The organism is Streptomyces sp. NPDC008092 (assembly GCF_042957285.1).
In the GTDB taxonomy this organism is placed as follows: domain Bacteria; phylum Actinomycetota; class Actinomycetes; order Streptomycetales; family Streptomycetaceae; genus Streptomyces.
This window is the reverse complement of record NZ_JBIBHY010000009.1, coordinates 337,459-395,129: the sequence shown is the minus strand read 5'-3', so window position 1 is coordinate 395,129 and position 57,671 is coordinate 337,459. Positions and strand designations below refer to the sequence as shown.

Sequence of the window (57,671 nt, the reverse complement as noted above, 5' to 3'; positions counted from 1 at the left end):
TATCTGGGCTCCCTTGTTCGGGGAGGGTGCAGGTGAGCGGTATCCGTCCGGTTTTGTCTGATGAGTTACGCATGATTCGGAGGTGATCCCGTCATCTGTCGGACACTTCGTGGCTCAGTGGGATCAATAGCCTTTTTTCTGTACACGTTTTATGTGTACGACGGAGAGCAGTTTTTCATCACCCGGCAGAGTGAGCCGCCCGGTGGCCAGGTCACCCGCGACGCGTACCGCCCCGTACAGCGGATCGCCCTCCGCCGGCACCTGCCGCGCCTGCGGGAGCAGCCGCGGCAGTTCCTCGGCCAGCGGTACGAGAAGCGGGTCGCCCAGCCTGACCAGGCCGCCGGTGAGGGCGACCAGGGGCTCGCCTTCCGCGGGGCAGACGGCGGCGGCCGACTCGGCCAGGTGCCGGGCGGCGGCGCGCAGGATCGCGGCGGCGACCGGGTCGCCCGCCCCGGCGCAGTCCGCGACGCACGGGGCGAAGGAGGCCAGCACGGCGGGCCGGTCGGCGCGTGGATAGAGCTGTCCCGGCAGCTCGGGCAGCGGGCCGAAGCGGTCCTCGGCACCGGCCCGCAGCGCGGCCGAGCCGCCGTCCCGCCCGTCGAAGGCGCGCAGCGCCGCCTCCAGCCCGGCCCGGCCGATCCAGGCGCCGCTGCCGCAGTCGCCCAGCAGGTGCCCCCAGCCGTCCGCCCGCCGCCACCGGCCGAGATCGGTGCCGATCGCGATCAGCCCGGTCCCGGCGGCGACCACCGCGCCGGGGCGCGGGCCCAGGGCGCCGACGTACGCGGTCACGGCGTCGGCGGCCAGTACGACCGTCCGCACCCCGAGTTCGCGGGCGAGCGCGCCCGGCAGCTCGGCCCGCAGCGCGTCGCCGAGACTGGCCAGCCCGGCGGCGCCGACGACGGCTGACGTCACCTGCCCCAGTCCGTACGAGTCCGCCAATGCCCTTGTCATGGGCAGGAGTTGGGCCATCAGGTGGCCGGGGTCGATGCCCTGCGCCCCGGTCCGCACCGGTTCCCGGGACTCCAGGGGCGCCGACGGCTCGCGGCCCGGCATGCCCACGACGGCCCGCACCCCGCTGCCGCCGGAGTCGACGGCGACGAATCCCGCGGCCCCGGGTCCGCCGTCCCCCTCGCTCACGGCAGACCCGAACCGGGGTCCGGCCCCCGGTCGACGCTGATGCCGAACAGGTCGCCCGGCAGGGTGCGAGGACGACGGCGGAGCGGCTTGACCAGCGGACGCAGTGGGGTCCCCTCCTTCGCGGTGACCGGCCGCGCGCGGCACCGGACCGGTTCGACGACCTTGATCAGGAGGAAGGGTAGCGCCGGAGGCGTCGTGCATGCGCGGGGTCCGGTGCGCCTGTGTGGAACCCGGTGTGTGCCAGTAGGGTGACGCGCTGTGGCACCACGACCCTTGTATGAACTTGTCGAAGCAGGCTGGGCGAAGGCTCTTGAACCTGCGGCCGAACGTATCGCGGCGATGGGGAACTTCCTCCGGGCCGAAGTCGCGGCCGGCCGGACCTACCTGCCGTCCGGGGCGAACGTCCTGCGCGCCTTCCAGCAGCCCTTCGACGACGTGCGCGTCCTGATCGTCGGTCAGGACCCCTATCCCACGCCGGGCATGGCCATCGGGCTGAGCTTCGCGGTGGCGCCCGAGGTGCGTTCGCTGCCGGGGAGTCTGGAGAACATCTTCCGGGAGCTGAACTCCGACCTGGGACTGCCCAGGCCCTCCAACGGCGACCTGACGCCGTGGACGGAGCAGGGGGTGCTGCTGCTCAACAGGGCGCTGACGACGGCGCCGCGCAGTCCCGGCGCGCACCGGGGCAAGGGCTGGGAGGAGGTCACCGAGCAGGCGATCCGGGCGCTCGCGGCGCGTGGCAAGCCGCTGGTGTCCATCCTGTGGGGGCGTGACGCGCGGAATCTGCGCCCGCTGCTCGGCGAGCTCCCGGCGATCGAGTCCGCCCATCCGTCCCCGATGTCGGCGGACCGCGGTTTCTTCGGCTCGCGGCCGTTCAGCCGGGCCAACGACCTGCTGGTCCAGCAGGGGGCACCGGCGGTGGACTGGCGCCTGCCGTAGGCCCCGGTGCGCATGACGGCCCGGAGGGCGGCGGCCCCTGCCCGGGACGGAGGCTCTCCTGGGGCAGGGGGACCGGTGGCGCCATGGCCCGTGCCCTGGACTGGTACCGCTGTTCCTACCCTCGCGACTGGCGGCAGGCCGATCGCCCGGCGGATGATCGAGCAGGCGAACCGGGGCCGGGGCCCGCGGAGTTCGTCACCGGGCACGGCACCTGTCGAGTCCTCCGGCCGCTCAGAACGGACACCGGCATGACCATGGCCTACCTCGCCCAGCCCGACCAGCAGCAGCGCCTCGAATGGCTCGACGGCGGCGAATTCGCCGTGCTCCTGGACAGCGCGGCCACCGCCGGACAGCTGACCGTCGGACGGTTCTCCGTCAGCAGGGGCGAGGCGCCGCCGTACCACACGCACACCCGTGAGGACGAGGTCTTCATGCTGATCAAGGGCAGTGCGCTGCTGTGGTGCGACGACCAGGAGATGGAACTGTCGGAGGGCGGCATAGTCTTCCTGCCCCGGAACGTCCCGCACGGCTACCGCATCACGTCCGACACGGCCGACCTGCTGATGATCTGCACCCCCGGCGGCATCGAGGGCATGTTCCGGCACGCCGGACGCGACCTGGCCACCCCGCGCCCCGAGGGCTTCGAGATCGCACGGGAGCTGATGGCCGAAGCCGCGGACATGTACGGCCAGATCATCGTCGGGCCGCCGCGCTGACCGCCCGCGACTCCGCGCCGTCTTCGACGGCATGAAAACCTCCCTGCCGCTGCCCGCCGGGAAGTGAAGAGTCCGTTGTGCGGCAGCCGAACCACCCTGCGGGTCACGGCAGTTGGCCGACGATGATCTGCATGGAACCGACGAACCACTTCGGCATCGCGCTGCGGGGCCGGCGTGAGCGGGTGTCACCGCAGGACGTCGGGCTGGAGACGGGCGAGATCCGGCGCATCCCCGGGCTGCGCCGTGAGCAACTCGCCCGGCTGGCCGGTCAGTCGGCCGACTACGTGGTCCGGCTGGAACAGGGCCGTGCCCGGCATCCCTCGGCCCAGGTGGTCGCCGCCCTGGCCAGGGCGCTGCGCCTGGACCCGTCCGAGCGTGACCATCTGTTCCGCTGCGCCCGACTCGCACCGCCCGCCACGGGGAACGTGTCCCGGCAGGTGCCCGCGCGGGTGCAGCGGCTGGTGGGCCGGCTGGGAGACATCCCCACCGCGGTCTTCGCCGCCGACTGGACCATCGTCGGCTGGAACGGGATGTGGTCCGCCACGGTCGGCGATCCCCAGGTGACATCGTCCTCGACCTCGACATCCTGACCGCCGCCGGCACCGACCTCAGGATCGTCACCTGCACCGCCGGGGCCGACTCCGCCGACGCGCGGAAACTGGACACCCTGCGCGCCTGTGCCGCCCCGCAGCGCTGCTGACGGGCGGCTTGCCTCCGGGCGCGGGACCGGGTCGACGAGCGAGCCGGACATCCGGCCGGGTCGGGAGCGGTTCAGGAGCAGCGGTCCTACCGGGAAACCCCCTTGGCGAGGTCGGGCGCGTCGAGCGACATGGTGGCCGGGCCGGGGCGTGGCGCGGGGACCAGGTGCAGGCGCTGGACCTCGACGGCCGCGTCGGCGTCGGCCGGTGACTCCTGTCCGTCGAGACATCCGCAGGGCTGGTCGCCGAAGCCGGCGAACCGGTAGGCGATCTCCATCATGCGGTTGCGGGCGGTGCCCCGGAAGTCGGCGTTCAGATGGACTCCGGCCGCGGCGGCCTGGTCGATGAGCCAGTTGAGGACGACCGAGCCGGCACCGAAGGACACCACGCGGCACGACGTCGCCAGCAGCCTGAGGTGCCATGCCCCGGACAGCCGGCGCAGCAGGACCAGGCCCACCGCGCCGTGCGGCCCGAACCGGTCGCCCATGGTGACGACCAGCACCTCGTGCTCGGGGTCGGCCATCAGCCGGCGCAGCGCGGCGTCGTCGTAGTGCACGCCGGTCGCGTTCATCTGACTCGTGCGCAGGGTCAGTTCCTCGACGCGGCTCAGTTCGTCGTCGGTCGCCCTGCTGATCGACATCCACAGACCGAGCGAGCGCAGGAAGTCCTCGTCCGCTCCCTTGTACTCCTCGCGCTCGGCGTCCCGGCGGAAACCGGCCTGGTACATCTCACGGCGCCGCCCGGAGTCCACCGTGACGGTGGCCGGACTGAACTCCGGCAGGCTCAGCAGGTCCGTCACCTGCCCGGCGTCGTAGCAGCGCACCTCCGGCAGGTGGTACGACACCTCGGCGCGCTCGGTCGGTGTGTCGTCGATGAACGCCACCGTGCCGTGCGCGAAGTTGAGCCGTTCGGCGATGGACCGGACCGAGTCCGACTTCGGTCCCCAGCCGATGTGCGGGAGGACGAAGTAGTCGGCCACGCCCAGTTGCTCCAGCCGCTGCCACGCGAGGTCGTGGTCGTTCTTGCTGGACACCGCCTGCAGGATGCCCCGCCGGTCCAGCTCGGCGACGACGTGCCTGACCGCGTCCGTGATCCGGACGTCGTCCCCGTCCGGCAGGATGCCCTGCCACAGTGTGTTGTCGAGATCCCAGACGAGGCACTTCACCGTCGTCGGCCGCTCGGCCATGGGCCGTCTCCTTCGTGAGTCCGACGTCTCTACGAGTGCGACAGCACGTGCTCGGCCAGCATGACCTGGCACAGCTCGCTGCTGCCCTCGATGATCTCCATCAGCTTGGCGTCCCGGTAGGCCCGGGCGACCAGGCCGCTGTTGTCCGCGCCTGCGGATGCCAGGACCTGCACCGCCGCGGCGGCCCCGCGTGCCGCCTGGGTGGCACCGACATGCTTGGCCAGGACGACGGCGGTGACCGCGTCGGTGGCGTTCGCGTCCCAGAGGGCGCTCGCGTGCTCGCACGCCCGAGTGGCGGTCTGTTCCGAGACCAGCAGCTCGGCGAGGTGCCGGCCGACCAGCTGGTGTTCGCCGAGGGGCTTGCCGAACTGCCGGCGGGAGCGGGCATGCGCGCCTGCCGCGGCCAGGCAGGCCCGGAGGATGCCGACGCAGCCCCAGCCCACGGACATCCGCCCGTACGCCAGGACCAGCGTGACCAGCATCGGGAGCGGCATTCCCGCCCCGCCCAGCAGCCGGTGTGCCGGTACCCGGACGTCCGCGAGGCGGATCGTGGAGTGTCCGGCGGCCCGGCAGCCGAGCGGATCGGGAACCCGCTCGACGGTGACGCCGGGAGTGTCCGCGGGGATCACGACGGCCGCGCCGCCGTCGCCGTACCGTCCGAAGACCACCAGTTCGTCGGCGTAGTGGGCGGCGGTGATCCACACCTTGGTGCCGTTCACCACCACGTCGTCCCCGTCGGGGCGGACGGTGGTGGTCATGGCGGAGACGTCGCTGCCCGCCCCGGCCTCGCTGAAGCCGACGGCCGCCAGCCGGCCTCCGACCAGGCCGCTCAGGAGTTCGGTCTGCTGCCGGGCGTCACCGAGGCGCTGGACGGCCCAGGCGGCCATGCCCTGGGAGGTCATCACGCTCCGCAGCGAGCTGCACAGGCTCCCGACGTGCGCGGTGAACTCGCCGCCGCGGGCGCTGTTCAGGCCGAGACCGCCGTACTCCTGCGGGACCTGGGCGCAGAGCATGCCGCGTGCGGACATCTTCCGCAGCAACTCGTGCGGGATCAGCCCGGTCCGGTCCCAGTGGCCGGCCCGGTCACCCACCAGCTCGGTGACCTCGGCGGCCAGCTGGTCAGGCACGGGTGTTCCCGCCCAGCCGGGTGACGAGCAGGACCATCGAGTCGACCGTGCGGAAGTTCTCCAGGCGCATGTCGGCGCCGCCGATGGAGATGCCGAACGTCTTCTCCAGGTGGACCACCAGCTCCATGGCGAACAGTGAGGAGAGCCCACCGGTCGCGAAGATGTCGGCGCCGGGGTCCCAGCTCGTCTTGGTCCTGGCCTCGACGAAGGCCAGGACGGCCGCCTGGACGTCCGCGGGCCGGTCTGTCGGGACGGTCATGTCGTGCTCTCCTCGTACTCGTAGAAACCGCGTCCGGTCTTCCGGCCGTGGTGGCCGTCGGCGACCTTCTGCAGGAGCAGGTCGCAGGGGCGGCAGCCCTCGTCGCCGGTGCGCTTGAGCAGCACCCACAGGGAGTCGACGAGGTTGTCGATGCCGATGAGGTCCGCCGTGCGCAGCGGTCCGGTGGGGTGGCCCAGGCAGCCCTGCATCAGCGCGTCGACGTCCTCGGCGGACGCCGTGCCCTGCTGGACCACCCGTGCCGCGTCGTTGATCATCGGGTGCAGCAGACGGCTGGTGACGAAGCCGGGTGCGTCGCGGACCACCACGGGCCTGCGGCCGACCTCGTGGAGCAGGCCGCGTACCGCCTCCAGGGCCGTCTCACCGGTGCGCACGCCGCGGATGACCTCGGTGGTGCCGATCAGGGCCGGCGGGTTCATGAAGTGCGTGCCGATCAGGTCGGCGGGGCGGAGTACGGCGTCGGCCAGCTCGTCGATGGGGATCGAGGACGTGTTGGAGACGATCGGGGTCCCCGGAGGCACGAGCGCGGAGACCTCGGACAGCACCGCGTTCTTCAGGCCGGCGTCCTCGGTGATCGCCTCGATCACCAGCCGCGCGCCGCGGACCGCGGACACCTCGCCGTGCGGGCTCACCTCGCCCTGGGCACGGTCCGGGGGCAGGGCGCCCATCAGCTGGGCCATGCGCAGTTCCTGACGGATCCTGCCGGGCGCGCGCGTCAGTTTCCCGGGGTCGTTGTCCACCAGCCGTACCGGCAGGCCGTGGCCCGCCAGGAGCGTGGTGATACCCACGCCCATCACACCGGCACCGAGTACCGCGATCGGCTCGGTCGTCATCGTCGCTCCTGCTTTCTGGGCATGACTCGTACTCGGCGGCCGAGTACCGGCCGAGTACACGGACAGGCGGCCGCCGGGGTCCGGCGGGAGCCGGGACGCCCCGCACGGCCGTCCCGCCGCCGCGGATCGGGCCGCGGCGGCGGGGCGTCGTCAGGCGGATCGCTTGCGGGCGAGGGTGATGCCGTCGGCCATCGGGAGCAGGGACACGTCGACCCGCTCGTCCTCGCGCAGGAAGGCGTTGAACGCGCGGATCGCGACGGTGTCGGCGTCCTGGGCCTCCGGATCCACCACCCGCCCGAAGAACAGGGTGTTGTCCACCACCACGAGACCGCCCGGGCGCAGCAGCTCCAGCGACTTCTCGTAGTAGTGCAGGTAACCGGTCTTGTCCGCGTCGATGAAGACCAGGTCGAAGTGGCCGGCGCCGTGCTCCTGGCGCAGCGCGTCGAGGGTGTCGCCGGCGTCGCCGATCCGCAGCTCGATGCGGTCCTCGACGTCCGCCTTCCGCCAGTGGTCGACCGCGATGCCGGGCCAGCGGTCGGTGATGTCGCAGGTCGTCAGGCGGCCCCCGGACGGAAGGGCACGCGCCATGCACAGCGTGCTGTAACCGGTGAAGGTGCCGATCTCGAGGACGTTGACCGCGCCGGTCAGGCCGACCAGGAGGGCGAGGAGCTGTCCCTCCTCCGGCGACACCTGCATCGCGGCACCCCCGGGCAGCTGCGCGGTGAACTCGCGGAGGGCGGTCAGTACCGGATCCTCCCTGAGCGAGACCTCGCGGAGATACGCATGCAATGTATCGGAGAAAGCGAGTTGTTCGGCCATCGTGTAATCCCGTCGGCAAACGTCCGTTTTGCGCGGAGTGAAGTGGGGTTTGACCGCGGCGGCCTTCGGTGTCGTGGTGGTGAATGGCCCCGGGTGATTACCGCGTTGAATATACGAAGGGTTATTTTGAATTTAGTTGCTGATGGCTCCGGTCTGACGGGGGAGGGGCGCCCGGATTGCGGCCGAGTTAAAAGCGGAGTGCCTCGGGGCCTCCTGTCGCGGCTTTGTCGTCGAGTGGTTCCGGTGAAACCTCCGGGTCGCCTGCCGTGAATGGCCATACCCTGCTTGTCTACCCTGCGTGCGATCGGCTTGTCCAGCCCGGCAGAGATCTCAAGTGCCTTGCTGCGGAGGTGATCTGAAGCACTGTGGGCGGTTTCCGGACTGGCGCGAACCTGCTGCTCGGGGCCCTCTCATCCCGATACGCGGGGTCTGTCCAGTTGGCGGTGGATATAAAGCGGAGAAGGGCTCGCATTCCAGGTGTGGCTCAAAAATTCTGGCGTGAATCGTGTCCATGCTGTGCGCTAGCATCAAATGGTCGTTGCCTGCTGCATGCGTAACTCTGACCGCTGGGCTTTGGTCTCTGCTCTTATGGAGGCCGTGAGGTCGGGCGGCATTGGGTTGGATTGACCGGCGGTGCCTCGTGCGATCGCGTTGGATACCTGTACCTGTGAACCTGCTGAACAGCACGGAAACAATGCGGAAAAGGTCCGGCACGTTGAGGAGTACGCGTTGACTACGACGGACCTGCAGCAGGCTGCAATCGCGGTCGTCGGCTATTCGTGCCGGCTGCCCGGCGCGCCCGACCCGGAGGCCTTCTGGCGGCTGCTGCTCGACGCACGGCACGCCATCACCGAGGCGCCGGCCGACCGCTGGACCCGCGCCCGGATCGACGCCGCGGGAACGCCGAACGCCGCCGGCGCGCGCTGGGGCGGGTTCATCGAGCATCCCGACGCGTTCGACGCGGCCTTCTTCGGCGTCTCGCCCCGCGAGGCCGCCGCGATGGACCCGCAGCAGCGGCTCGTCCTGGAACTGGGCTGGGAGGCCGTCGAACGCGCGGACCTGCTGCCCGCCGCGCTCGCGGGCACCCGCACCGGCGTGTTCGTCGGCGCGGGATGGGACGACTACGCCACGCTGCGGCGGCAGGCCGCCGACGAGATCACCCACCACACACTGGCCGGCACCCAGCGCGCCCTGATCGCCAACCGGCTCTCGCACGCCCTCGGTCTCCGCGGCCCGAGCCAGCTCGTCGACACCGGACAGTCCTCGTCCCTGGTCGCGGTGCACCTGGCCTGCCAGAGCCTGCGCAGCGGCGAGTCCGTCACCGCGCTGGCCGGCGGCGTCAACCTGAACCTGGCCCTCGACACCGCACTGGTCGCCGCCGGCGTCGGCGCCCTCTCCCCGACCGGGCGCTGCCACACCTTCGACGCCCGGGCCGACGGCTATGTGCGCGGAGAGGGCGGCGCCCTGGTCCTGCTGAAGCTGCTCGACCGGGCCGTCGCCGACGGCGACACCGTCCACGGCGTGCTCCTCGGCAGCGCCGTCAACCACGACGGCGACGGCAGCGCGCTGACCGTGCCCGACGCCGACGCGCAGCGCGAGGTGGTGGAACTGGCCCAGCGGGCCGCCGGGGTGTCGCCCGCCGACGTCGACTACGTCGAGCTGCACGGCACGGGCACCAGGGTCGGCGACCCCGTCGAGGCGGCCGCGCTGGGCGCCTCGATCGGCTCCGCGCGGCCGGCCGGCTCACCTCTGGTCGTCGGCTCGGCCAAGACCAACGTCGGCCACCTGGAGAGCGCCGCCGGTGTCGTCGGCCTGCTCAAGACCGTCCTGGCGGTCCGCCACGGCGAGATCCCGGCCAGCCTCAACTTCGACACACCGCCGCCCGGCATCCCCCTCGACGAACTGAACCTCAAGGTGGCCACCGAACGCGGCCCCTGGCGCGGGAACCGCCGGATCGCAGGCGTCAGCTCCTTCGGCCTGGGCGGTGCCAACTGCCATGTGGTGGTGGCCGGTCACGAACCGGACGGGTCCGCGGCGCCGGCCGCTCCCGATCGGCCCGCAGCACCCGGCGCCACCCCCCTGGTGGTGTCCGGGCGTACGCCGGCCGCACTGCGCGCACAGGCGGCGCGGCTGGCCGACTGGATCGACGGCCACCCCGATACGGACCCCGTCGACCTGGGCGGTTCCCTGCTGTCGTCCCGTACCCTCTTCGACCACCGTGCGGTGTGCGTGGGCGGTACCGGGCTGCGCACGCTGGCGGCGGGCGGAGCCGCGGAGGACGTGGTCACCGGACACGCCGCGGCACCCGTGGGCAAGACGGTGTTCGTCTTCCCCGGGCAGGGCTCGCAGTGGGTCGGGATGGCACGTGAACTCCTCGACGATTCACCGGTGTTCGCCGCCCGCATGGCCGAGTGCGAACAGGCCCTGGCACCGTTCACGGACTGGCGCCTGGCCGACGTGCTCGGCGACGCGGACGCGCTGTCGCGCACGGAGGTCGTCCAGCCCGTCCTGTGGGCCGTCATGGTGTCCCTCGCCGCGACGTGGCGGTCCTGGGGCGTCGTGCCCGACGCGGTGCTCGGCCACTCCCAGGGCGAGGTCGCGGCCGCCGTGGTGGCGGGCGCCCTGTCGCTTGAGGACGGCGCGCGGGTGGTGGCCCTGCGCGGCAGGGCCCTGCGCGCCCTGGCCGGACGCGGTGGCATGACATCGTTGGCGCTGTCCGCCGCGGAGGCCCGCGCGCTCATCGGGCCGGAACTCTCGATCGCCACGGTCAACGGCCCCGCGTCGGTGGTCGCGGCCGGCGACCCCGAGGCACTCGCGGAACTGGAGGCCCGCGCCGAGGCGCGAGGCATCCGTGCCCGCCGGCTCCCCGTGGCGTACGCCTCCCACTCCGCGCAGGTGGCGGAGATCGAGGAGCAACTGCTGGACGCCCTGCGGGACGTCACCCCCCGCGCGGGCAGCGTCCCCTTCTTCTCCACCGTGGACGTGGACTGGGCGGACGGCACGGAACTCGACGCCGGGTACTGGTACCGCAACCTGCGCCGCACCGTCGAGTTCGAGGCGGCCGTACGGGCCCTGGCGGACACGGGACACGGCGTGTTCGTCGAGGTCAGCGCCCATCCGGTGCTGACCGCGGCGGTGGCGGAGACCGCCGGTGACGTGATCACGGGCGGGACGCTGCGCAGGGACGACGGGGGAGGGGAGCGGCTGAAGCGCTCGGCGGCCGAACTCTTCGTCCAGGGCGTCGACGTCGACTGGTCCCCGGTGCTCGGCGGGGCCACCCGGGTCACCCTGCCCACCTACCCGTTCCAGCGGCAGTCCTACTGGTTCGACCGGGCCGCCGGGTCCGCTCCCGCCGTGACGGAGGTCGCCGACACCGGACTGCCCGCACTGACCGACCTGGTCAGATCGCACGCCGCCGCCGTCCTGGGACACGCGAGCGCCGACGAGGTCGATACCGGGCTGGCCTTCAAGGCTCTCGGTGTCGACTCCCACTCCTCGCTCGAACTGCGCGGCCGGCTGGCCGCCGCCACCGGCCTGCGGCTGCCCGCCGCCCTGGTCTACAACCACCCCACCGTCGAAGAGGTCGCGTCCTTCCTGCACCGCGCTCTGCACGGCACGGACCGCGCCGCGGCGGTCGGCGCGCCGGCGGACGGGGCGATGACGGACGGGGCCGTGGACGGGGCGATGGCGGACGGCACCGTGGACGGCCCGGTGGCGGACGGTCCGGTGGACGAGCCCGTCGCGATCGTCGCCATGAGCTGCCGGCTGCCCGGCGGGGTGGGCTCCCCCGAGGACCTGTGGCGGCTCGTGGAGTCCGGCACCGACGCCATCGGGCCCCTGCCCGAGGACCGGGGCTGGGACCTGGACGCCCTGCTCGGCGGCGAGGGCGAGAGCGACGGCGGGGGCGGCGGCGGGGGCACCTCCCACACCGGCTTCGGCGGATTCCTCGACGGGGCGGGCGAGTTCGACGCGGGCTTCTTCGGCATCTCGCCGCGCGAGGCGCTGGCGATGGACCCGCAGCAGCGGCTGCTCCTGGAGACCAGCTGGGAGGCGTTCGAGCGGGCCGGCATCGTCCCGGCCACGCTGCGGGGCAGCGCCACCGGGGTCTTCGTCGGCGCCATGAACCAGGACTACCTGCCCCGGCTGCACGAGATACCCGCCGAGGCCGAGGGGTACGGCCTGGTCGGCGGCGCGGGCAGCGTCGCCTCGGGCCGTATCTCCTACACCTTCGGCCTGCACGGCCCGGCCGTGACCGTCGACACCGCCTGCTCGTCGTCGCTGGTGGCCATGCACATGGCGGCACGCGCGCTGCGCTCCGGCGAGTGCGCCCTGGCCCTGGCCGCCGGAGCCACGGTGATGTCGGGCCCCGGCATGCTGATGGAGTTCAGCCGGCAGAACGGCCTTGCCCGTGACGGCCGCTGCCGGTCCTTCAGCGATGACGCCGCCGGCACCGGCTGGGCCGAGGGCGTCGCCGTACTGCTGCTGGAGCGGCTCTCGGACGCCCGGCGCAACGGCCACCCGGTGCTCGCGCTGGTCCGCGGCAGCGCCGTCAACCAGGACGGCGCCTCGAACGGGCTGACCGCGCCGCACGGACCCTCGCAGGAGGGCGTCATCCGCGACGCCCTGGCCGACGCGCGGCTGACCGCGGCCGAGGTGGACGCCGTCGAGGCGCACGGCACCGGAACCGTCCTGGGCGACCCGATCGAGGCCGAGGCGCTGCTGGCCGCGTACGGCCAGGACCGCGAACAGCCCCTGTGGCTGGGCTCGCTGAAGTCGAACATCGGACACACCCAGGCCGCCGCGGGCATCGCCGGAGTCATCAAGACGGTGCAGGCGATGCGGCACGCGACGCTGCCCGCGACGTTGCACGTCAGTACACCGTCGTCCCGCGTGGACTGGTCCGCGGGCGCGGTGCGGCTCCTCACGGAGCAGTCGGCGTGGCCGGACGCGGGCCGTCCGCGCCGGGCCGGCGTCTCGTCCTTCGGCGTCAGCGGCACCAACGCCCACGTCATCCTCGAAGAGGCCCCGCCTGCCGTACCCGCGACGGCGGGACACGCGCCGGACGCCGTGTGCGAGCGTGCGGAACACGCCGCGGAGGGTGCCCCCGCGGCGGCGGAGCACATGGCGGACGCCGTGTCCGAGTGTGCGGAACACGCCGCGGGGGGTGTCCCTGCGACGGCGGAGCACATGCCGGGCGCCGTGTCCGAGCCTGCGGCGGAACACGCTGCGGACGCCGTCCCCGAGTCGGTGAGGCACGCCGCGGATGCCGTCCCCGAGTCGGCGAGGCACGCCGCGGATGCCGTCTCCCGGCCTGCGGAACACGTACCCGACGCCGTCCCCGCGACGGCCGGGCACGCCCCGGGAACCGGACCGGCCTCCCCGCCCTGGATCCTGACCGGCCGGGACGCCCACGCCCTGCACCGGCAGGCCGAGCGGCTCGCCGCGTACCTGGCCGTCGCGCCGCGACCGCGCCCCCTGGACGTCGGCTACACGCTGGCGGCCGAGCGGACCGCGTTCGACGAGCGGGCGGTGCTGCTCGGCGGGCCGGCCGGGCTGCGTCCGCTCGCCGAGGCGGCGCCCGGCGACGGACTGCCGCTGCCCGGAGTGGTCCGCGGCACCGCGCTGCCCGGCGCCAGGACGGTCTTCGTCTTCCCCGGACAGGGCTCGCAGTGGGCGGGCATGGCCCTGGAACTCGCCCGGTCCGCACCCGCCTTCGCCGACCGGCTGCGATCCTGCGAGGACGCCCTCGCGCCGCACGTCGACTGGTCGCTGTCCCAGGTCCTGGCCGAGCCCGGAGCCCCCGGACTGCAGCGCGTGGACGTCGTACAGCCCGCCCTGTTCGCCGTCATGGTCTCCCTGGCCGCCCTCTGGCGCTCCCACGGCGTGCGGCCCGACCTGGTCGTCGGCCACTCGCAGGGCGAGATCGCCGCGGCCGTGGTGGCCGGCGCGCTGACCCTGGAGGACGGCGCGCGCGTCGTCGCGCTGCGCAGCAAGGCGCTGCGCGCCCTTGCCGGACGCGGCGGCATGGTCTCCGTCGCCGAGCCGGAGGAGGCGGCCGTGCGCCGCCTCGCCCGCTGGGGCGACCGGCTGTCCGTCGCCGCCGTCAACGGACCCGGAGCGGTCGTCGTCTCCGGCGACCCCGAGGCACTGGACGAACTCCTCGCCGCGTGCGAGGAGGAGGGCTGCCGCGCCCGCCGCGTCCCGGTCGACTACGCCTCCCACTCGGCGCACGTCGAGGAGATCCGCGAGGCGGTCGTCGGGGCGCTGGACGGCATCGAACCCCGCCGCGCCACGGTGCCGTTCCTCTCCACGGTCACCGGCGAGATGCTCGACGGCACGGAACTCGACGCCGGCTACTGGTACCGCAACCTGCGCGGCACGGTCCGCTTCGGCCCGGCCGTCGCGGACGTGCTCGCCCAGGGCTCCGCGCTCTTCATCGAGGTCAGCCCGCACCCGGTGCTCACGCAGGGCGTCTCCGCGGCCCTCGACCAGGCCCCCGACCGCCCGGCGGCGGCGCTCGGCACACTGCGCCGGGACGACGGCGGCCCCGGACGGTTCCTCACCTCCCTGGCCGAGGCGTACGTGCACGGGGCACCGGTGGACTGGGCGGCGCTGTACGCGGGCAGCGGTGCCCGGCGCACGGAGCTGCCGACCTATCCCTTCGAGCGCCGGCGGTACTGGCTGGACACCTCGCGGGCCGCCGCGCCCGCCCGCTCCGGACCGGACACCTGGCGCTACCGCGTCACCTGGACCCCACGACCCGACGCCGACCGGGCACCGGCTCCGGACGCCCTGTCCGGGCGCTGGCTGGCGGTGCTGCCCGAACACCTCGCCGAGGACCCGTACACCGCCGCGGTGGCGGCCGTCCCCGCCGGGTATGGCGCTGACGTCCACACCGTGGCCGTGCCGGCCGACGGCGACCGGGCGGCCCTCGCCGGGCGGCTGCGCACCGCGGCCGCGGCGGGCCCCGTCGCGGGCGTGCTCTCGCTGCTCGCCCTGGACGAACGGCCGTGCCCCGGGCACCCGGCGGCACCCGGCGGCCTGGTGTCCACCGCGGCGCTCGTCCAGGCACTCGGCGACACCGGACTGACCGCACCGCTGTGGCTGGCCACCCGGGGCGCCGTCGCCGTGGACGCCGCCGACCGGCTCACCGCCGCCGCCCAGTCCCCGGTCTGGGGGCTCGGCCGGGTTGTCGGCCTGGAGCACGCCGACCGCTGGGGCGGTCTCGTCGACCTCCCGGCCACCCTGGACGCGGACACCCGCGGCCGGCTGGCCGCCGTCCTCGCGGGCCTGCCCGCGGACGGCGCGGCGGACCCGGACCGCGGTACCGAGGATCAACTGGCCGTGCGGGCCACGGGTGTGTCCGTGCGCCGCCTGACCCGGGCCAGGCGGGGTACCCGCTCCGGAGCCCCTCGCACCTGGGAGCCCCGCGGCACCACGCTCGTCACCGGGGGTACCGGCGCCCTGGGCGCGCACGTCGCCCGCCGGCTCGCCCGCCGCGGCGCCGACCACCTGCTCCTCGTCGGCCGCGGCGGGCCCGGGTCGCCCGGCGCCGACGCACTCCGCCGGGAACTGGCGGAACTCGGCTCCCGCGTCACCGTCGCCGCCTGCGACGTGGCCGACCGCGACGCCCTCGCGGCGCTGCTCGCGACCATCCCGCAGGAGCACCCGCTCACCGCCGTCGTGCACACCGCGGCCGTCCTGGACGACGACACGGTGGCCGCGCTGCGCCCGGAGCAGATCGACCGGGTACTGCGCCCGAAACTGGCCGGCGCGCGGCACCTGCACGAGCTGACCCGGACGCTGGACCTCGACGCCTTCGTGCTGTTCTCCTCCGTGGCGGCCACCTTCGGCATACCCGGCCAGGGCAACTACGCCCCCGGCAACGCCTTCCTCGACGCTCTCGCCGAGGAGCGCCGCGCCGAAGGGCTCGTCGCGACCTCCGTCGCCTTCGGCCCCTGGGCGGGCGCGGGCATGGCGGGCCGCGACGGTGTCGGCGACCTGCTGGCCCGGCACGGCCTGCCCGGCATGGACCCCGAGGACGCCCTGACCGCGATGGAGCGGGCCGTCGCGGACGACGAGACCTGCCTGACCGTGGCGGACGTCGACTGGGACCGGTTCTTCCTGGCGTTCACCGCCTCCCGCGTCCGGCCGCTGCTGCACGACCTGCCCGAGGTACGGCGCATCCGCGCGGCGGCGGCCACCGCGGCCGGGGAACCCGGCGCGACGGGCACCGGACTCGCCGGGCGGCTGGCCGGCGTCGGCGAGGAGGAGCGCGGCCGCATCCTGCTCGACCTGGTGCGCGGCCACGTCGCCGCCGTGCTCGGCCACTCCGGCGCCGGATCGGTACCGGCGGAGCGCACGTTCAGGGAACTCGGCCTCGACTCGCTGACCGGCGTGGAGATCCGGAACCGGCTGAGCGCCGCGACCGGACTGCGGCTGCCGGCCACCGTGGTCTACGACCACCCGACCCCGGCCGCCCTGGTCCGCCACCTGCGCGCCGAACTGACCGGCTCCGCGACCGCCGCACCCGGGCCGGACCGCGCGCCCGCGCCGGACCGTGCGGTCGTGCCGGTCGCGGCCGACGACGACCCGATCGCCGTCGTCTCGATGAGCTGCCGCTTCCCCGGCGGTGTACGCACCCCCGAGGACCTCTGGCGCCTCGTCGACGAAGGCACCGACGCGGTCGGGGCCTTCCCCGCCGACCGCGGCTGGGACCTGGACGGGCTGTACCACCCCGACCCGGCGCACCCGGGCACCAGTTACGTGCGCGAGGGCGCCTTCCTCGACGACGCCGCCGACTTCGACGCCGATTTCTTCGGCATCTCGCCGCGCGAGGCGCTCGCCATGGACCCGCAGCAGCGCGTGCTCCTCGAGACGTCCTGGGAGCTGCTGGAGCGCGCCGGACTCGACCCCACCACGCTGCGCGGCAGCCGTACGGCGGTCTTCGCGGGCACCAACGGACAGGACTACCCGGCGCTGCTCGCCACCGCGCCCGCGGACCACGCCGACAGCGAGGGCTACGGCAGCACCGGCGCCGCGGCCAGCGTCGTCTCCGGCCGCGTCTCCTACGCCCTCGGCCTGGAGGGGCCCGCCGTCACGGTCGACACCGCCTGCTCCTCCGCACTGGTGGCCCTGCACCTGGCCTGCCAGTCGCTGCGGCGCGGCGAGGCCGACCTGGCCCTGGCCGGCGGTGTGACCGTGATGTCCACACCGGGTCTGTTCCTCTCGTTCAGCCGGCAGCGCGGCATCGCCCCCGACGGGCGCGCCAAGGCGTACGCCGCCTCCGCCGACGGCACCGCCTGGGGCGAGGGCGCCGGACTCCTGCTGCTGGAGCGGCTTTCGGACGCCCGGCGCAACGGGCACCAGGTGCTCGCCCTGGTGCGGGGCAGCGCGGTCAACCAGGACGGCGCAAGCAACGGCCTGGCCGCCCCGAACGGTCCGTCGCAGCAGCGGGTCATCACGGCGGCCCTGGCCGACGCCGGTCTGCGGGCCGACGAGGTGGACGCGGTCGAGGGCCACGGCACCGGCACCCGGCTGGGCGACCCCATCGAGGCCCAGGCGCTGATCGCCACGTACGGGCAGGACCGCGACGCCGACCGGCCGCTGTGGCTGGGCTCGGTGAAGTCGAACATCGGGCACACCCAGGCCGCGGCCGGCGTCGCCGGCGTCATCAAGATGATCATGGCGATGCGGCACGGTGTCCTCCCCGAGTCCCTGCACCTGGACGCACCCTCCGACGTCGTGGACTGGACCGCGGGAGCCGTACGGCCGCTGGCCGAGGCGCGGCCCTGGCAGCCGCGGCCCGGAGCGCCCCGCCGGTTCGGGGTGTCCGCGTTCGGCATCAGCGGCACCAACGCGCACGCCGTCCTGGAGGAGTTCGGACAACAGGACGCTGAACTCGCAGCCGAGCGAACCGCAGTTGAACGACTCGCGGCCGAGCGACCTGCGGCCGAGCAACCCGCAGCCGAACCCACCGCGGAACGGCCCGGCGACCGCCCGGCCCCCGGTGCCCGGCTGTTCCCGCTCGCCGCCAAGGGCCGGTCCGCCCTGCGCGCCCAGGCCGCGAACCTGTCGGCGCTCCTCGGCGGCGGGTCCGTGGACGGCGACGGGCTGACGGACGTGGCGTACTCGCTGGCCACCACCCGCGCCGCGCTGCCCGACCGGGCCGTCGTGCTCGCCGAGGACCGCGACGCCCTGGTGCGCGCGCTCGACGCGTTCGCCGACGGCAGGCCCTCGGCCGGGGTCTTCGAGGGCACGGCCCGCGACGACGCCGCCCGGCCGGTGGCCTTCCTGTTCACCGGGCAGGGCAGCCAGCGCCGCGGCATGGGCGCCGAACTCCGCGCCCGCGTCCCCGCGTTCGCCGCCGGCTACGACGAGGTCTGCGCGGAGCTGGACCGGCACCTGGACCGGCCGCTGCGCCAGGTCGTGGACGAGGACGCCGAGGCACTGGAACGCACCGAGTACGCCCAGCCCGCGCTGTTCGCCGTCGAGGTCGCCCTCTTCCGGACGCTGCGGGAGTGGGGAGTGCACCCGCAGTGGCTCGCCGGCCACTCCGTCGGCGAACTGGCCGCCGCGCACGCCGCCGGCGTCCTCACCCTGGCCGACGCCGCCGTCCTCGTGACCGCGCGCGGGCGGCTGATGCAGGCCCAGCGCGCCGACGGCGCGATGCTCGCCGTCCAGGCCTCCGCCGACGAGGCGGCCGGCCCGCTCGCCGGGTACGGGGACCGGGTCGCCGTCGCCGCCGTCAACGCCCCCGGGTCCGTGGTGCTCTCCGGTGACGCCGACGCGATCGCCGGCCTCGCACGGCACTGGCGCGACCGCGGCCGCAGGACCAAGCTGCTGCGCACCTCCCACGCCTTCCACTCCGCACACCTGGACGGCATGCTCGCCGACTACGAGCGGATCGCGGCCGGCCTCTCCTACGCGGCGCCGCGCATCCCCGTCGTCTCCACCGTCACGGGCGCCGAACTCACCCCCGAGGAGGCGTGCTCGCCGGCCTACTGGGCGCGCCAGGCCCGGGCCACCGTCCGGTTCGCCGACGCCGTACGCACTCTGCGGGCCACCGGCGCCACCACGTTCGTGGAACTCGGCCCCGACGGCGTGCTCTCGGGCATGGTGCCCGACTGCCTGCCCGAGGAGAGCCCGCTGGTGGTGTCCCTGCTGCGTGACGGCCGGCCCGAGGAGCAGACCTTGCTGGCCGCCGTGGCCCGCCTGCACACCGTGGGAGCCGGACCGGACTGGGAGGCGCTGTTCGCCCCCACCGGAGCCGTCCGCCGCGCGGTGCCCACCTACCCGTTCCAGCGCAGGCGGTTCTGGCCGAACGTACCGGCCACGTCCGGCGCCGCCGGGCAGACCGCCGACCGGTGGCGCTACCGGATCGGCTGGACCGAGGCGGCGCAGCCCGCCGGGACGGGCGCGCCCGACCGCACCTGGCTCGCCCTGGTGCCCGGCACCGCCCTGGTGCCAGGCACCGAGGACGGTGGCAGCCCGGCGCTTGCCGCCTGCCTCGCCTGGCTCCGGGAACTCGGCACGACCGTCGTCCCGGTCGCCGCCGGAACCGAACGGGGCGCGCTCGCGCGACTCCTGCGGGACGCGGCCGGACCGGACCCGGTCCCGGGCGTCCTGTCGCTGCTCGCACTCGACGAGCGGCCCCATCCCGACCACCCTGCGGTACCCGTCGGCCTGGCCGGCACCCTGACCGCCGCCCAGGCACTGACCGACGCGGCGCTCGGCGCCCCGCTGTGGCTGGTGACGCAGAGCGCGGTCACCGTGGACCCGGACCGGGACGTCGCACGGCCCGAGCAGGCGCAGGTCTGGGGCCTCGGCCAGGTCCTCGGACTCGAACAGCCCGAGCTGTGGGGCGGTCTGGTCGACCTGCCCGCCGACATCGACGACACCGCCCTCGCCCTGCTGGCCGCCGCGGTCACCGGCGGCGGCGACGAGGACCAGCTCGCCGTCCGGGCCGGCGGTGTCCGGGCCCGCCGCCTGGAGCACGCGCCGGCGGCCGGTCCGCTCTGGCAGCCGCGCGGCACGGTCCTCGTCACCGGCGGCACCGGCGCGCTCGGCCGCCATGTCGCGCTCCGCCTGGCCCGGGACGGCGCCGAGCACCTGGTGCTCACCGGCCGCCGCGGCCCGGCCGCGCCCGGCGCCGACGCGCTCCGCGACGAACTGACCGCCCTCGGCGCGCGCGTCACCGTCGAGGCCTGCGACATGACGGACCGCGAGGCGGTCGCCGCCCTGCTGGCGGTACACCCGCCGACCGCCGTCGTGCACGCCGCGGGCGCACTCGGCCTCGGGGCCGTCGCCGAGGACAGCGTGGCCGCACTCGCCGAGGTCGGCGCGGCCAAGGTGCTGGGCGCCCGGCACCTCGACGAACTGCTCGGCGACACCCCGCTGGACGCGTTCGTGCTCTTCTCCTCCGTCGCCGGCGTCTGGGGCAGCGGGGGACAGGGCGGCTACGCCGCGGCCAACGCCCATCTGGACGCGCTGGCCGCCCGCCGCAGGGCCCGCGGGCTCACCGCCGTCTCGGTCGCCTGGGGTCCCTGGGCAGGCGGCGGCATGGCCGACGACGAGGCACTGGACCGGCTGAACCGCCGCGGCCTCACCGCGCTGGCGCCCGCCGCGGCCGCCGCCGCCCTGCGGGCCCTGCCGGCCGGGCCGGACGCCACGGTCGCCGTCGCCGACGTCCGCTGGGAGGACTTCGCCCCCGCCTACACCGCGGCGCGCTCGCGCCCCCTCGTCCAGGACCTGCCCGAGGTCCGGACGGTCCTGGCGGCCCGCCCGGAGAACCCGGCACCCGCGGCGTCCACGTTCGCCGCACACCTCGCCGGACTGCCCGCGGCCGGCCGCGAGGAGGCGGTGCGCGACCTGGTCCGCGACCACGTCGCGGCCGTCCTGGGCCACGACTCCGCCGAGGGGGTCGCCGTCGACCGGGTCTTCCGCGACCTCGGCTTCGACTCCCTGACCGCCGTCGAACTGCGCAACCGGCTGGTCGAGGCCACCGGGATACGGCTGCCCGTCACCGAGGTGTTCGACCACCCCACCGTCGGGGACCTGGCGCACCGGCTGTACGCCGAACTCGACGGCACCGCCTCCGGAACGGAGCACCGCACGGCCACGGCGGCCACCGCGCGGCCGGACGCCGGTGAACCGCTCGCGATCGTCTCGATGGCCTGCCGGTTCCCCGGCGGTGTGACCTCGCCGGAGGACCTGTGGCGGCTGGTCGCCGACGGGACGGACGCCATCGGCGGCCTCCCGGCGGACCGCGGCTGGGACCTGGAGCGGCTCTACCACCCCGACCCCGACCACGAGGGCACCTTCTACGCCCGCGGCGGCGGCTTCCTCCGGGACGCCGGGGCCTTCGACGCGGCGTTCTTCGGCATCGCCCCGCGCGAGGCACTTGCCATGGACCCGCAGCAGCGGCTGCTCCTGGAGACCTCCTGGGAGGCGCTGGAACGGGCGGGCATCGATCCGGCGTCGCTGCGCGGCACCCAGGGCGGTGTCTTCGTCGGCGCGGCCACGATGGGCTACGGCAGCGGGTCCGCCGACGGCGTCGAGGGACACCTGCTCAGCGGCACCGTCACCAGCGTGGCGTCCGGCCGCATCGCCTACACGCTGGGCACCGAGGGCCCCGCGGTCACCGTGGAGACGGCCTGCTCGTCCTCCCTGGTGGCGCTGCACCTGGCCGGCCAGTCGCTGCGCTCCGGCGAGTGCGCGTACGCCCTGGTCGGCGGCGCCGCCGTGATGGCGTCCCCCGACGTCTTCGTCGAGTTCAGCCGACAGCGCGGGCTGTCCGCCGACGGCCGGTGCCGGTCGTTCGCCGAGGAGGCCGACGGCACCGGCTGGTCCGAGGGGGTCGGCGTGCTCGTCGTCGAGCGGCTGTCCGACGCCCGCCGCAACGGCCACCCGGTGCTCGCCGTGATCCGCGGCTCCGCCGTCAACCAGGACGGTTCGTCCAACGGACTGACCGCACCCAACGGCCTCGCCCAGCAGCGGGTCATCCGCCAGGCGCTGGCCAACGCCGGGCTGGCGGCCTCCGACATCGATGTCGTGGAGGCGCACGGCACCGGCACGACGCTCGGCGACCCGATCGAGGCACAGGCGCTCCTCGCCGCCTACGGCCAGGACCGCGCGGAGCCCCTGTGGCTCGGGTCGCTGAAGTCGAACATCGGCCACACCCAGGCCGCCGCCGGCGTCGCCGCGATCATCAAGACGGTGATGGCGATGCGCCACGGCACCCTGCCCAGGACGCTCCACGCCGAACAGCCCAGCACCAGGATCGACTGGACGGCCGGGAACGTCCGGCTGCTCACCGAGGCCCGCCCCTGGACGGGACCGCGCCGCGCGGGCGTGTCGGCGTTCGGCATGAGCGGCACCAACGCCCACGTCGTACTGGAGTACCCGGAGCCGGAGCCGGAGCCGGAGCCGGAGCCGCAGCCGCAGCCGGACGGGGCGACGCCCGCGCCCGGCACCCCGGACCGCACCGCGCCCCTGCTGCTGTCCGCCCGGACCGCCGCGGCCCTGCGCGACCAGGCCGCGAGCCTGCACCGGCTGCTGCGCGACACCGACGTCAGCGCCGCCGACGTGGCCCGCACGCTGGCCGGCAGGACCCGCTTCGAGCGGCGCCTGGCGGTCCTAGGCACCGACCGGGACGCCCTGCTGTCCGCGCTCGCCGCGCCCGGCACCGCACCGAACGCCGTGACGGGCGAGGCCGGCCCCGGCCGCACGGTGTTCGTCTTCCCCGGCCAGGGCACCCAGTGGACCGGCATGGCACTCGAACTGGCCGACGCGGAACCGGAGTTCGCGGCCCGCCTGGACGCGTGCGCGGAGGCCCTGGCGCCGTACGTGGACTGGTCCCTGCGCGAGGTCCTCGCGGACGAGGCCGCCCTGAGCCGCGTCGACGTCGTCCAGCCCGCCCTCTTCGCCGTCATGGTCTCGCTCGCCGAACTGTGGCGCTCCTACGGGGTGCGGCCGGACGCCGTGGTGGGCCACTCGCAGGGTGAGATCGCCGCGGCCGTGGTGGCCGGCGTGCTCAGCCTGGACGACGGCGCGAGGACGGTAGCGCTGCGCAGCCGGGCCATCCGCCGGTCCCTGGCCGGTAAGGGCGGCATGGTCTCCGTGGCGGCGGACGAGCCCACCGTCCGCGCACTCCTGGACGGCCACGCCGGACGCATCGGGATCGCCGCCCTCAACGGCCCCGCCGCGACCGTCGTCTCCGGCGACCCCGAGGCGCTCGACATCCTCGTCGCCGACTGCGAGGCCCGCGGCGTCCGCGCCAGGCGCGTCCCCGTCGACTACGCCTCGCACTCCGCCCACGTGACGGAGGTACGGGACGAACTCCTCGCCGAACTCGCCGGAGTCCGGCCCGCCCCGGGCGACGTACCTCTGCTGTCCACCGTCACCGCGGACTTCGTCGACGGCACCGCGATGGACGCCGGGTACTGGTACCGGAACCTGCGCGAACCGGTCGCCCTCCACGCGGCCACCGAACGCCTGCTGCGCACCGGCCACACCCTGTTCGTCGAGGTCGGCCCGCACCCCGTGCTGGTCGCCGGCATCGAGGGCACCGCCGCGGACGCCGGACTCCCGGTCACCACCGTCGGCACCCTCCAGCGCGGCCAGGGCGGCCGGGACCGCATGCACGCCGCCCTCGCCGAGGCGTGGACCGCCGGCGCCGACGTCGACCGGACCGCCCTGACCGGCACCGGCCGCCACGCCGAACTGCCGACCTACCCCTTCCAGCACGAGCACTACTGGCTGCCCACACCCGGCAGATCCGCGGCCGGCGCCCCGCCACCGGCGCCCGACCTGCTGTACCGGACCGAGTGGCACGCCCTCCCGGACCAGGACACGCCCGTACCGCTGGACGGCTGGGCGGTCGTCGCGCCCGACGGCGGCCACCCGCTCGCCGCCGCCCTGCCCGGCTCCGTCACCACCGACGCCGACCTCAAGGGCGTCACCGGCCCCCTCGCCGGTGTGCTCTCCCTGCTGCCGCCCGCCGACACCCCGGCTCTGGTGCGCACCCTGGACGCCGCCGGCATCCAGGCCCCCCTGTGGTGCGTCACCACCGACGCCGAACGGGACCCGGAGCAGGCCGCGCTGTGGGGACTCGGCCAGGTCGTCGGCCTGGAGCAGCCGCAGCGCTGGGGCGGCCTCGTCGACCTGCCCGCCGACCCCGACGACACGGTGGTGGGGCGGCTGCGCGCCGCCCTGGCCGGCACCGAGAACCAGGTCCGGGTACGCGCCGACGGCACCTACGCCCGGCGCCTGGTGCGCACCGCGCAGGCCGCGCAGCCCGCCGAACGCTGGGCACCCGGCCGCGTCCTCGTCCGTGGCGCCGCCGAGCCCCTGGCGAGCGGGCTCGCCGGCTGGCTGGAACGGCACGGCGCCGAGGGCGTCCGGATCAGCACCGACCCCGCCGCCCCGCCGCAGGCCGACGAGCGCACCGTGATCCAGATCGCGCCCGCCGAACCGCCGGCCGGCCCGGTCACCGAGGCCGCGCTGTCCGTGTTGTCCGTCCCGGCCGAACCGGACGGCGCCCTCGACACCTTCGTCCTGCTCCACCCGCTCAGCGGCGTCTGGGGCGCGGCCCGCCAGGGAGCCGCCACCGCCCGGTACGCGGGCCTGGCCGCGCTCACCGCACGGCTGCGGGACCGCGGGGTCCGCGCCGTCACGGTCGCCGTCGGCGGCTGGGAGCCACAGGCACCCGCCGAGAGGCCGGTGCCCGCCGACTCGGTGATGGCGGCGGTCCGGCGCGCCGTCGAACGCGACGAGCCGGCGCTGATCGTCGCCGACGTCGACTGGGACCTGGTCGTCTCGGCGGCCTCCACCCCGCGCCAGCTCAACCTGCTCTCCGAACTCCCGGAGGCCGCACCGGCGGAGCACGGCGACGACCTCGCGGCACGGCTGGCCGGACTCCCCGAAGCCGACCGGCGCCGGACCCTGCTCGACCTGGTCACCCAGCAGGTCGGCGCCGCCCTAGGGCACGACACACCCGGTGCCGTCCGGCCCGACTCGTCCTTCGCCGACCTGGGCTTCGACTCCCTGCTCGCCGTCCAGTTCCGCAACCGGCTCTCCGCGGCCACCGGACTGGCCATCTCCCCGACGGTCGTGTTCGACCACCCGACACCGGCCGTCCTCGCCGACCACCTGCACGGCGAACTCCTCGCCGAGCCCGACCCCGTCGCCCCGATGCTGGCCGAACTCGACCGTCTGGAGCGGGCCCTGGGCCGGCTGCCGGTCGTGGACGAGATCAGCACCCGACTCCACACCCTGCTGCGCCGCTGGGACGAACGCAGCGCACCGGCCGACGCCGGTGAACTCAGTTCGGCGAGCGCCGACGAATTGTTCGACCTTCTCGACAACAACTTCGGCACCGCCTGAGGAGACCGGCCACCATGACAGACGACAAGAAGCTCCTTGACTACCTCAGGCGTGCCACCGCGGAACTCGGCCAGACCAAGGCGGCGCTGCAGGAGGCCCGCCAGGCCCGGCACGAGCCGATCGCCATCGTCGGCATGGACTGCCGCTACCCCGGCGGCGTCGAGTCCCCCGAGGACCTGTGGCGACTGGTGGCCGACGGCGCCGACGCCATCAGCGAGTGGCCCGACAACCGGGGCTGGGACCTGGAGGGCCGCTACGACCCCGACCCGGAACGGTCGGGCACCTCCTACACCCGCAACGGCGGCTTCCTGCACGACGCCGGCCTGTTCGACGCGGGCTTCTTCGGCATCTCGCCGCGCGAGGCGCTGTCCATGGACCCGCAGCAGCGGCAGCTCCTGGAGACCGCCTGGACCGCCGTCGAGCGCGCCGGCCTCGACCCGCACGCGCTGCGCGGCACCCGGACGGGCGTGTACATCGGCGCCATCGGCAACGGCTACGGCGACCGCTCCAGGGATGTCCCCGAACTCCAGGGGCTGCTGGACACCGGCACCGCCGACAGCGTGGTCTCCGGCCGGGTCTCCTACGTACTGGGCCTCGAAGGCCCGGCGGTCAGCGTCAACACCGCCTGCTCCTCCTCGCTGGTCGCCCTGCACCTCGCCGTCCAGGCCCTGCGCGCCGGCGAGGCCACCATGGCGCTCGCCGGGGGCGTCACCGTGATGGCCACCCAGGACGCCTTCGTCGCCTTCAGCCGGCAGCGCGGTCTGTCCCCCGACGGCCGCTGCAAGGCCTTCGCCGACTCCGCCGACGGCACCGGCTGGTCCGAGGGCGTGGGCGTCCTGGTCCTGGAACGCCTCTCCGACGCGCAGCGCAACGGCCACCAGGTGCTGGCCGTGGTCCGCGGCAGCGCCGTCAACCAGGACGGCGCGTCCAACGGCCTGTCGGCGCCCAACGGCCCCTCCCAGCAGCGCGTCATCAAGGAGGCGCTCGCCAACGCGCAGCTCCCCGCGGGCGACATCGACGTGGTCGAGGCGCACGGCACCGGCACCAAGCTGGGCGACCCGATCGAGGCCCAGGCCCTGCTGGCCACCTACGGACGCCATCGCGAACGGCCGCTGTGGCTGGGCTCGCTGAAGTCCAACATCGGCCACTCCGCGGCCGCGGCCGGCGTCGGCGGCGTCATCAAGATGGTGATGGCGATGCGCAACGGCACGCTCCCGAGGACCCTGCACGTCGACACTCCGAGCCGGGCCGTCGACTGGTCGGCGGGCAACGTACGGCTGCTGACCGAGGCCCGGCCGTGGGACGACGAGGGCGGCCCGCGCCGCGCCGGTGTCTCCGCCTTCGGCGTCAGCGGCACCAACGTCCACACCATCCTGGAGCAGGCTCCCGCGAGTGAGCCGGTGGCTGCGCCTGCGCCGACTTCGGGGGTGATGCCGTGGGTGGTGTCGGGTCGTTCGGCGGATGCGGTGCGTGCGCAGGCGGGTCGGCTGGTGGGGTTGGCGGGTGTGGACCGGGCTGCGGTGGGTGCGGCTTTGGTGGGCCGGTCGGTGTTCGAGCATCGTGCGGTGGTCGTCGGTGCTTCGCCGGCGGAGTTCGAGACCGGCCTGAAAGCGGTCGTGGACGACGGGCCGACGGCTGGTGTGGTGTCCGGTGTCGCCTCGCCCGTGGGGAAGACGGTGTTCGTCTTTCCGGGTCAGGGGTCGCAGTGGGCGGGGATGGCGGTGGAACTCCTTGAGTCCTCGCCGGTGTTCGCGGAGCGGTTCGCCCAGTGTGAGCGGGCGTTGGCGCCGTATGCGGACTGGTCGCTGACCGAGGTGGTCCGGTCGGGGGAGTTCGGCCGGGTCGACGTGGTGCAGCCGGTGCTCTGGGCCGTGATGGTGTCGCTGGCCGCGCTGTGGGAGTCGGCCGGGGTGCGGCCGGACGCGGTGGTGGGCCACTCGCAGGGTGAGATCGCTGCCGCTGTGGTGGCGGGTGCGTTGTCGTTGGAGGACGGTGCGCGGGTCGTCGTACTGCGCTCGAAGGCGATCACCGCGCTGGCGGGCCGTGGTGGCATGGTCTCGGTTCCGTTGCCGGTGGACGAGGTTCGGGAGCTGTTGCCGGACGGGGTGTCCATTGCCGCCGTGAACGGGCCGTCGTCGGTGGTGGTTTCGGGCGACCCGGCCGGTCTGGAGCGGGTGTTGGCGTCCGTGGAGCGGGCGAAGCGCGTTCCGGTGGACTACGCGTCGCACTCGGCGCATGTGGAGGAGATCCGTGAGGAGATCCTGCGTGTGCTGGAGGGTGTGTCGCCGTGCGAGGCCGCGGTCCCGTTCTTCTCCACCGTGGACGTGGAGTGGGCGGACGGCACCGGTCTGGACGCCGACTACTGGTACCGGAACCTTCGGCAGACCGTGCAATTCGAGGCGGCCGTGCGCGACTTGGCGGCCGAGGGCTTCGGTGCCTTCGTCGAGGTGAGTGCGCATCCGGTCCTGACGACGGGGATCACCGAGACCGTAGGTGACGAGTCGGTGGTGGCGGGGACGTTGCGGCGGGACGAGGGCGGGCTGCGCCGGTTCCTGCTGTCGGCGGGGGAGTTGTTCGTCCGGGGCGTCGGGGTGGACTTCACGCCGTTCTTCGGCGGCTCGCCCGCGTACCGGGACCTGCCCCCGTACGCCTTCCAGCGCAGGTGGTACTGGCTGGAGGACAGCGTCGGCATCGCCGAGTCGGAGCAGAACCGGTTCTGGCGGACGGTCGAGGACGGCGGACTGGGGGAGTTGCTCGGACTGGACCCGCAGACCCCGCTCAGCGAGGTGCTGCCCGCCCTGTCGGAGTGGCGCAACCGCCACGACAGCCGCGCCACGGTCGACTCCTGGCGGTACCGCGTCACCTGGAAGGCGCTGCCCGGCGGTGCGACCGCCGAACTGTCCGGCCGCCACTGCCTGGTGCTCGTACCGGAGACCGGACATCCGCTCGCGGACGAGGTCTGCCGGGCCCTTGAGGACGCCGGCGCCTCCGTGACGCGGCTGGAGCTGTCCGCCGCCGACAGCGACCGGCAGAAGCTTGCGCGGCGGCTGGCCGACGTCACCGGCCCCCTCAACCAGGTCGTCTCGCTGCTGGGCCTGGACGAACGGCCGCACCCGGACCACGCCGTCGTGCCGGTCGGCACGGCCCTCACCCTCGCCCTCGTCCAGGCGCTCGACGACGCGGGCGTCGACGCCCCCCTGTGGTGCCTGACCAGCGGAGCGGTCTCCACCGGTGACGACGACCCGGTGACCGGCGTCGCCCAGAACCTGGTGTGGGGTCTGGGACGCGTCGCCGCACTGGAGTACCCGCGCCGCTGGGGCGGACTGCTGGACCTGGTCGCGGGCTTCGACCCCGCCGCCCTGACGACCGCGCTCGCCGGTGACGGCGACGAGGACCAGCTCGCGCTGCGCCCCGGCGGCACGTACGGGCGCCGGATCGCCCGGGCCCCGCTGTCCGACGGACCCGTCCCCGAACCCTGGCGGCCCCGCGGCACGGTCCTCATCACCGGCGGCACCGGCGCCGTCGGCGGACAGATCGCCGCCTGGCTCGCCCGCAACGGAGCCGAGCACCTCGTGCTTCTCAGCCGGCAGGGCGGTGCCGCCCCCGGCGCCGCCGAACTGGCCGCGGAACTCCGGTCCCTGGGCGCCCGCGTGACCACCGCCGCCTGCGACGTGACCGACCGCGAGCAGCTGGCCGCACTCGTCGCCGGCCTGGAGGCGCGGGGCGAGACCATCCGGTCCGTCATGCACACCGCGGGCGCCGGCAGCCTCGTACCGCTGCCGGACACCGACCTCGCCGAGTTCGGCGACACCCTGCACGCCAAGGTGCTCGGTGCCGCGCATCTGGACGAACTGATCGGCGAGGTCGACGCGTTCGTCCTGTTCTCCTCCATCTCCGCGGTCTGGGGCAGCGCCGACCACGGCGCCTACGCAGCCGCCAACGCCTACCTCGACGGCCTCGCGGAGAACCGGCGCGCCCGCGGGCTCGGCGCGACCTCGGTGGTGTGGGGCATCTGGGCCCCGCAGGACGGCAAGGGCATGGCCGCCAACCTCGCCGAGCAGCAACTGCGCGGACGGGGCATCCCCTTCATGCGCCCCGCGCTCGCCATCGAGGGCTTCCAGCAGGTGCTGGACCGGGACGAGACGGTCGTCGTGGTGGCCGCCGTCGACTGGGACCGCTTCGCCCCCGTGTTCACCTCGGCCCGGCCCAGCGCGCTCATCTCCGACCTGCCCGACGTCCGCGCCGCACTGGCCGGTCAGGACACGGACACCGCGGCCGAGGAGGAGGCCGGCTCGTCGCTGTCGGCCCGGCTGCGCGCGCTGCCCGCCGCCGAGCAGCGCGAGTTCCTGGCCGACCTGGTGCGCACCCAGGCGGCGGCCGTCCTGGGCCACGACTCGGGCGCCGCGATCGAACCGGGCCGCGCCTTCCGCGAGCTGGGCTTCGACTCGCTGACCGCCGTCGACCTGCGCGGCCGGCTGAACGCCGCGACGGGGCTGCGGCTGCCGGTCACCGTCGTCTTCGACTACTCCTCCGCCCTCGCGCTCGCCGACCACCTGCGCGACGAACTGCTCGGCACGGCGGCGTCCCCGGCCGCCCCGGTCGCGGTCGCCGCGCCCGCCGGGGACGACCCGATCGTCATCGTCGCCGCGAGCTGCCGCTACCCGGGCGGTGTCCGCACCCCCGAGGACCTGTGGCAGCTGCTCGCCGAGGGGCGCGACGCGATATCCGAACTGCCCGGCGACCGCGGCTGGGACCTCGGCGACGTCTACGACACCGACCCCGACCGGCCCGGCACCACGTACTCCCGGGCGGGCGGCTTCGTCTACGACGCCGGCCTGTTCGACCCCGCGTTCTTCGGCATCTCGCCGCGCGAGGCGCTCGCCATGGACCCGCAGCAGCGGCTGCTCCTGGAGACCTCCTGGGAGGCGTTGGAGCGGGCCGGAATCGACCCGACATCGCTGCGCGGCACCCACACCGGCGTCTTCGTCGGCGCCGGGTACCAGGGGTACGGCGGTGACGGCGAGCGGGTGCCCGAGGAGGCCGAGGGCCACCTCATCGCCGGCATCTCCAGCAGCGTGCTGTCCGGCCGCATCTCCTACTCGCTCGGCCTGGAGGGGCCGGCGCTGACCATCGACACCGCCTGCTCGTCCTCGCTCGTCGCCGTGCACCTCGCGGCGCAGGCGCTGCGGTCCGGCGAGTGCTCGCTGGCCCTGGCCGCGGGCGCCACCGTCCTCGGCTCCACCCTGTCGTTCACCGGCTTCAGCAGGCAGCGCGGCCTCGCGGCCGACGGCCGGTGCAAGCCGTTCGGTGCCGAGGCCGACGGGTTCGGCATCGCCGAGGGCGTCGGCATGCTCGTACTGGAACGGCTGTCCGACGCCCGGCGCAACGGGCACCCGGTGCTGGCGACCGTGCGGGGCAGCGCCGTCAACCAGGACGGCGCCTCCAACGGGCTGACCGCGCCGAACGGCCTGGCGCAGCAGCGGGTCATCCAGCAGGCCCTGGCCAACGCCGGTCTGGAACCCGCCGACGTGCGGGTGGTCGAGGCGCACGGCACGGGCACCCGGCTGGGCGACCCGATCGAGGCGCAGGCGCTGCTCGCCACCTACGGGCAGGACCGCACCGCGCCGCTGTGGCTGGGCTCGCTGAAGTCCAACATCGGCCACACCCAGGCCGCCTCCGGGGTCGCCGGGATCATCAAGATGCTCCAGGCCATGGAGCACGGCGTACTGCCCCGGACCCTGCACGCGGACGTGCCCTCGCCGTTCATCGACTGGTCCGCGGGCAACATCGAGCTGCTGACCGAGGCGCGGCCCTGGGCGGGACCGCGGCGGGCCGGCGTGTCGTCGTTCGGCATGAGCGGCACCAACGCGCACGTCATCATCGAGCAGGCCGACCCCGTGGAGGCGCCTGCCGCGGAGCGCGACCCCGTGCCGGCCGTGGCCTGGACGCTGTCCGGACGGACCGAGGAAGCCGTGCGCGAGCAGGCGCGCGCCCTGCTGGACCTGCTCGACGCCGACCCGCTGGACGTCGGCTGGTCGCTGGCCGCCACCCGGACCGCCTTCGAGCGCCGGGCCGTCGTCGCGGGCACGGACCGGGAGCAACTCGCCGCCGGGCTGCGGGCGGTGCGCGACGGTGAGGCGCCCGTGCACACCGCCGACGCGGGCCGCCGTACCGTGTTCGTCTTCCCCGGCCAGGGCACCCAGTGGACCGGCATGGCCGTGGAACTCCTGGACAGCGCCCCGGCGTTCGCCGAGCGCTTCGCCGAGTGCGAGCGCGCCCTGGCACCGCACCTCGACTGGTCGCTGACCGAGGTGCTGCGCAGCGGCGAGTACGAACAGGTGGACCGCATCCAGCCGGTGCTGTTCTCCGTGATGGTCTCGCTGGCCGCGCTGTGGCGGTCCTGCGGCGTCGAGCCCGACGCGGTGGTCGGTCACAGCCAGGGCGAGATCGCCGCCGCCGTGGTGGCGGGTGCACTGCCGCTGGAGGACGCGGCGCGGATCGTCGCACTGCGCAGCAAGGCCCTCATCGCGCTCGCCGGGCAGGGCGCCATGATGTTCGTCGCCATGGCCGCCGAGCCGCTGCGCGAGCGCGTCGCCGCCTGGGACGGCCGGATCGGGGTGGCCGCCGTCAACGGGCCCGCCTCGGTCACGGTCTCCGGCGACCCCGAGGCGATCGAGGAACTGAGCGCCGCGCTCTCGGACGAGGGCGTCCTGCGCTGGCCGATCCCCGGCGCCGACTTCGCCGCCCATTCGGCCCAGGTGGAGCGCATCCACGACGAACTCCTGCGCGTGCTGGACGGCGTGCGCCCGCGGTCGACGACCGTCGCGTTCTGGTCCACCGCCGACAGCGCCTGGCTGGACGGCTCCGCCCTGGACACCGAGTACTGGTACCGCAACCTGCGCCTGACCGTCGAGTTCGACCAGGCCGTCCACCAGCTGGTCGACGCCGGATACGACACCTTCGTGGAGGTCAGCCCGAACCCGGTGCTGGCGATCTGGGTGCAGCAGGCCCTGGAGGCCGCAGGCGGCGGAGTCGTCGTCGGCACCCTGCACCGCGAGGCGGGCGGCCTGGACCGCTTCCTGACCTCGCTGGGCGAACTGCACGCGCGCGGCGCCGCGGTCGACTGGGCCGCCGTGCACCGCGGCGGCCGGCGGACCGACCTGCCCACCTACGCGTTCCAGCGGCAGCACTACTGGCTCGTACCGCGCCCCCTCGCCCCGCAGGCCCTGCCCCCGGCCGGGGACACCGACGCCTGGCGGTACCAGGTCGACTGGCGCGTCCTGCACGACCTGCCGGCCGGCCGGGCCACCGGGGAGTGGCTCGTCGTCACCCCCGCGGGCACGGATGTCGCCGCGGACCTCGACGCCCTGCGCCGGCACGGCCTCACCACGCTCGTGGTGCCCTGGGCGGACACCGGCGACCGCACGGCCGACGCGGCACGCCTGCGCGCGGCGGCCGACGGGCACCGGCCCGCCGGAGTGCTCTCGCTGCTCGGCCTCGCCGACCGGCCCTGGTCGGAGGGCACGGTGCTGCCCGCCGGGCTGCCGCCGACCGTGTCCCTGATCCGTGCCCTGGGCGCCGCCGGCATCGACGCCCCGCTGTGGGCCGCCACCCGCGGCGCCGTCTCCGTCAGCCCCGCCGACCCCCTTGCCGCCCCCGCGCAGGCGGCCCTGTGGGGCCTGGGCGGGGTGGCCGGTGTCGAGTACCCGGAACGCTGGGCCGGTCTGGTCGACCTGCCCGCGGCCCTCGACGACCAGGCCGCACAGCGCCTGCTGGCGGTCCTCACCGGCGAGTCGGGCGAGGACCAGGTGGCCGTCCGCCCGTCCGGCGTCTACGGCCGCCGAATCGCCCACGCCGTCCGGTCCGGCTCCACCACCCGCCGGTCCTGGCAGCCCGGCGGAACCGTCCTGGTCACCGGCGGTCTCGGCGCCCTCGGCGGGCACGTGGCCCGCTGGCTGGCCACCGCCGGCGCCGAACACCTGCTGCTGACCGGGCGGCGCGGCCCGGACACCCCGGGCGCGGCCGAACTCGTCGCCGAACTGGGCGAGCTGGGCGCCCGGGTCACCGTCGCCGCCTGCGACGTGGCCGACCGGGACGCCGTCGCACAGCTGCTGGCCGGCATCCCGGCCGACACCCCGCTGACCGCCGTGGTGCACACGGCCGGCGTCCTCGACGACGGCGTCCTCGACTCCCTCACCGCCGAGCGCGCGATCGGCGTGGCCCGGCCCAAGGCCGACGCCGCCCTGGTGCTCCACGAACTGACCCGCGACCGGGACCTGTCGGCGTTCGTGCTGTTCTCCTCGGTGGCCTCCACCCTCGCCGGCACCGGACAGGGCGGCTACGCCGCCGCCAACGCCTACCTCGACGCGCTGGCCCTGCACCGCCGCGACCTCGGCCTGCCCGCCACCTCCGTGTCCTGGGGGCTGTGGGCCGGCAAGAGCCTCGCCGACGACGCGGTGGCCGCCCGGCTGGTCCGCGACGGGATGCCCGCCATGGACCCCGAACAGGCCGTCGCCGCCCTGCCGGACGCGGTCGGCTCCGGCGAACCGCACGTGATCCTCTCCGACTTCGCCTGGGACCGCTTCACCGCGGCCTTCACCGCCCTGCGGCCCAGCCCGCTCATCGCCGACCTGCCGGAGGTCGCCGCGGTCACCGAACGGCGGGCCGCACCCGAACGGCCGGCCGCCCTGGACCGGACGGCGCTCCTGGACCTGGTGCGCACGGTGGCCGCCGAGGCCCTCGGCTACGAAGGCGCCGACGCGATCGGCCGCGACCGGGTCTTCAAGGACCTCGGCTGCGACTCGCTGACCGCGGTGGAACTGCGCAACAAGCTCTCCGTGGCGACCGGTCTGCGGCTCCCGGTCACCCTCGTCTTCGACCACCCGACCCCGACCGCCGTCGTCGACCACCTGGCGGCCGAACTGGGCGAGCCGGAGGCCCGCCCCGACACCGCCGCCCTGGTGCCGACCGCCGGCGCCGCGGTCACCGACGACGCCATCGCCGTCGTCGCCCTCGCCTGCCGCTTCCCCGGCGGGGTACGCACCCCGGAGGACTTCTGGCGGCTGGTCAGCGAGGGCGGCGACGCCATCACGCCGTTCCCCACCGACCGCGGCTGGGACCTGGACGCCCTCTACGACCCGGACCCCGACCACCACGGCACCACCTACACGCGCGAAGGCGGCTTCCTGCACGACCTGGCCGACTTCGACCCCGCCTTCTTCGGCATCTCCCCGCGCGAGGCGACCACCATCGACCCGCAGCAGCGACTGCTCCTGGAGACCACCTGGGAGGCGTTCGAACGGGCCGGCATCGACCCGCGGTCGGTCAAGGGCAGCCGCGCCGGCGTGTTCGTCGGCTCCAGCTACCACGACTACGGCCTGCGGGTGCGCAACGCCCCGGAGGAGGTGGAGGGCTACCTCGGCATCGGCAGCGCGGGCAGCGTCGCCTCCGGACGCATCTCCTACACCTTCGGCCTGGAGGGCCCGGCCGTCAGCGTCGACACCGCCTGCTCGTCCTCGCTGGTCGCCATCCACCTCGCCGCGCAGTCACTGCGCTCCGGCGAGTGCACCATGGCGCTGGCCGGCGGAGCCGCCGCCATGGCCACCCCCACCTCGTTCATCGAGTTCAGCCGGCAGCGCGGGCTCGCCGAGAACGGCCGCTGCAAGCCCTTCGCGGCCGCCGCCGACGGCACCGCCTGGGCCGAGGGCGTCGGCCTGGTCCTGCTGGAACGCCTCTCCGACGCCCGCCGCAACGGCCACCCGGTACTGGCCCTGGTACGCGGCAGCGCGGTCAACCAGGACGGCGCGTCCAACGGCCTCACCGCCCCCAACGGCCCCTCCCAGCAGCGCGTCATCCGCGACGCCCTGGCCGGCGCCCGCCTGACGCCCGCCGAACTCGACGTGGTCGAGGCGCACGGCACCGGCACCCGGCTGGGCGACCCCATCGAGGCCCAGGCACTCCTCGCCACCTACGGCCAGAACCGCACGCAGCCGCTGCTGCTTGGCTCGGTCAAGTCCAACATCGGCCACACCCAGGCCGCCGCGGGCATCGCCGGCGTCATCAAGATGGTGCTGGCCATGCAGCACGGCACGGTGCCCGGAACCCTCCACGTCGACGAGCCGTCGCCGTTCATCGACTGGAGCGCGGGCAGCGTCGACCTGGTCACCGAGAACACCCCGTGGCCGGTCACCGGCCGCCCGCGCCGGGCCGCCGTGTCCTCCTTCGGCGTCAGCGGCACCAACGCCCACACCATCCTGGAACAGGCCCCCGACGACGAGCCGCCCACCACCGCCGGCGCGCGGCCCACCACCGACCACGAGCCGCCCACCACCGCCGGTGGGCGGGCACCGCTGCCGGTGCCGCTGGTCCTCTCCGCCCGCAGCGCCCCGGCGCTGCGCGACCAGGCGGCCCTGCTCGAACGGCACCTCGCGGAGCACCCGGACGTACGGCCCGCCGACGTCGGCTACACCCTGGCCACCGCCCGCGCCCACCTGGAACACCGGGCCGTCGTGCCGGACGGCGACCGCGACACGGTCCGTGCCGCCCTGCGCTCGGTGACCGGCACCGTGCCGCCCGCCGAACCGCGCGTGGCGTTCCTCTTCTCCGGCCAGGGCAGCCAGCGGCTCGGCATGGGGCTGCGGCTGCACCGCGAGTTCCCGGTGTTCGCCGAGGCCTTCGACGCCGTCTGCGCCGCTCTCGACCCGCTGCTCCAACGGCCGCTGCACGACGTGATCGGCGCCGCCGCCGGCTCCGCGGACGCCGGCCTGCTCGACCGCACCGCCTACACCCAGCCGGCCCTGTTCGCCGTCGAGGTCGCCCTGTTCCGGCTCGCCGAGCACTGGGGCCTGCGCCCCGACCACCTCATCGGCCACTCGGTCGGCGAACTGGCGGCCGCCCACGTCGCCGGGGTGCTGTCGCTGCCGGACGCCGCCCTGCTGGTCGCGGAGCGCGCCCGGCTGATGCAGGCCATGCGCGGCGACGGCGCCATGGTCTCCGTGACGGCGCCCGAGGAGGCGGTGCTGCCCTACCTCGCCGCGTACGGGGACCGGGTCACCGTGGCCGCGGTCAACAGCACGGTGGCCACCGTCGTCGCCGGTGACGAGGACGCCGTGCTCGACGTCGCCGCCCGGCTCGCCGCCGACGGCCGCAGGACCAAACGGCTGCGGGTCAGCCACGCCTTCCACTCCCCGCACATGGACGGGATGCTGGAGGAGTTCCGCCAGGTCGCGGCCCGGCTGGAGTTCCACCCGCCCCGCATCCCCGTCGTCTCCAACGTCACCGGCGCTCCCGCCGGCGCCGACGAGCTGTGCACCCCGGACTACTGGGTGCGCCACGTCCGCGGCGCGGTCCGGTTCCTCGACGGCGTACGGGCCCTCGAACGGGCCGGAGTGACCGCGTTCGTCGAGATCGGCCCCGACAGCTCCCTCACCGCGCTTGCCCAGGACTGCCTGGACGGCCACGCCGAACTGATCCCGCTGCTGCACCGGGACCGCGACGAGGCCGACTCGGTGACCGCCGCCCTGGGCCTCCTCCACGCCCGGGTGACCGCCCCCGACTGGGAGCGGGTCCTCGCGGACCGCGACGTACGCCGCGTGCCGCTGCCCACCTACCCGTTCCAGCGCGAGCGCTACTGGCTCGACGACACCGCCGGCGCCGGCGACGTGACGTCGGCGGGCCTGGTCGCCACCGGGCACCCGCTGATCGGCGCCGCCGTCGAACTGGCCGACGCCGACACCTACGTCTTCACCGGCAGGCTGTCGCTGCACGGCACACCGTGGCTGGCCGACCACGGGGTCTTCGGCGAGGCCCTGTTCCCGGCGACCGCCTTCCTCGAACTGGCCGTCAGGGCGGCCGACGAGGTCGGCTGCGCCCGCGTCGACGAACTGTCCCTGGCGGCACCGCTGGTCCTGCCGAGGGACGGCGCGGTCGTCCTGCAGCTGCGGGTCGGCCCGCAGGGCACCGACGGCACCCGCTCGCTGGAGGCGTTCTCCCGGCCGCAGGACGCGCCGGCCGACGAGACCTGGATCCGGCACGCCGACGGTGTGCTGTCGCCGGGCGCCGCACCCGCCGCACCGGACGGCGGGACACTCACCGAGTGGCCCCCTCAGGGCGCCGAGCCGATCGACGTGAGCGGCCTGTACGACCGGTTCGCCGAGAGCGGCTTCGCCTACGGCCCGGTCTTCCAGGGACTGACGGCGGTGTGGCGGCGCGGCGACGAGGTGTTCGCCGAGGCCGCCCTGCCCGCCGCCGAGCGGCCCGAGGCCGGCCGGTTCGGACTCCATCCGGCCCTCCTGGACAGCGTGCTGCACTCCCTCGCCTTCGGCGTCCTGAGCGGCAGCGACCAGGCCTGGCTGCCGTTCGCCTGGAGCGGCGTCACCCTGCACGCCGGCGGCGCGGCCGCCGTCCGGCTGCGGATGGCACCCACCGGGGACAGCTCGATGTCGGTCGCCCTCTTCGACGGCACCGGGGCGCCGGTCGCCACGGCCGAGTCCCTCGCCCTGCGGCCCGCGGCGCCCGCCCGGACCGCGACGGGCGGCGGACGGACCCACCGGACCCTGTTCCGCCCCGAGTTCACCGAGGTGCCGCTGCCCGCCGCCGGCACCGCTCCCGCGTTCGAGGTCCGCAGCTACCAGCCGGGGCACGACGCGGCGGCGGTACGCCGTGCCACCCGGCGGGCGCTGGCCGACATCCGCGACTGGCTCGGCCGGGACCGGGCCGGGGCCAAGCTCGTCTTCAGCACCCGCGGCGCGGTCCCGCTGACCGCCGCGGACGATGTGCCCGACCTCGCCGGAGCCGCCGTCTGGGGCCTGGTCCGCTCCGCGCAGACCGAACACCCGGACCGGTTCGTCCTGGTCGACCAGGAGTACGGCGGCCAGGACCATGCCGGTCAGGACCACGACGGTGGCGACGGTCGGGACCACGACGGCACGACGCTCGCGCGTGCCGTCGCCAGCGGCGAGCCGCAGCTCGCGGTGCGCGACGGACGGGCGTACGCCTACCGCATCGCGCGCGTCCCGGTCGGCGTCACCGACACCGACCAGGAGTGGGAGCGCGGCGGCACCGTCCTGGTGACCGGCGGCACCGGTGCGATCGGCGCCCATGTCTCCCGGCACCTGGTCGCCGCACACGGCGTCAAGCGGCTGCTGCTCACCAGCCGCAGCGGCCCGGCCGCCGAGGGCGCCGCCCGGCTGCACGAGGAACTCACCGCGCTGGGCGCCGAGGTGGAGGTGGCGGCCTGCGACGCCGCCGACCGCGACGCACTCGCCGCCCTGCTCGCCGCCGTCCCCTCCGAACACCCGGTCACCGCCGTCGTCCACACCGCCGGCGTGGTCCAGGACGGCATCGTGGCGTCCATCACCGACGAGCAGCTGGACTTCGTCCTGCGGCCCAAGGTCGACGCGGTCCTCAACCTCCAGGAACTCACCGCGGACCTGGACCTGTCGGCCTTCGTGGTCTTCTCCTCCGTCGCCGGCGTCTTCGGCGGCATGGGACAGGCCAACTACGCGGCGGCCAACGCCTTCCTGGACGCCCTGGCGCATCGCCGCCGGGCCCGGGGACTGCCGGCCGCCTCGCTGGCCTGGGGCCTGTGGGCCAACGACACCGGCATGAGCGGCCACCTCGACGAGAACGACTTCAAGCGCATCGCGCGCGGCGGCATCATCGCCTTCCCGCCCGCGGAGGGCCTGCAACTGTTCGACACCGCCCTCGCCGAGGACCGTCCGGTGCTGCTGCCGCTGCGCCTGGACACCAAGGCGGTCCAGACACAGGGCGAGGTGCCCGCCGTGCTCCGGGGCCTGGTGCGCACGGCCGTACGACGCGGCACCGCCGGCACCGCGGGCGGCACCGGCGAGGCGGCCGGGCTGGCCGAGCGGCTGTCCGCGATGACGGAGACCCAGCGCGACCGGGCCCTGCTCGACCTGGTCCGCGACCACACGGCCACCGTGCTGGGCTTCGCCGACGCCGGCTCCGTCGACGTCGACCGGGGCCTGCTGGAGGTGGGCTTCGACTCCCTGACCGCGGTCGAACTGCGCAACCGGCTGGGCACCGCCAGCGGACTCCGGCTGCCGGCCACCCTGCTCTTCGACTACCCGTCGTGCCGTGCCATCGCCGGCCACCTCGCCGCCGAGCTGGTGCCCGAACCGGCCGGCGAACAGCTGCCCGGCCTCGCCGAACTCGCACGGCTCACCGTCCTCCTGGAGGACGAGCGGCACCGCGAGGAACTGACCGGACGGCTGAACGAACTGCTGACCAGGGCGCGCGCCGCCGCCGGCGGCGACTCCGTCGAGGAACTCCTCGACGCGGCCGACGACGACGAGATCTTCGACTTCATCGACAACGAGCTGGGCATGTCGTGACCGCCCACCAAGGTAGAGGGACAGCAGTGAACGACGACAAGCTCCGTACCTACCTCAAGCGGGTCACGACCGATCTGCACCGCACGCGCCAGCAGCTGACCAGGCTGGAGGCCAGGGACACCGAGCCCATCGCCATCGTCGGCATGGCCTGCCGCTACCCGGGCGGCGTGCACAGCCCCGAGGACCTGTGGCGCATGGTCGCCGCCGGCACCGACGCCGTCACCCCGTTCCCGGCCGACCGCGGCTGGGACCTGGAGCGGCTGTACGACCCGGCCGGCACCCGCCCGGACAGCAGCTACGCCCGCGAGGGCGGCTTCCTGGACGGGATCGCCGGCTTCGAGCCGCAGTTCTTCGGCATCTCGCCGCACGAGGCGCTCGCGATGGACCCGCAGCAGCGACTGCTCCTGGAGACCACCTGGGAGGCGTTCGAACGGGCCGGCATCGACCCGCAGGCCCAGCGCGGTGCCCAGGTCGGCGTCTTCGCCGGCGTGCAGTACCAGGACTACGGCTCCCGGCTGCGCCGGGTGCCCGAGGAGGTCGAGGGATTCCTCGCGGGCGGCAACTCCGACAGCGTCGCCTCCGGCCGCATCGCCTACGTCTTCGGCTTCGAGGGTCCCGCGGTCAGTGTGGACACCGCCTGCTCGTCGTCGCTGGTCGCCCTGCACCTGGCGGCCCAGGCGCTGCGCGCCGAGGAGTGCACGCTCGCCGTGGCCGGCGGCGCCATGGTGATGTCGACCCCCGTCGCGTTCACCGAGATGAGCAGGCAGCGCGGCCTGGCCGCGGACGGCCGCTGCAAGTCGTTCGCCGCCGAAGCCGACGGCACCGGCTGGGGCGAGGGCGTCGGCATGCTCCTGCTGGAGCGGCTCTCCGACGCCCGCCGCAACGGCCACCCGGTGCTCGCCCTGGTTCGCGGCACCGCCGTCAACCAGGACGGCGCCAGCTCCCGGCTCACCGCGCCCAACGGCCCCGCCCAGCAACGGGTCATCCGCAAGGCGCTGGCCAACGCCAGGCTGACCGCGGCCGACGTCGACGTCGTCGAGGCGCACGGAACCGGCACACCGCTCGGCGACCCGATCGAGGCGCAGGCGCTGCTCGCCACCTACGGCCGCGCCCACAGCCCCGAACAGCCGCTGCTGCTGGGCTCCCTGAAGTCGAACATCGGCCACACCCAGGCCGCCGCCGGAGTCGGCGGCATCATCAAGATGGTGCAGGCCATGCGGCACGGCCAGGTGCCGCCCACCCTGCACGCGGACCGGCCCACGCCCCAGGTCGACTGGGAGTCGGGCACGGTCCGGCTGGCCACCGAACTCCGGCCGTGGCCCGCGGTGGACCGGGTCCGCCGCGCCGCCGTCTCCTCCTTCGGCGTCAGCGGCACCAACAGCCACGTCGTACTGGAACAGGCACCGGAGCCCGAGCAGCCGGCGGAGACCGAGCCCGGCCCCGCCGCCGAGGCGCCCGCCGGCCCTCCCGCCGCGGTGACCGCCCCGGCCGTCGTGCCCTGGACGCTCTCCGCGCGCAGCCCGCAGGCACTGCGCGCCCGGGCGGCCCAACTGCGCTCCCTCACCGGCCCCGAACCGCTCGACGTCGGCCACTCCCTGGCCACCACCCGGGCCGCCCTGGAACACCGCGCCGTCCTCCTCGGGGGCCCCGACGCCGACACCGAGGCCGCCCTGGCCGCCCTGGCGAACGACGAGGAACACCCCGCCCTGGTGCGCGGCACCGTCCGCCCCACCCGCGACCTGGTCTTCGTCTTCCCCGGCCAGGGCGCACAGTGGACCGGCATGGCGGTCGACCTCCTCGACACCTCACCCGTCTTCGCCGAGCGGATCGCCCGGTGCGCCGAGGCGCTCGCCCCGTACGTCGACTGGTCCCTCGAAGACGTGCTGCGCTCCGGCGACTTCGACCGGGTGGACGTCGTCCAGCCGGTGCTGTTCGCCGTGATGGTCTCCCTCGCCGCCCTGTGGCAGGCCGCGGGCGTCCGGCCGGACGCCGTCGTCGGCCACTCGCAGGGCGAGATCGCCGCGGCCGTGGTGGCCGGCGCGCTCTCACTGGAGGACGGCGCGCGCGTCGTCGCCCTGCGCAGCAAGGCCCTCAACGCCCTCGCCGGGCGCGGCGGCATGACCTCGGTCGCCCTCCCGGCCGAGGAGGCCCGGCGCCGCATCGGCCCCGGCCTGTCCGTCGCCGCCGTCAACGGCCCGTCGTCCGTCGTGGTCGCCGGCGACACCGCCGCCCTCGACGCCCTCGACACCTGGGACGACGTGCGCGTCCGCCGGGTCCCCGTCGACTACGCCTCCCACTCCGCCCACGTGGAGGAGATCCGCGAGGAGCTGCTGACCACGCTCGCGGGCCTGACCCCGCGCAGCGCCGAGATCCCCTTCTACTCGACGGTCACGGGCGGACTGCTGGACACCGCGGCACTCGACGCCGAGTACTGGTACCGCAACCTGCGGCAGACCGTGGAGCTGGAGACCACCGTGCGCGCGCTCGGCGCGGCGGGGCACGACGTGTTCGTCGAGGTCAGTCCGCATCCGGTGCTGACCTCGGCCATCGAGGAGACGGCGGTCGGCGGGACCGTGGTGGGCACGCTGCGGCGGAACGCGGGTGGCTGGGACCGGTTCCTGCTCTCCCTCGCCGAACTCCACGTGGCCGGCGTGCCCGTCGACCTCACCGCGCTGCTCCCCGGCGGCTCCCGCATCGACCTGCCCACGTACCCCTTCCAGCGCGAGGCGTACTGGCTGGAGGACCACTCCGCCCAGCGGGGCGACGTGGCCGTGGCCGGCCTCGGCTCCGCCGACCACCCGCTGCTCGGCGCGGTCGTCGCGCTGGCGGACACCGAGGGCGCCCTGCTCACCGGACGCCTCTCCGTCCGCACCCACCCCTGGCTCGCCGACCACACGGTGCGCGGCGCGATCCTGCTGCCCGGCACGGCGTTCCTGGAACTCGCCGCCCGCGCCGGCGACCACGTGGGCTGCGACCGGGTCGAGGAACTCCTCCTGGAGACACCGCTCGTGCTGCCGGAGAGCGGCGCCGCCGCCATCCAGCTCGCGGTCGGCGCCCCCGACGAGGCGGGCCGCCGCACGGTCACCCTGCACGCGGCCCCCGACGGCACGGACGAGTGGACCCGGCACGCCGTCGGCACCCTGTCCACCGCACCCGCCGAGCCCACCGGGCCCGCCACCGACCTCACCGTCTGGCCGCCGCGGGACGCCACCCCGCTCGACAGCGCCGACATGTACGACCGCTACGCCGCGGCCGGCTTCGGCTACGGACCGGCGTTCCAGGGCCTGCGCACGGCGTGGCGGCGCGGCGACGAACTCTTCGCCGAGGTCGCCCTCCCCGACGACCAGCACGGCCCGGCCCGGCTCTTCGGCCTGCACCCCGCGCTGCTCGACGCGGCGCTGCACGTCACCGGACTCGCCGACGCCGCCGAGGCCCGGCTCCCGTTCTCCTGGAACGGCGTGGTCCTGCACGCCCAGGGCGCCACCGCGCTCCGCGTCCGCATCGCCCCCGCCGGTCCTGACGCCGTCTCCGTGCACGTCGCCGACCCCGCCGGCCGGCCGGTGGCCTCGGTGGAGTCCCTCGCGCTGCGCCCGCCCGCCGCCGACACCATGGCCGCGCCGGGCGCCGACGCCGTCTTCCGCCCGGCCTGGACCCCGGTGCCGGCCACGCCCGGCACCGCGGCACCGGCCGAGACGCTGCGCATCGAGCCCGGCGCAGACGTCCGGGCCGTGCTGCACCACGCCCTCGCCCGGGTGCAGCGGTGGCTCGCCGACGACGAGCCCGGACAGCTGGCGTTCGTCACCACCGGCGCGGTGTCCGCCACGCCCGCGGAGGACGTCACCGACCTGGCCGGAGCCGCCGTCTGGGGCCTCGTCAGGTCCGCCCAGTCCGAGCACCCGGGCCGCTTCCTGCTCGTGGACACCGACACCGACACCGGCGCCGACTCGGACGGTGCCGAGGTGCCGCTCGTCACCGGCGAGGACCAGCTCGCGGTGCGCGGCGCCCGCCTCCTCGCCCCCCGTCTGGAGCGTGCCCGGTCCGACGGCCGGCCGGCCGCGCTCGACGGCACCGTGCTGATCACCGGTGGCACCGGCCTGCTCGGCTCCCACCTGGCCCGGCACCTCGTCACCCGGCACGGCGTACGCCACCTCGTGCTGCTCAGCCGCACCGGACACGCTCCGGAGCTGCACGCGGAACTCACCGGACTCGGTGCCGAGGTCGACGTGGTCGCCTGCGACGCCGCCGACCGCGCCGCCCTGGCCGAGGTGATCGGGGGACTGCGCCGACCGCTCCGCGCCGTGATCCACGCCGCCGGCGCGCTCGACGACGGCGTCGTCACCGCCCAGACCCCCGAGCGCATCGACACCGTCCTGCGGCCCAAGGTGGACGCCGCCCTCAACCTGCACGAGCTGACCCGCGACCTCGACCTGTCCGCGTTCGTCCTGTTCTCCTCCGCCTCCGGCGTCTTCGGCGGCCCCGGCCAGGCCAACTACGCCGCCGCCAACGCCCACCTCGACGCGCTCGCCCAGCACCGCCGCGCCGCGGGGCTGCCCGCCCAGTCCCTCGCCTGGTCCCTGTGGGAGCAGGCCAGCGCGATGACCGGCCACCTCGACGAGGCCGACCTGCGGCGCATCGCACGCTCCGGCATGCCGCCGCTCACCGTCGAACAGGGACTCCAGCTCTTCGACCGGGCGCTGTCCGCCCCGGACCCGCTGCTCGTCCTGATGCGCCTGGACCTGCCGGTGCTGCGCGCCTCCGCCGACCCGGTCCCGCCGCTGCTGCGCGGGCTGGTCCGCACCCCGGCCCGCCGGGCCGTAGCGGGGCAGGAGACCGCCGCCGACACCACCTCGCTGGCCGCACAGCTCGCCGCCCTGCCCGCCGCGGACCGCCTCGGCGCCGTCGTCGACCTGGTCCGCGCCCGCGTCGCCACGGTTCTCGGCCACGCCTCCGCCGACGTCATCGACGGCAGCCGGGCCTTCCGCGACCTCGGCTTCGACTCGCTCGCCTCGGTCCAGCTGCGCAACCGGCTGGGCGCCGTCACCGGCCTGAAGCTCCCGGCCACCCTGGTCTTCGACTACCCGACCCCGCTGGTGCTCGCCGAGCACCTCCTCACCGAACTGGGCGAGGGACAGGACGCGGCCGCCGCGACCGTGCAGGCCGTCGCGGTGGACGAGCCGATCGCGATCGTCGCCATGGGCTGCCGCTTCCCCGGAGACGTCCGCACCCCCGAGGACCTGTGGAACCTGGTCGCCTCCGGAGGCGACGCCGTCGCCGCCTTTCCCGGCGACCGCGGCTGGGACCTGGAGGGCCTGTACGACCCGGAGGGCGTCCGCCGCGGCAGCTCGTACGCCCGCGAGGGCGGTTTCCTCGCCGAGGCGGCCGACTTCGACCCCGGTTTCTTCGGCATCAGCCCGCGCGAGGCGCTGGCGATGGACCCGCAGCAGCGGCTGCTCCTGGAGACCAGCTGGGAAGCGTTCGAACGCGCCGGCATCCGCCCGCAGGACCTCAAGGGCAGCGCCACCGGTGTGTTCGCCGGTGTCATGTACCAGGACTACGCGGCCCGTCTCACCGAGGTGCCCGAGGAGATCGAGGGCTTCCTCGGCACCGGCACCTCGCCCAGCGTGCTGTCCGGCCGGATCGCCTACACCTTCGGCCTGGAGGGCCCGGCCGTCACCGTCGACACCGCCTGCTCCTCCTCCCTGGTGGCGATGCACCTGGCGAGCCAGGCGCTGCGCTCGGGCGAGTGCTCGCTCGCCCTCGCCGGCGGCGTCACCGTCATGTCCACCCCTGCCCTGTTCACCGAGTTCAGCAGGCAGCGCGGCCTGGCCGCCGACGGCCGCTGCAAGGCGTTCGCCGAGGGCGCCGACGGCGCCGGTTTCGGTGAGGGGGTGGGTGTGGTGCTGCTGGAGCGGCTCTCGGACGCGCGGCGCCATGGTCATCCGGTGCTGGCGGTGATCCGTGGCAGTGCGGTGAATCAGGACGGTGCGTCGAATGGTCTGTCGGCGCCGAATGGTCCGTCGCAGCAGCGGGTGATCCGGCAGGCGTTGGCGAATGCCGGTGTGAGGCCGTCCGAGGTGGACGCGGTGGAGGCGCACGGTACGGGTACGTCGTTGGGTGACCCGATCGAGGCGCAGGCCCTGCTGGCCACGTATGGACAGGACCGGGAACGACCTTTGTGGCTGGGGTCGTTGAAGTCCAACATCGGCCACACCCAGGCGGCCGCCGGTGTGGCCGGTGTGATCAAGATGGTGCAGGCGATGCGGCACGGTGTGCTGCCCCGGACCCTGCACGTGGACGCGCCGTCGACCCACGTCGACTGGACCGCGGGCCAGGTGGAGCTGCTGACCGAGTCCCGGGACTGGCAGGACGGGGACCGTCCGCGGCGGGCGGGCGTGTCGTCGTTCGGCCTGAGCGGTACGAACGCCCACCTGATCCTGGAGCAGGCTCCGGTGGAGGAGCCGGTGGCTGCGCCCGCGGTGTCCTCCGGGGTGGTGCCCTGGGCCGTGTCGGGCCGTTCGGCGGACGCGGTGCGCGCGCAGGCGGCCCGGCTCGGCGTGCTGGTGGACGAGGACCACGCGGCGGTGGGAGCGGCTCTGGCGGGCCGGTCGGTGTTCGAGCATCGCGCGGTGGTCGTCGGCGCTTCGGCGGCGGAGTTCGGGGCGGGCCTGAAGGCCGTCGCGGACGACGAGTCGCCGGCCGGTGTCGTGTCCGGTGTGTCCTCGGCGCCGGGGAAGACGGTGTTCGTCTTTCCCGGGCAGGGGTCGCAGTGGGCGGGAATGGCGGTGGAGCTGCTGGAGACCTCACCCGTGTTCGCGGCCCGGTTCGGGGACTGCGAACGGGCGTTGGCGCCGTTCGTGGACTGGTCGCTGACGGAGGCCGTGCGCTCCGGCGAGTTCGGCCGGGTCGACGTCGTGCAGCCGGTCCTCTGGGCCGTGATGGTGTCGCTGGCCGCGCTGTGGGAGTCGGCCGGGGTCCGTCCGGACGCGGTCGTGGGCCACTCGCAGGGCGAGATCGCCGCCGCCGTGGTCGCCGGCGCGCTGTCGCTGGAGGACGGCGCCCTCGTCGTCGCCCTGCGGTCGAAGGCGATCACGGCGCTCGCGGGGCGTGGCGGCATGGTCTCGGTGCCGCTCCCGGTGGACGAGGTCCGCCACCTGCTGCCCGAGGGTGTGTCCGTGGCCGCGGTCAACGGCCCCTCCTCGGTGGTGGTCTCCGGCGACCCGGCGGGTCTGGAGCAGGTTCTGGCGTCCGTGGAACGCGCCCGGCGCGTCCCGGTGGACTACGCGTCGCACTCGGCGCAGGTGGAGGAGATCCGCGAGGAACTGCTGAACACCCTCGCCGGGGTGACGCCGCGCAGCGGTGAGGTCCCGTTCCACTCGACGGTGACCGGTGGCCTGCTGGACACCGCGGCGCTCGACGCCGGGTACTGGTACCGCAATCTGCGGCAGACCGTGGAGCTGGAAGCCGCCGTGCGGGGCCTGGCGGACACCGGACACGGCACCTTCGTCGAGATCAGCCCGCACCCCGTCCTCACCGTCGGCATCGACGAGACCGTCCGCGGCGAGGCGGTGGTGTCGGGGACGCTGCGGCGGGACGAGGGCGGGCTGCGCCGGTTCCTGCTGTCGGCGGCGGAGTTGTTCGTCCGGGGTGCCGCGGTCGACTTCACACCGTTCTTCGGCGGCACGCCCGCCTACCCGGACCTGCCGACGTACGCCTTCCAGCGGCAGCGGTACTGGCTGGAGGCCTCCGCCGCGAGCGGCGACGTGAGTGCCGCGGGTCTGCGCAGCGCGGAGCATCCGCTGCTCGGTGCGGCGTTGCCGCTGGCGGACGCGGAGGGGTATCTGTTCACGGGGCGGTTGTCGCTGCGGTCGCATCCGTGGCTGGCGGACCATGCGGTGAACGGGTCGGTGCTGTTGCCGGGTACGGCGTTCCTGGAGCTGGCGCAGCACGCGGGCGGGCAGCTCGGCTGCGACACGGTCGAGGAACTGACCCTGGAGGCGCCGCTGGTGCTGCCCGACCGCGGCGGACTCGCGATCCAGGTCGTGGTCGGCGCGCCCGACGCGGACGCCAGCCGGCGGCTGACGGTCCACGGCAAGGCCGAGGACGCACCCGCCGACCAGGAGTGGACCCGCTACGCGAGCGGCACGCTCGCCGAGGCGGCCGCCGGCACCGGCTTCACCGCCCACACCTGGCCCCCGGCCGGAGCCGAGGCGATGGACCTCGACGGCTACCACGACCGGATGGCGGCCAACGGCTTCGTCTACGGGCCCGCGTTCCAGGGGCTGCGGGCCGCCTGGCGGCAGGGCGACACCCTGTTCGCCGAGGTCGCCCTCCCCGACGGGCAGGCCGACGACGCCGACGCCTACGGTCTGCACCCCGCGCTGCTGGACGCGGCGCTCCAGGCCGCGGGACTGGGCGCGTTCTTCCCGGGCGAGGAGGCCCGGCTGCCGTTCGCCTGGCGCGGGGTCTCCCTGGCGGCGACCGGCGCCAACGCGCTCCGGGTCCGGATCCGCCCGGACGGGCCGGAGTCGATCGCCGTCGCGGCGGCCGACGAGTCCGGCGAGCCCGTCGTGACCGTCGGCTCCCTGGTGGTCCGCCCGCTCAACCCCGCCCTGTTCCAGACCTCCCGCGAACTCCCGTACCACTTCCAGTGGCCGGTGCTGGCACTGGACACCGACGGCACCCACCCGGAGCCCGAGGTGTTCGTCGTCGGCGCGGGATCGGCGCGCGAGGTGACCGCGCAGGTGCTCGCCCGGCTGCAGGACGCCCTCGCCGAGGACGGCACCCTGGTCGTCCGGACCAGGGCGGCCGTGGCCACCGAGCCGGGCGCGGACGTGGATCCCGCGCACGCCGCGGTGTGGGGCCTGGTCCGCTCCGCACAGGCGGAGCACCCCGACCGGTTCGTACTCGTCGACTCCGACGAGACGTCCACCCCCCTCCTGGCCGCCGCCGCGGCGACCGGCGAACCGCAACTGGCACTCCGCGACGGGATCGCCCACCGGCCACGGCTGGCCCGCTTCGGCACCGGCGACACCCTGCTGCCGCCCGCCGACGGCACGCCCGCGTGGCTGCTCGGCACCACGGAACGCGGCACCCTGGCGAACCTGGCGCTGCTGCCCGCACCCGAGCTGACCGCGCCGCTCGCCGACAACGAGGTGCGCGTCGAGATCCGCGCCGCCGGCATGAACTTCCGCGACGCGCTCAACGCCCTCGGCCTGCTCCCGGGCGAGCCGGGCCCGATGGGCATCGAGGGCGCCGGTGTCGTCACCGCGACCGGGCCGGGCGTCACCGGCCTCGCGGTCGGGGACCGGGTCTGCGGCGTGTTCGCCGGCTGCTACGGGCCGGTCGCGGTCGCCGACCGGCGGCTGCTGGCCAGGATGCCCGACGGCTGGACCTTCGAGCAGGCCGCGGCCGTGCCCGTGGTCTTCCTCACCGCCTACCGCGGACTGGTCGACCTGGCCGGTCTGAGCGCCGGCGAGACCGTCCTCGTGCACGCCGCCGCGGGCGGCGTCGGCATGGCCGCCGTCCAGCTAGCCCGCCACCTCGGCGCCGAGGTCTACGGCACGGCCAGTACCGGCAAGTGGGAGGCGACCGGACTCGCCGCCGACCACCTGGCCTCCTCCCGGACGGCCGGGTTCGAGGACGTCTTCCGCGCGGCCACCGACGGCCGGGGCGTGGACGTCGTCCTCAACTCCCTCACCGGTGAGCTGATCGACGCCTCGCTGCGCCTGCTGCCCCGCGGCGGACGCTTCATCGAGATGGGCAAGACCGACCTCCGCGACCCCGAGCAGGTGGCGGCCGCCCACGAGGGCGTGCGCTACCGGGACTTCGAGCTGATGGACGCCGGCCCCGACCGGATCCACGAGATACTGACCGAGGTACTCGCCCTCTTCGAGCAGGGTGTGCTCACGCCCCTGCCGACCCGTTCCTGGGACCTGCGCCGCGCCCCCGAGGCGATGCGCTTCCTCAGCCAGGCCAAGCACGTCGGCAAGCTCGTCCTCACCCCGCCGCGCCGCCTCGACCCCGACCGCGCCGTCCTGATCACCGGCGGCAGCGGCGTGCTGGCCCGGCTCGTCGCCGAACACCTCGTGGCGCAGCACGGCATCCGCCACCTCGTCATGCTCAGCCGCAGCGGCGCCGCCCCGGACATCACCGGCGCCGACGTCCGCTCCGTCGCCTGCGACGTCTCCGACCGGGACGCGCTGGCCCGGGTACTGAACACACTGGACCGACCGCTGACCGCCGTCGTGCACACCGCGGGCGTCCTCGACGACGGCGTCCTCGCCGACCTCACGCCCGAACGCCTCGACCGGGTCCTCCGCGCCAAGGCCGACGCCGCCCTGCACCTGCACGAACTGACGCAGGACCAGGACCTGGCCGCCTTCGTGCTGTTCTCGTCGGCGGCGGGCAGCTTCGGCGCCCCCGGCCAGGGCAACTACGCGGCCGCCAACGCCTTCCTGGACGGGCTCGCCCAGCACCGGCGGGCGGCGGGACTGCCCGCACAGTCCATGGCGTGGGGCATGTGGACCGAGCGCAGCGGCCTGACCGCACGGCTGGCCGACGGCGACCTCGCCCGGATGGCCCGCTCCGGCATGACACCGCTCTCCTCGGAGCAGGGCCTCGCCCTGTTCGACGCCGCCCTGACGACGGACCTCGCCGCGCCGGTCATGGTCCGCGTCGACCACGACGCGCTGCGCAGGCAGGAGACCCTCCCCGCCGTGCTGCGCGGACTGGTGCGCGCACCCGCGCGGCGCGCGGCCGGCGCAGCGGGCGCCGGGGCGTCCCTCGGCGACCGGCTCACGGCCATGCCGGAGCCGGAACGGCAGCGGCACGTCCTCGACCTGGTGCGCGGTGCCGCGGCCGTCGTCCTCGGCCATGCCTCCCCGGACCTGGTCGAGTCCGGCAAGGCCTTCCGCGAGCTCGGCTTCGACTCGCTCACCGCGGTGGAACTGCGCAACCGGCTCACGAAGGCCACCGGCCTGAAACTCCCGGCCACCCTGGTCTTCGACTACCCGACCCCCTCGGCCCTGGCCGCCCACCTCCTCGCCGAACTTGCGGGCACCCGCGGCGCCGTGGCCGCCCCAGCCGCCGCGGTCGCCCCGATCGCGGCGGCCTCCGACGAGCCGATCGCCATCGTCGCCATGGGCTGCCGCTTCCCCGGCGGCATCAGCACCCCCGAAGCGCTGTGGGAGCTGCTGGCCGCGGGCGGCGACGCGATCACCGGGCTGCCCACCGACCGCGGCTGGAACGTCAGCCGCCTCTACGACGCCGACCCCGACCGCCCGGGCACCTCGTACGTGCGCGAGGGCGGCTTCCTCGACGCCGCGGGCGAGTTCGACGCGGGCTTCTTCGGCATCTCGCCGCGCGAGGCGCTGGCGATGGACCCGCAGCAGCGGCTGCTCCTGGAGACCAGCTGGGAGACGTTCGAGCGGGCCGGCATCGACCCCGCCTCGCTCAAGGGCACGCCCGGCGGTGTCTTCATGGGCACCAACAGCCAGGACTACATCACGCTGCTGGCCGGGGCACCGGACGTCGGCGAGGGCTACATCGCCACCGGCAACTCGGCGAGCGTCGTCTCCGGCCGGCTCTCCTACACCTTCGGCCTGGAGGGGCCCGCGGTCACCGTCGACACGGCCTGCTCCTCCTCCCTGGTCGCCGTCCATCTGGCGAGCCAGGCGCTGCGCTCCGGCGAGTGCACGCTCGCGCTCGCCGGCGGTGTGATGGTGATGGCCACGCCGGGCGGGTTCGTGGAGTTCAGCAGGCAGCGCGGCCTGGCCGCGGACGGCCGGTGCAAGTCCTTCGGAGCGGACGCCGACGGCTTCGGCATGGCGGAGGGCATCGGCGTCCTGCTGCTGGAGCGGCTGTCGGACGCCCGGCGCAACGGCCACCCGGTACTGGCGACCGTCCGGGGCAGCGCGGTCAACCAGGACGGCGCCTCCAACGGACTCACCGCCCCCAACGGCCCCTCCCAGCAACGGGTGATCCGGCAGGCGCTGGCCAACGCCGGCCTCCGGCCGTCCGACGTGGACGCGGTGGAGGCGCACGGCACGGGCACCTCGCTCGGCGACCCGATCGAGGCGCAGGCACTGCTCGCCACCTACGGGCAGGACCGGGACGCGGACCGGCCGCTGTGGCTGGGCTCGGTCAAGTCGAACATCGGCCACACCCAGGCCGCCGCCGGCGTCGCCGGCATCATGAAGATGGTCCTGGCCATGCAGCAGGGCACACTGCCGAGGACGCTGCACGCCGACGAACCCTCGCCGCACATCGACTGGTCCACGGGCAGGGTGGAACTGCTCACCGAGGCCCGCGCGTGGCCCGACCGGAACGGCCCGCGCCGGGCCGGTGTGTCGTCCTTCGGCATCAGCGGCACCAACGCGCACGCCATCATCGAGTCGGTGCCCCCGGCCGTCCCGCCCGCCGCCCCGCCCGCCGCCATCGTGCCGTGGCTGCTCTCGGGCCGGACCCCGGAAGCCGTGCCGGCCCTGGCCGAGCGACTGCGTCCGCTGGCCGGCGAGAACCCGGTGGACGTCGGCCACACCCTGGCCACCCGCACCGCGTTCGAGTACCGCTCGGTCGTCGTCGGCCGCGACGCCGCCGACTGGACGGCCGGCCTGGCCGCCCTCGACCGCCCGGTCGCCGCCGGCCCACTGGGCGGGACGGTGTTCGTCTTCCCAGGCCAGGGGTCGCAGTGGGCGGGTATGGCGGTGGAACTCCTGGAGTCCTCGCCGGTGTTCGCGGAGCGGTTCGCCGAGTGCGAGCGGGCGTTGGCGCCTTTCACCGACTGGCGGTTGACGGACGTCGTGCGTTCGGGTGACTTCGACCGGGTCGACCGTGTGCAGCCGGCGCTGTGGGCGGTGATGGTGTCCCTTGCGGCGTTGTGGCGGTCGTACGGTGTCGAGCCGGCCGCGGTGGTGGGCCACTCGCAGGGTGAGATCGCTGCGGCGGTGGTGGCGGGTGCGTTGTCGTTGGAGGACGGCGCGCGGGTGGTGGCGTTGCGGTCGAAGGCGATCACGGCGCTGGCGGGCCGGGGTGGCATGGTCTCGGTGCCGCTGCCAGTGGACCAGGTCCGTGAGTCGCTGCCGGAAGGCGTGTCCGTCGCAGCGGTCAACGGTCCGTCATCGGTCGTGGTCTCCGGTGACCCGGCCGGTCTTGACACGGTGCTGGCGTCGGTGGAGCGGGCGAAGCGCGTGCCCGTGGACTACGCGTCGCACTCGGCGCACGTGGCGGAGATCCGCGAGGAGATCCTGCACGTGCTCGAAGGCGTCTCGCCGCGAGAGGCGTCGGTCCCCTTCTTCTCCACGGTGGACACCGGGTGGGTGACCGGCACCGAACTGGACGCCGACTACTGGTACCGCAACCTCCGGCAGACCGTGGAACTCGAAGCCGCCGTGCGCACGTTGACCGCCACCGGCTTCCGCGCCTTCGTCGAGGTCAGCGCGCACCCCGTCCTCACCATGCCCATCGAGGAGACCGCCGAGGACACCGACGGCGACGCCCCGGTCCTCGCGGTGGGCACCCTGCGCCGCGACGACGGCGGCCTGCGCCGCTTCATGACCTCGCTCGGTACCGCATGGGCGCACGGCGTGGACGTGGACGTGGCCGCGCTCTACCCCGGCGGCCGGCGGACGGCCCTGCCCACCTACCCGTTCCAGCGCGAGCGGTACTGGCTGGCACCGCCGTCCCCGGAGGTCTCCACGGACTCCTGGCGCTACCGCGTCACCTGGCGCCCGGCCACGCCCCCGGCCCGGCCGCTGCCGGAAACCTGGCTGGCCGTCGTCCCCGAGGGACACCGCGAGGACGCCTGGGCGGCCGGTGCACTCCGCGCGCTCACCGAACGCGGCGCCCGGGTCGAGGAGTACGTCGTCCCCGCCGGCACCGGCCGGGAGGAACTGGCCGCGGCCCTCGCCGTCCGGCCGCAGCCGCAGGGCGTGCTCTCACTCCTGGCCCTGGCCGAACGGCCCGACCCGGCACACCCGGGCCTGACCGCCGGACTGGCGCTCACCACCGTGCTCACCCAGGCGCTCCACGACACGCACTGGACCGCACCGCTGTGGTGCCTGACCCAGGGCGCCACCTCCGCGGTCGGCGACGAGGAGCTCCGGCACCCCGCGCAGGCGGCGGTGTGGGGCCTCGGCCGGGTCATCGGCCTGGAACACCCGGAATTCTGGGGCGGCCTGGTCGACCTGCCCGCCGACCACGACGAGGCGTCCGCCGCCGTGCTCTGCGACGTGCTCGCCGGCGGCGGCGACGAGGACCAGTGGGCGGTCCGCGGCGACACCGCCCGGGTACGCCGCCTCACCCGGGCGCTGCCCGACGGCCGGCCGGCCCGGCGGGCCTGGCGGCCGCGGGGAACCGTCCTGGTCACCGGCGCCACGGGCGCGGTCGGCCCGTACATCGCCCGCTGGCTGGCCGCCGCGGGAGCCGAGCACCTGGTCCTGGCCGGTCGCCGGGGCGCGGACGTGCCCGGCGCCGCCGAACTCACCGCGGAACTCGCCGAGTCGGGGACCCGGCTGGAGTACACCGGCTGCGACGTCACCGACCGCACGGCAGTGGCGGAACTGGTGGCGCGGCTGGACGCGGACGGCACCCCCGCCCGCGCCGTCGTCCACGCCGCGGCCCTCATCCAGATCGCGTCACTGGCCGACACCTCGCTGACCGAGTTCGAGGACGTCGTGCACGCCAAGGTCGTGGGCGCGGTCCACCTGGCCGAGCTGCTGCCCGACCTGGACGCGTTCGTCCTCTTCTCCTCGATCGCCGGCGTCTGGGGCAGCGGCGACCACGGCGCCTATGCGGCGGCCAACGCCTTCCTCGACGCCTACGCCGAGCACCTGCGCGGCCGCGGCGTCCCGGCCACGTCCATCGCCTGGGGCATCTGGAACACCCCGAACCTGGCGGCGTCCGCCGCCCTGCCCGGCGGGCTGGACATGGACCGGGTGCGCCGCCAGGGCCTGCCGTTCATCGACCCGCAGCAGGCCGTCGCGGCCCTCCAACGGGCCATGGACGACGACGAGACGTGCCTCGCCGTCGCCGAAGTGGACTGGTCGCGCTTCGCTCCGGTCTTCACCTCCGCCCGCCCCCGCCCCCTGCTGGACGAGATACCGGAGGTGGCGGCCCTGGCCCGGGAGGAGACCCCCGCCGCCGCGCCGGTGGCGGCCCAGCTGTCCGAGGCCGAACTCGTCACGCTCGTCCGCGAACAGGTCGCCTCGGTCCTCGGCCACTCCGGAGCCGACGCCGTCGACCCCAGGCGCGCCTTCCGCGACATCGGGTTCGACTCGCTCACCGCGGTGGAACTGCGCAACCGGCTCAACGGGGCGACCGGCCTCCGGCTGCCCACCACGGTCGTCTTCGACCACCCCACCGTGCACGCCGTCGCCCGCCACCTGCGTACGGAGCTGCGTTCGGAGCTGCGTTCGGAGCCGACACAGGACACCGCGGCCCCGGCGGCCACGGTCGTGGTCGCGGCCGAGGACGAGCCGATCGCACTGGTCGGGATGGCCTGCCGGTTCCCGGGCGGCGTCAACAGCCCGGAGGAGCTGTGGGAACTGCTCCGCGCGGGCGGCGACGTCATCGCGGACTTCCCGGCCGACCGCGGCTGGGACCTGGACGGCCTCTACGACCCGAACCCCGACCGGCCCGGCACGTCGTACACCCGGCACGGCGGCTTCCTGGACGCGGCGGGCGACTTCGACCCCGTGTTCTTCGGCATCAGCCCGCGCGAGGCACTCACCATGGACCCGCAGCAACGGCTGCTCCTGGAGACCGCGTGGGAGGCGCTGGAGCGAGCCGGTATCGACCCCGAGAGCCAGCGGGGCGAGCGGGCCGGCGTCTTCGTCGGCACCGGTTACCAGGGCTACGGCGCCAACGCCGAGGTGCCCGAAGGCCTCCAGGGCCAGATGGTCACGGGCGGCTCCGCCAGTGTCACGTCCGGCCGGATCGCGTACACCCTCGGTCTCGAAGGGCCCGCGGTCAGCGTCGACACGGCGTGCTCGTCGTCGCTGGTGGCGATGCATCTGGCGGGCCAGGCGCTGCGCTCGGGCGAGTGCTCGCTCGCCCTCGCCGGCGGTGTCACCGTGATGGCCAACCCGGAGGGCTTCATCGGCTTCAGCCGGCAGCGCGGCCTGGCCGCCGACGGCCGCTGCAAGGCGTTCGCCGCCGCCGCCGACGGCATGGGCATGTCCGAGGGCGCCGGCGTGGTGGTGCTGGAGCGGCTGTCGGACGCCCGGCGCAACGGGCACCCCGTGCTCGCCGTGATCCGCGGCAGCGCCACCAACCAGGACGGTGCCTCCAACGGCCTGTCCGCACCGAACGGCCTCGCCCAGCAACGGGTGATCCGGCAGGCCCTGGCCAATGCCCGCCTTGAGCCGTCCGACGTGTACGCCGTCGAGGCACACGGAACGGGCACGACACTCGGCGACCCGATCGAGGCGCAGGCCCTGCTGGCCACCTACGGCCAGAACCGCGAGGAACCGCTCTGGCTCGGCTCCGTGAAGTCCAACATCGGCCACACACAGCTCGCCTCCGGTGTGGCCGGTGTGATCAAGATGGTGCTCGCGATGCGGCACGGTGTGCTGCCCAGGACCCTGCACGTGGACGCGCCGTCGCCGCACGTCGACTGGACCGCGGGTCAGGTACGTCTGCTGACCGAGGAACGGCCCTGGGATGGTGCGCGGCGGGCGGGTGTGTCGTCGTTCGGTCTGAGCGGTACGAACGCCCACCTGATCCTGGAGCAGGCTCCGGTGGGGGAGCCGGCGGCTTCGCCTGTGGTGTCGTCGGGGGTGGTGCCGTGGGTGGTGTCGGGTCGTTCGGCGGGTGCGGTGCGTGCGCAGGCGGGTCGGCTGGTGGGGTTGGCGGGTGTGGACCGGGCTGCGGTGGGTGCGGCTTTGGTGGGACGGTCGGTGTTCGAGCATCGTGCGGTGGTGGTGGGTGGTTCGGCGGCGGAGTTCGAAGCTGGTCTGCAAGCGGTTGTGGACGGTGGGCCGTTGGCGGGTGTGGTGTCCGGTGTCGCCTCGCCCGTGGGGAAGACGGTGTTCGTCTTTCCGGGTCAGGGGTCGCAGTGGGCGGGGATGGCGGTGGAACTCCTTGAGTCGTCGCCGGTGTTCGCGGAGCGGTTCGCGGAGTGTGAGCGGGCGTTGACCCCGTTCGTCGACTGGCAGTTGACGGACATCGTGCGTTCCGGTGATTTCGACCGGGTGGACCGTGTGCAGCCGGTGTTGTGGGCGGTGATGGTGTCGTTGGCGGCGTTGTGGCGGTCGTTCGGTGTCGAGCCGGCTGCGGTGGTGGGGCATTCGCAGGGTGAGATCGCGGCTGCTGTGGTGGCGGGTGCGTTGTCGTTGGAGGACGGTGCCCGGGTGGTCGTGCTGCGGTCGAGGGCGATCACGGCGTTGGCGGGCCGGGGCGGGATGGTGTCGGTGCCGCTGCCGGTCGATGAGGTCCGTGGGCTGCTGCCGGACGGGGTGTCCATCGCTGCGGTGAACGGCCCTTCATCGGTCGTGGTCTCCGGTGACCCGGCCGGTCTGGATGCGGTGCTGGCGTCGGTGGAGCGGGCGAAGCGCGTTCCGGTGGACTACGCCTCGCACTCGGCGCACGTGGAGGAGATCCGTGAGGAGATCCTGCACGTACTGGAGGGTGTGTCGCCGCGCGAGGCCGCGGTCCCGTTCTTCTCCACCGTGGACGTGGAGTGGGCGGACGGCACCGGTCTGGACGCCGAGTACTGGTACCGGAACCTGCGGCAGACCGTCGAGTTCGAGGCGGCCGTGCGGGACTTGGCGGAGTCCGGTCACACCACGTTCGTCGAGGTGAGTGCGCATCCGGTCCTGACGATGGGTGTCGACGAGGCGGTCGGTGACCGGGCGGTGGTGTCGGGGACACTGCGGCGGGACGAGGGCGGGCTGCGCCGGTTCCTGCTGTCGGCGGCGGAGTTGTTCGTCCGGGGCGTCGGGGTGGACTTCACGCCGTCGTTCGGCGGGACGCCCGCACACGCGGATGTACCGACGTACGCCTTCCAGCGGCAGCGGTACTGGCTGGAGGCGTCGGCGGCGCGTGGGGACGTGAGTGCCGCGGGTCTGCGCAGCGCGGAGCATCCGCTGCTCGGTGCGGCGTTGCCGCTGGCGGACGCGGAGGGGTATCTGTTCACGGGGCGGTTGTCGCTGCGGTCGCATCCGTGGCTGGCGGACCACGCGGTGAACGGGTCGGTGCTGTTGCCG

12 protein-coding genes and 1 pseudogene (1 of these 13 running past the window's edge) are annotated in these 57,671 nt (G+C 74.8%); 7 read left to right on the top strand and 6 right to left on the bottom strand.

The features are described 5' to 3' along the window. Positions 1-123 precede the first annotated feature (123 nt). Positions 124-1,053, bottom strand: a complete 930-nt coding sequence (locus ACFZB3_RS29595) for a BadF/BadG/BcrA/BcrD ATPase family protein (protein ID WP_391380645.1) — start codon at positions 1,051-1,053, stop codon at positions 124-126. A 342-nt stretch (positions 1,054-1,395) separates the two neighbouring features. Between ACFZB3_RS29595 and ACFZB3_RS29590 the strand changes: the two genes are divergently transcribed. The 4 genes and pseudogenes from ACFZB3_RS29590 (at position 1,396) to ACFZB3_RS29575 (ending at position 3,489) form a co-directional block, all read left to right on the top strand. Next, positions 1,396-2,073, top strand: coding sequence for a uracil-DNA glycosylase (locus ACFZB3_RS29590; RefSeq protein WP_391380497.1), 678 nt, complete (start codon positions 1,396-1,398; stop codon positions 2,071-2,073). Between the two features lie 248 nt (positions 2,074-2,321). After that, positions 2,322-2,789: a cupin domain-containing protein gene (locus ACFZB3_RS29585; protein ID WP_391380495.1), complete on the top strand. Its 468-nt coding sequence runs from the start codon at positions 2,322-2,324 to the stop codon at positions 2,787-2,789. 131 nt (positions 2,790-2,920) lie between these two features. Further along, positions 2,921-3,346 (top strand): annotated as a pseudogene (locus tag ACFZB3_RS29580) (helix-turn-helix domain-containing protein); the annotation flags it as partial. Then, entirely contained in the window at positions 3,322-3,489 is a 168-nt protein-coding gene (locus ACFZB3_RS29575) for a hypothetical protein (RefSeq protein ID WP_391380652.1), read from the top strand. The pseudogene ACFZB3_RS29580 and the gene ACFZB3_RS29575, both read left to right, overlap by 25 nt. Positions 3,490-3,575: 86 nt before the next feature. Here the strand turns inward: ACFZB3_RS29575 and ACFZB3_RS29570 are convergent, their stop codons facing one another. The 5 genes from ACFZB3_RS29570 to ACFZB3_RS29550 all read right to left on the bottom strand — a co-directional run bounded on the left by ACFZB3_RS29570 (position 3,576) and on the right by ACFZB3_RS29550 (position 7,729). Beyond that, complete coding sequence (locus ACFZB3_RS29570; protein WP_391380493.1) at positions 3,576-4,673, bottom strand: HAD-IIIC family phosphatase; 1,098 nt, start codon at positions 4,671-4,673, stop codon at positions 3,576-3,578. Between the two features lie 29 nt (positions 4,674-4,702). Beyond that, complete coding sequence (locus tag ACFZB3_RS29565) at positions 4,703-5,800, bottom strand: acyl-CoA dehydrogenase family protein (protein WP_391380491.1); 1,098 nt, start codon at positions 5,798-5,800, stop codon at positions 4,703-4,705. Continuing rightward, a complete protein-coding gene (locus tag ACFZB3_RS29560; protein WP_391380489.1) occupies positions 5,793-6,059 on the bottom strand; it encodes a phosphopantetheine-binding protein in 267 nt (88 codons plus the stop codon). The genes ACFZB3_RS29565 and ACFZB3_RS29560 overlap by 8 nt, the downstream gene beginning before the upstream one ends. After that, on the bottom strand, positions 6,056-6,910 hold the full coding sequence (locus ACFZB3_RS29555) for a 3-hydroxyacyl-CoA dehydrogenase NAD-binding domain-containing protein (protein ID WP_391380487.1): 855 nt from the start codon (positions 6,908-6,910) through the stop codon (positions 6,056-6,058). Before ACFZB3_RS29555 ends, ACFZB3_RS29560 begins: the two co-directional genes overlap by 4 nt. Positions 6,911-7,060: 150 nt before the next feature. Continuing rightward, entirely contained in the window at positions 7,061-7,729 is a 669-nt protein-coding gene (locus ACFZB3_RS29550; protein WP_391380485.1) for a class I SAM-dependent methyltransferase, read from the bottom strand. A gap of 729 nt (positions 7,730-8,458) precedes the next feature. Here ACFZB3_RS29550 and ACFZB3_RS29545 point away from each other — a divergent pair. The 3 genes in view from ACFZB3_RS29545 to ACFZB3_RS29535 are tightly spaced (at most 26 nt apart) and all read left to right on the top strand, a layout consistent with a single transcriptional unit that may run on beyond the window. Then, positions 8,459-25,114: an SDR family NAD(P)-dependent oxidoreductase gene (locus tag ACFZB3_RS29545; protein WP_391380482.1), complete on the top strand. Its 16,656-nt coding sequence runs from the start codon at positions 8,459-8,461 to the stop codon at positions 25,112-25,114. A 14-nt stretch (positions 25,115-25,128) separates the two neighbouring features. After that, on the top strand, positions 25,129-39,468 hold the full coding sequence (locus ACFZB3_RS29540; protein WP_391380479.1) for a type I polyketide synthase: 14,340 nt from the start codon (positions 25,129-25,131) through the stop codon (positions 39,466-39,468). Between the two features lie 26 nt (positions 39,469-39,494). After that, a protein-coding gene (locus ACFZB3_RS29535; RefSeq protein WP_391380477.1) for an SDR family NAD(P)-dependent oxidoreductase crosses the window boundary here: on the top strand, positions 39,495-57,671 show its 5' portion. Its footprint extends 2,502 nt past the window's final position; the window shows 18,177 of its 20,679 coding nt (coding positions 1-18,177); its start codon is at positions 39,495-39,497; its stop codon lies beyond the right edge, outside the window.

Excerpts from the sequence above, each read along its gene's own strand:
- ACFZB3_RS29595 (WP_391380645.1), bottom strand. The coding sequence starts at position 1,053 with ATGCCGGGCCGCGAGCCGTCGGCGCCCCTGGAGTCCCGGGAACCGGTG.
- ACFZB3_RS29585 (WP_391380495.1), top strand. The coding sequence starts at position 2,322 with ATGACCATGGCCTACCTCGCCCAGCCCGACCAGCAGCAGCGCCTCGAA.
- ACFZB3_RS29570 (WP_391380493.1), bottom strand. The coding sequence starts at position 4,673 with ATGGCCGAGCGGCCGACGACGGTGAAGTGCCTCGTCTGGGATCTCGAC.
- ACFZB3_RS29560 (WP_391380489.1), bottom strand. The coding sequence starts at position 6,059 with ATGACCGTCCCGACAGACCGGCCCGCGGACGTCCAGGCGGCCGTCCTG.
- ACFZB3_RS29555 (WP_391380487.1), bottom strand. The coding sequence starts at position 6,910 with ATGACGACCGAGCCGATCGCGGTACTCGGTGCCGGTGTGATGGGCGTG.
- ACFZB3_RS29550 (WP_391380485.1), bottom strand. The coding sequence starts at position 7,729 with ATGGCCGAACAACTCGCTTTCTCCGATACATTGCATGCGTATCTCCGC.
- ACFZB3_RS29540 (WP_391380479.1), top strand. The coding sequence starts at position 25,129 with ATGACAGACGACAAGAAGCTCCTTGACTACCTCAGGCGTGCCACCGCG.